The organism is Arthrobacter sp. DNA4 (assembly GCF_024362385.1).
Classification (GTDB): domain Bacteria; phylum Actinomycetota; class Actinomycetes; order Actinomycetales; family Micrococcaceae; genus Arthrobacter.
On the sequence record NZ_CP101466.1, the window covers coordinates 1,414,978 to 1,472,648 of the forward strand.

The 57,671-nt window shown below is 67.6% G+C and carries 37 protein-coding genes and 4 pseudogenes (1 of these 41 running past the window's edge); 25 read left to right on the forward strand and 16 right to left on the reverse strand.

Annotated features, from left to right (window positions below; genetic code table 11):
* Window positions 1-8 precede the first annotated feature (8 nt).
* The 6 genes from NMQ03_RS06605 (at window position 9) to NMQ03_RS06630 (ending at window position 4,927) form a co-directional block, all read left to right on the forward strand.
* On the forward strand, window positions 9-1,424 hold the full coding sequence (locus NMQ03_RS06605) for an NAD(P)H-quinone dehydrogenase (RefSeq protein WP_255174917.1): 1,416 nt from the start codon (window positions 9-11) through the stop codon (window positions 1,422-1,424).
* A 49-nt stretch (window positions 1,425-1,473) separates the two neighbouring features.
* On the forward strand, window positions 1,474-2,232 hold the full coding sequence (locus NMQ03_RS06610; protein ID WP_255174918.1) for a prolipoprotein diacylglyceryl transferase: 759 nt from the start codon (window positions 1,474-1,476) through the stop codon (window positions 2,230-2,232).
* Window positions 2,229-2,585 (forward strand): hypothetical protein, encoded by a 357-nt coding sequence (locus tag NMQ03_RS06615; protein WP_255174919.1) that lies wholly within the window; start codon window positions 2,229-2,231, stop codon window positions 2,583-2,585. Before NMQ03_RS06610 ends, NMQ03_RS06615 begins: the two co-directional genes overlap by 4 nt.
* A gap of 109 nt (window positions 2,586-2,694) precedes the next feature.
* On the forward strand, window positions 2,695-2,940 hold the full coding sequence (locus tag NMQ03_RS06620; protein ID WP_255174920.1) for a hypothetical protein: 246 nt from the start codon (window positions 2,695-2,697) through the stop codon (window positions 2,938-2,940).
* 16 nt (window positions 2,941-2,956) lie between these two features.
* Window positions 2,957-4,543 (forward strand): radical SAM protein, encoded by a 1,587-nt coding sequence (locus tag NMQ03_RS06625; protein WP_255174921.1) that lies wholly within the window; start codon window positions 2,957-2,959, stop codon window positions 4,541-4,543.
* A gap of 9 nt (window positions 4,544-4,552) precedes the next feature.
* Complete coding sequence (locus NMQ03_RS06630; RefSeq protein WP_255174922.1) at window positions 4,553-4,927, forward strand: hypothetical protein; 375 nt, start codon at window positions 4,553-4,555, stop codon at window positions 4,925-4,927.
* Between the two features lie 41 nt (window positions 4,928-4,968).
* Here the strand turns inward: NMQ03_RS06630 and NMQ03_RS21110 are convergent, their stop codons facing one another.
* The 5 genes from NMQ03_RS21110 to NMQ03_RS06650 form a co-directional block, all read right to left on the reverse strand.
* Window positions 4,969-5,709 carry an aldehyde dehydrogenase family protein gene (locus NMQ03_RS21110; protein ID WP_369693204.1) on the reverse strand — a complete coding sequence of 247 codons (741 nt, stop codon included), beginning with the start codon at window positions 5,707-5,709 and terminating at the stop codon, window positions 4,969-4,971.
* Window positions 5,706-6,422, reverse strand: a complete 717-nt coding sequence (locus tag NMQ03_RS21115) for an aldehyde dehydrogenase family protein (RefSeq protein WP_369693205.1) — start codon at window positions 6,420-6,422, stop codon at window positions 5,706-5,708. Before NMQ03_RS21115 ends, NMQ03_RS21110 begins: the two co-directional genes overlap by 4 nt.
* Before the next feature lie 139 nt (window positions 6,423-6,561).
* Complete coding sequence (locus tag NMQ03_RS06640) at window positions 6,562-8,121, reverse strand: FAD-dependent oxidoreductase (protein WP_255174923.1); 1,560 nt, start codon at window positions 8,119-8,121, stop codon at window positions 6,562-6,564.
* On the reverse strand, window positions 8,118-10,337 hold the full coding sequence (locus NMQ03_RS06645) for a molybdopterin oxidoreductase family protein (RefSeq protein ID WP_255174924.1): 2,220 nt from the start codon (window positions 10,335-10,337) through the stop codon (window positions 8,118-8,120). The genes NMQ03_RS06640 and NMQ03_RS06645 overlap by 4 nt, the downstream gene beginning before the upstream one ends.
* A 1-nt stretch (window position 10,338) precedes the next feature.
* Window positions 10,339-11,760 carry an MFS transporter gene (locus NMQ03_RS06650; RefSeq protein ID WP_255174925.1) on the reverse strand — a complete coding sequence of 474 codons (1,422 nt, stop codon included), beginning with the start codon at window positions 11,758-11,760 and terminating at the stop codon, window positions 10,339-10,341.
* A gap of 278 nt (window positions 11,761-12,038) precedes the next feature.
* On the opposite strand from NMQ03_RS06650, the gene NMQ03_RS06655 reads away from it, so the two are divergent.
* Entirely contained in the window at window positions 12,039-13,448 is a 1,410-nt protein-coding gene (locus NMQ03_RS06655) for an MFS transporter (RefSeq protein ID WP_255174926.1), read from the forward strand.
* 57 nt (window positions 13,449-13,505) lie between these two features.
* On the opposite strand, the gene NMQ03_RS06660 is transcribed toward NMQ03_RS06655, so the two are convergent.
* The 6 genes and pseudogenes from NMQ03_RS06660 to NMQ03_RS06685 all read right to left on the reverse strand — a co-directional run bounded on the left by NMQ03_RS06660 (window position 13,506) and on the right by NMQ03_RS06685 (window position 20,622).
* Window positions 13,506-14,237, reverse strand: a complete 732-nt coding sequence (locus tag NMQ03_RS06660) for a glutamine amidotransferase (RefSeq protein ID WP_255174927.1) — start codon at window positions 14,235-14,237, stop codon at window positions 13,506-13,508.
* A 106-nt stretch (window positions 14,238-14,343) separates the two neighbouring features.
* On the reverse strand, window positions 14,344-14,781 hold the full coding sequence (locus NMQ03_RS06665) for a nuclear transport factor 2 family protein (protein WP_255174928.1): 438 nt from the start codon (window positions 14,779-14,781) through the stop codon (window positions 14,344-14,346).
* Between the two features lie 18 nt (window positions 14,782-14,799).
* Window positions 14,800-16,595: pseudogene (locus NMQ03_RS06670) on the reverse strand (biotin carboxylase N-terminal domain-containing protein).
* A gap of 142 nt (window positions 16,596-16,737) precedes the next feature.
* The gene (locus NMQ03_RS06675) at window positions 16,738-17,382 is read right to left on the reverse strand and encodes a nucleoside triphosphate pyrophosphatase (RefSeq protein ID WP_255174929.1); all 645 of its coding nucleotides are present in this window, start codon (window positions 17,380-17,382) and stop codon (window positions 16,738-16,740) included.
* Window positions 17,383-17,391: 9 nt separating this feature from the next.
* Window positions 17,392-19,914 carry an MMPL family transporter gene (locus NMQ03_RS06680; RefSeq protein ID WP_255174930.1) on the reverse strand — a complete coding sequence of 841 codons (2,523 nt, stop codon included), beginning with the start codon at window positions 19,912-19,914 and terminating at the stop codon, window positions 17,392-17,394.
* An 18-nt stretch (window positions 19,915-19,932) separates the two neighbouring features.
* Window positions 19,933-20,622 carry a TetR/AcrR family transcriptional regulator gene (locus NMQ03_RS06685; protein ID WP_255174931.1) on the reverse strand — a complete coding sequence of 230 codons (690 nt, stop codon included), beginning with the start codon at window positions 20,620-20,622 and terminating at the stop codon, window positions 19,933-19,935.
* A 197-nt stretch (window positions 20,623-20,819) separates the two neighbouring features.
* Here NMQ03_RS06685 and NMQ03_RS06690 point away from each other — a divergent pair, with 197 nt between their 5' ends.
* Window positions 20,820-21,383 carry a hypothetical protein gene (locus NMQ03_RS06690; RefSeq protein WP_255174932.1) on the forward strand — a complete coding sequence of 188 codons (564 nt, stop codon included), beginning with the start codon at window positions 20,820-20,822 and terminating at the stop codon, window positions 21,381-21,383.
* 96 nt (window positions 21,384-21,479) lie between these two features.
* Here the strand turns inward: NMQ03_RS06690 and NMQ03_RS06695 are convergent, their stop codons facing one another.
* The 5 genes from NMQ03_RS06695 to NMQ03_RS06715 all read right to left on the reverse strand — a co-directional run bounded on the left by NMQ03_RS06695 (window position 21,480) and on the right by NMQ03_RS06715 (window position 27,556).
* A complete protein-coding gene (locus tag NMQ03_RS06695) occupies window positions 21,480-22,931 on the reverse strand; it encodes a dicarboxylate/amino acid:cation symporter (RefSeq protein WP_255174933.1) in 1,452 nt (483 codons plus the stop codon).
* Between the two features lie 118 nt (window positions 22,932-23,049).
* Window positions 23,050-23,904 (reverse strand): phosphatase PAP2 family protein, encoded by an 855-nt coding sequence (locus tag NMQ03_RS06700; protein ID WP_255174934.1) that lies wholly within the window; start codon window positions 23,902-23,904, stop codon window positions 23,050-23,052.
* A 129-nt stretch (window positions 23,905-24,033) separates the two neighbouring features.
* Window positions 24,034-25,719, reverse strand: coding sequence for a DUF885 domain-containing protein (locus NMQ03_RS06705; protein ID WP_255174935.1), 1,686 nt, complete (start codon window positions 25,717-25,719; stop codon window positions 24,034-24,036).
* Window positions 25,720-25,745: 26 nt separating this feature from the next.
* Window positions 25,746-25,976 (reverse strand): acyl-CoA carboxylase epsilon subunit, encoded by a 231-nt coding sequence (locus NMQ03_RS06710; protein ID WP_255174936.1) that lies wholly within the window; start codon window positions 25,974-25,976, stop codon window positions 25,746-25,748.
* The gene (locus tag NMQ03_RS06715) at window positions 25,973-27,556 is read right to left on the reverse strand and encodes an acyl-CoA carboxylase subunit beta (protein ID WP_255174937.1); all 1,584 of its coding nucleotides are present in this window, start codon (window positions 27,554-27,556) and stop codon (window positions 25,973-25,975) included. Before NMQ03_RS06715 ends, NMQ03_RS06710 begins: the two co-directional genes overlap by 4 nt.
* Before the next feature lie 215 nt (window positions 27,557-27,771).
* On the opposite strand from NMQ03_RS06715, the gene NMQ03_RS06720 reads away from it, so the two are divergent.
* From NMQ03_RS06720 to NMQ03_RS06800, 17 genes and pseudogenes are all read left to right on the forward strand, one after another.
* Window positions 27,772-28,659: an NAD(P)-dependent oxidoreductase gene (locus tag NMQ03_RS06720; protein ID WP_255174938.1), complete on the forward strand. Its 888-nt coding sequence runs from the start codon at window positions 27,772-27,774 to the stop codon at window positions 28,657-28,659.
* Window positions 28,660-28,743: 84 nt separating this feature from the next.
* A complete protein-coding gene (locus NMQ03_RS06725; RefSeq protein ID WP_255174939.1) occupies window positions 28,744-29,652 on the forward strand; it encodes a biotin--[acetyl-CoA-carboxylase] ligase in 909 nt (302 codons plus the stop codon).
* Entirely contained in the window at window positions 29,645-30,244 is a 600-nt protein-coding gene (locus NMQ03_RS06730) for a PH domain-containing protein (protein WP_255174940.1), read from the forward strand. The genes NMQ03_RS06725 and NMQ03_RS06730 overlap by 8 nt, the downstream gene beginning before the upstream one ends.
* Window positions 30,234-31,436 carry an adenylate/guanylate cyclase domain-containing protein gene (locus NMQ03_RS06735; RefSeq protein ID WP_255174941.1) on the forward strand — a complete coding sequence of 401 codons (1,203 nt, stop codon included), beginning with the start codon at window positions 30,234-30,236 and terminating at the stop codon, window positions 31,434-31,436. Before NMQ03_RS06730 ends, NMQ03_RS06735 begins: the two co-directional genes overlap by 11 nt.
* Before the next feature lie 140 nt (window positions 31,437-31,576).
* Complete coding sequence (locus NMQ03_RS06740; protein ID WP_255174942.1) at window positions 31,577-37,750, forward strand: Ig-like domain-containing protein; 6,174 nt, start codon at window positions 31,577-31,579, stop codon at window positions 37,748-37,750.
* 145 nt (window positions 37,751-37,895) lie between these two features.
* A pseudogene (locus tag NMQ03_RS06745) lies at window positions 37,896-44,005 on the forward strand (Ig-like domain-containing protein).
* A gap of 77 nt (window positions 44,006-44,082) precedes the next feature.
* Window positions 44,083-45,054, forward strand: coding sequence for a MoxR family ATPase (locus NMQ03_RS06750; RefSeq protein ID WP_255174943.1), 972 nt, complete (start codon window positions 44,083-44,085; stop codon window positions 45,052-45,054).
* Window positions 45,055-45,125: 71 nt separating this feature from the next.
* Entirely contained in the window at window positions 45,126-46,469 is a 1,344-nt protein-coding gene (locus tag NMQ03_RS06755) for a DUF58 domain-containing protein (RefSeq protein ID WP_255174944.1), read from the forward strand.
* Window positions 46,466-49,078 (forward strand): transglutaminase family protein, encoded by a 2,613-nt coding sequence (locus tag NMQ03_RS06760; RefSeq protein WP_255174945.1) that lies wholly within the window; start codon window positions 46,466-46,468, stop codon window positions 49,076-49,078. The genes NMQ03_RS06755 and NMQ03_RS06760 overlap by 4 nt, the downstream gene beginning before the upstream one ends.
* Window positions 49,078-49,131, forward strand: a pseudogene (locus tag NMQ03_RS06765) (hypothetical protein); the annotation flags it as partial. The gene NMQ03_RS06760 and the pseudogene NMQ03_RS06765, both read left to right, overlap by 1 nt.
* Window positions 49,132-49,419: 288 nt before the next feature.
* Entirely contained in the window at window positions 49,420-50,595 is a 1,176-nt protein-coding gene (locus NMQ03_RS06770) for an RDD family protein (RefSeq protein WP_255175550.1), read from the forward strand.
* A gap of 159 nt (window positions 50,596-50,754) precedes the next feature.
* Window positions 50,755-51,681, forward strand: coding sequence for a PP2C family serine/threonine-protein phosphatase (locus NMQ03_RS06775; protein ID WP_255174946.1), 927 nt, complete (start codon window positions 50,755-50,757; stop codon window positions 51,679-51,681).
* Window positions 51,678-53,288 (forward strand): hypothetical protein, encoded by a 1,611-nt coding sequence (locus NMQ03_RS06780; RefSeq protein ID WP_255174947.1) that lies wholly within the window; start codon window positions 51,678-51,680, stop codon window positions 53,286-53,288. Before NMQ03_RS06775 ends, NMQ03_RS06780 begins: the two co-directional genes overlap by 4 nt.
* Window positions 53,285-53,818, forward strand: coding sequence for an FHA domain-containing protein (locus NMQ03_RS06785; RefSeq protein ID WP_255174948.1), 534 nt, complete (start codon window positions 53,285-53,287; stop codon window positions 53,816-53,818). Before NMQ03_RS06780 ends, NMQ03_RS06785 begins: the two co-directional genes overlap by 4 nt.
* Window positions 53,815-55,580: pseudogene (locus NMQ03_RS06790) on the forward strand (serine/threonine-protein kinase). Before NMQ03_RS06785 ends, NMQ03_RS06790 begins: the two are co-directional and overlap by 4 nt.
* A 45-nt stretch (window positions 55,581-55,625) precedes the next feature.
* Window positions 55,626-56,330 carry a hypothetical protein gene (locus NMQ03_RS06795; RefSeq protein WP_224025519.1) on the forward strand — a complete coding sequence of 235 codons (705 nt, stop codon included), beginning with the start codon at window positions 55,626-55,628 and terminating at the stop codon, window positions 56,328-56,330.
* On the forward strand, window positions 56,327-57,671 hold the 5' end (the start) of the coding sequence (locus NMQ03_RS06800) for an FtsK/SpoIIIE domain-containing protein (protein WP_255174949.1). Its footprint extends 3,101 nt past the window's final position; the window shows 1,345 of its 4,446 coding nt (coding positions 1-1,345); it begins with the start codon at window positions 56,327-56,329; its stop codon lies beyond the right edge, outside the window. The genes NMQ03_RS06795 and NMQ03_RS06800 overlap by 4 nt, the downstream gene beginning before the upstream one ends.

A 57,671-nucleotide genomic window follows, 5' to 3' on the forward strand; every position in this document is an offset into this window, starting at 1 on the left:
GGATGACTGTGACTACGCATCCAGATTTCAGTTCCCCGCGGATCGCAATCCTGGGAGGTGGTCCCGGCGGATACGAAGCTGCCATGGTGGCCGCCTCACTGGGGGCGACCGTCACCGTCATCGAACGTGCCGGGCTCGGTGGATCCGCGGTGCTGACCGACGTAGTCCCCTCCAAGACCCTCATTGCCACGGCCGACCTCATGACCCGCGTCGCAGAGGCCGGCGAGCTGGGAGTGAAGTTCGACGTCGACGGCGGCGACTTCGTCCCGGTCATGCGCGCCGACCTCAAGCACATCAACGACCGCCTCCTTAACCTGGCCCGCAACCAGTCCCGGGACATCCGAGACGGCCTGGAGAAACAGGGCGTGCGCATCATCGAAGGCTCCGGCCGTCTCCTGGACAGCCACCGGATCGAGGTCCTGACCGTCGACGGCACCGAAACCGTCGAAGCCGACACCATCCTGCTGGCGGTGGGCGCGCACCCCCGCGAGCTGGAAACGGCCCGCCCGGACGGCGAACGGATCCTGAACTGGACGCAGATCTACAACCTCGACGAGCTGCCCGAGGAGCTCATTGTGGTGGGGTCCGGCGTCACCGGCGCCGAATTCGCGTCCGCCTACAACGGCCTGGGTTCCAAGGTCACCCTGGTCTCCAGCCGTGACCGCGTGCTGCCGGGGTCAGACGTTGACGCCGCAGTGGTCCTGGAGGAAGTCTTTGAACGCCGCGGTGTGCGGGTCTTGTCCCGCTCCCGTGCCCAGACCGTGGAACGCACGGACGACGGCGTGGTGGTCACCCTCTCCGACGGCACCAAGGTGACGGGCAGCCACTGCCTCCTGTGCCTTGGCTCCATCCCCAACACGGCGGGGATTGGCCTTGAGGAGGCAGGCGTGGCCGTGAGCGAAAGCGGCCACATCAAGGTCGACGGCGTCTCCCGGACCACGGCTCCTAACATTTACGCCGCCGGTGACTGCACCGGCGTCCTGCCGCTGGCCTCGGTGGCCGCCATGCAGGGCCGGATCGCGGTGGCGCACTTCATGGGCGACGGCGTCACCCCGCTCAAGCTCCACCAGGTGGCCTCCAACATCTTCACCTCACCGGAAATCGCGAATGTGGGTGTCTCAGAGGCCGAGATCGAGTCCGGCAAGTACCAGGCCGACGTCATCAAGCTCTCCCTGAAAAGCAACGCCCGCGCCAAGATGCGCAACGCCAAGGATGGGTTCGTGAAGATCTTCGCCCGGAAGGGCTCCGGCACGGTGATCGGCGGCGTGGTGGTCGGGCCCAACGCCTCCGAGCTGATCTTCCCCATTTCCATCGCGGTCAAGCAGAAGCTGCACGTGGACGACGTCGCCAGCACCTTCACCGTGTACCCGTCGCTCACCGGATCCATCTCCGAGGCAGCCCGCCGCCTGCACGTCCACATGTAAGGGCCGAAGGGCCCGCATTCGGTGGGCGTTCCGTTGCTACACTCTGCCCATGATTGGGCTTCCCCTTGCGGGAAACGCGCTGGTGCATGCCGGCATGGTGGGGCTGGGCATCGGTGCAGCCCTCTTGTTCTACGCCTATGAGAAGCGCCGCCGTGGCCTCACCGACCCCCGCTTGTGGCCCATCGCCGGTTTCGCCGTGGCGTTTGGGGGCATCGGCTCCCGCGTGCTCACCTGGGACGTGTCCCGGCAGGTGTCCCTGGCGGACTGGTGGGGCAACGGTGACCGGAGCATCCTCGCCGGCTTGGTGGGGGCGTGGTTCGGCGTCCACCTTGGCAAACGGCTGACAGGTTACAGGGAGTCCACGGGAGACCTGCTGGCGCCTGCGGTGGCCCTGGCCTTGGTTATCGGCCGGGTGGGCTGCCTCCTCACCGAGCTCCCGGGCACCCCCACCGGCGGATCCTGGGGCATCATCCTCACCCCTGCCCAGGCTGCGCTGGCCGGTGCCCCGGCGGGAGTGGCCCTCCATCCGTCCTTCGCCTACGAGATCGCCTTCCACCTGGCCGCCTTCGCCCTGATATGGCGTTACCGGGACGCCATGCCCCATCCCGGTGACCTCTTCATCTGTTTCGTCAGCGCCTACGCCGTCTTCAGGTTCTTCGTCGAGTTCGTCCGGGGAAACGAGGTCCTCTGGCTTGGTTTGAGCCGCCCCCAACTGTTCCTGCTGGCGGTCCTGCCTTTACTGGCCTGGCGCGTCCGGCGGGTGTTCAGGAAGCCCGTCCGCCCTGCACTGGAAGGGACCGTGGCATGAGCGGAGAAACCCCCGATGGGCCACTGCAGCCTCCTCCACGGCGGCAAGAGAACGCCCAGGACAACGAACCACGGGGCGGGTCCCTGGGGCTGGGGGCCGTGTTTGGCGCCGTGGCGCTGTACGCGGTCTACGTCCTGGGAACCATAGCCCAGGGGCCCTATGCCTGGTCCGCAAGCTTCCTGGCCGTGCCGGCGCCCTTCATTCCCATCGTCCTGTACCTGGCCGTGGCGATCGTGCTGGCCGCACGGCGCCGGACGTCGTTCTGGGGCGCAGGGCTGCTGATCGGCCTGGGCGCTTTTGTCTTGCTCGGCGGCGGTCTCTGCATCAGCTTCCTTGTCCAGGTCCGGGCTTGATATGGACGATGACCAGGAGGCTCCGCCCCCTCCGAAGGAGCCCGACCGCCCGGGGCAGCAGGGGGAACCGCGGCGCGGCTACTTGGGCCCGGGCCTCACATTTGGCGCTTTGGCGTTGTACATCCTCTACCTTTGGGCGACAATCGGCGTCGGTGCGCCGAATTCCTGGGCGACCAGCATCCTGGCCGGACCCGCTGCCTTTGTCCCCATCGCCGTCTACCTGGGACTGGGCATTGCCCTTGCCGTGCGCCCCGATACCGCGCGGACCGGGGCGGGGATGCTGATTGGGCTGGGCATCTTCCTGTTGCTCGGCGGGGGACTGTGCGTGGGTGCCCTCGCACAGACCAGAGTCTGAGAAGGAGCACTGATCAATGAGGTCTCGAGAGTTGCCAGGGCCCGGCCAGCCGCTGCGGGGTGACCGGATCCACCGCTACGTCACGGCGTTCTGCCCCCGTTGCCATGAAACCAACCCTCCACTCAGCGAGGTCCGGCGGCTGTCCGGGGCGCTGCTGATCCACGGCGGGCGGGTGTGGCTTGAACGAGGTTGCCCGGACCACGGTTTGGTCCGCACGCTCTACGACGAGTCCCCGGAGATCCTTCGCTACCTGGAGAAATGGCAGGCGCCCACCAAGCAGCACGTTCCTGACCGGGCAGGCAATTTCCGTCCCATCCCCGAGGCGTATGCCTACGGGCTTCCCGCCATGCAGACCCAGCACACCTGCATCCTGCTCCAGGACATCATCGAGCACTGCAACCTGAAGTGCCCCACCTGTTTCACCGCCTCCGGACCGCAACTGCAGGGCGTGGCTCCGCTTGAGGAGGTGCTGGCCAATATTGATACCCGCCTGGCACGCGAGAACAACCGCCTCGATGTGCTGATGTTGTCCGGCGGTGAACCAACGCTGTACCCGTACCTGGCGGAGCTGCTGGACGAACTCGTGGCCCGGCCGATCGTGCGGATCATGGTGAACAGCAACGGCATGCTGATGGCCACTGACGACGAACTGCTTGCCCTGTTGGCGCGGCACCGTGACCGCGTGGAGGTGTACCTCCAATACGATGGCTCTTCCAGGGAGGCATCAATCCACCACCGGGGCGGCGACCTGACCCGCTACAAGGATGCGGCCATCTCCCGCCTGTCCGCGGCCGGGATATTCACAACCCTGACCATGACGGCATCCCTGGGCGTCAACGACAGTGAGATCGGTGACGTGGTGATGCGCGCCCTGGAGACCCCGTACGTGGGCGGCGTGGCGCTGCAGCCCGTGTTTGGATCCGGGCGCGGGCACGGCATCGACCCCCTGGACCGGCTCACGCATACCGGCGTCCTGGACAGGCTCGAGTCACAAACCGGTGGTGTGGTCTCCTGGCACGACCTCACGGCACTGCCGTGCTCCCATCCGCACTGCGCATCGGTGGGCTACATGCTCAAGGACGACGCCGGCACCTGGCGTTCACTGGCGGCGCTCGTAGGCCACGACCAATTGCTGTCGTGGCTCGAACTCAATCCTGACAGCATCGCCAACCGGATTGCTGACAGCGCCATCCCGCTGGAACTGCGGAACCTGATGAAGACCTCTCTGCTGGACCTGCTGAGTGAGCAGTCGTCCCTGTCGCACCCACGGACCATGGATCTTTGGAAGAACATCTGCACGCAGTGCGATCTTGGCATCGGAACGCTGACCACTTTGGCGGCAGGCAAGCTTCCGGGCCAGCAGCAGCGCCTGCGCCGGTTCCTGGCCGAGCGGGTCACCCGGATCATGGTCAAGCCCTTCATGGACATGTCCACCATGATCGAGGAACGGCTCACCCAATGCTGCGTCCACGTCGGAACCAAGGGCGACGACGGGGAGCACCAGTGCGCGCCCTTCTGCGCTGTTCAGGCATGGCCTTCCCTTGCCCGGCAGCGGATGAGCACGGTGACCGGCGCACGGCTGCTTCCGGTGCGCCAGGTTTAGGGAGGATTCATGGACCCGGCCTCTGATGCCCGGCGCATTGCTGGAGGACCCAAGCCGTCCCAACTGGTGCGCCGACACGCCGCAGCGCACTCCACCCCGCAGGGTCCGGGCACCCCCGCACCCACCGGCCAGGCACCGTATGATCCGCTCCGGTTGTGCATTTTTGCCACAGTTGCGCTGCTGGGGTGGCTGGCGGGACCTGCCGCACTGGCGGTCTTCGCCGGCCTTGGGTTTGCGGGGTACTGGAAGGCAAGGCGGCGGGGCCTGGCACGGTCCAAATGCTTCCTGCGCGACACGCGGCTCGTGCTCACTTATTTGGGTGCCCTCCTCACCGCGGGCGCTTACGGAGTCTACGTATTGGCGGGGCAAATATTCGGGCTGTGACAGGTAACCGGAGGGCTGCCCGCCCTAAGACGGGAACGGGCCTAGAACGGGTACGGGGCGATGTCCGGTCGCATGGTGAGCCACTGGATCTCGGTGAACGATTCCATGTTGGCGTGGTGGCCGCCGATCCGCGAGCCGTTGCCTGAGTTCTTCGTTCCGCCAAACGGGGAGTTCGCCTCATCGGAGACCGTCTGTTCGTTGATGTGGACCTTCCCGGAGTCCAGCCGGTCGGCGATGGTCATGGCCAGTCCGACGTCGCCCAGGATCCCGATGGACAGGCCGTACTCATTGTCGTTGGCCAGCGCCACAGCCTCATCCACGGTGGAGAACTTCATCACCGGGGCCACGGGGCCGAAGATTTCGTCCTTCCAGGCAGGACTGTCAGTGTCCAGGTCTACCAGCACGGCGGGCTTGTAGAACCGGCCATCGTGGGTTCCCCCGGCGGCGAGCCGGGCGCCCGCCTGGACCGCGTCCTGGACGATCCCGTCCACCCGCTGCAGCTGGCGCTCATCAATGACCGGCCCCAGCGCCACGGTGCCGCTCTTCGGATCTCCCACGGGCAGGTGGGCCGCCTTCTCCGACAGGGCGGCAACGTAGTCGTCGTAGATGTCCTCATGCACGATGTGGCGTCCGGCAGCCATGCAGATCTGGCCCTGGTGCATGAACGAGCCGAACGCCGCCGCGGAGGCCGCCTTGGCCAGGTCGGCGCCGGGGAGCACGATGAGCGCATTGTTGCCGCCGAGTTCAAGGTGGGCACGCTTGAGCAGGCGGTACCGTTTCACCGATCTTCCGGTACCGCCGTCGATCCCGTGAAAGCGATCACGCGGACCTCGGGGGCTTCGACGACGGCGGCTCCGATGTCGGCGCCGCCGGGCAGCAGGGAGAGCAGGCCCGGCGGAAGCCCGGCCTCCTCGAAGATGCGCATCACGGTCACGCCGCCGCAGACCGCGGTCCGCGGGTCCGGCTTGAGCAGCACGGCGTTACCCAATGCCAGGGCAGGGGCCACGGCGCGGATGGAGAGGATCAGCGGGAAGTTGAACGGCGCGATGACAGAGACAACACCCACCGGACGGCGCCGGGCAAAGGACCAGCGGTTTTCATTGGACGTCAGCACGTCACCGGCAGGGAGCGAGGGCAGCGCCGACGCGTCGTAGCATTCGTTGGCTGCGATATGCGTCTCCAGCCCTGCCTTGGGCGGAATGCCGCCTGATTCGCGCACAATCCAGTCCTGGACCTCGGCAGCGTGCTCCTCCCAGAGCTGTCCGGCGCGGCGCAGTACCGCTGCCCGGTCCTCGGGGTTGCGGGCAGCCCATTCCTTTTGCGCCTTCGCGGCGGCGGTTGCGGCTTCGCGGACGTCCGCCACGGAAGCCACGCCATAGCTCCCCAGCTGCCCACCGGTAGCCGGTTCCATGCTGGGGGCGGTCCCACCGCCGCCCGCCCGCCAGCCGTTGAGGTAGATTTTGCCTTCCCAGAGGGCGGAGTCGAGCAGGGACATGGGGTAGTCCTTTCGTTGTTCCGAACGGCAGGCGTCCGGCCCGGAAGATGGGCGCGCGGGTCAGTCCCGTCCATCACATGCTGCGCGGACGCCGCCGTCAAGGCCCCTCACCGGATCAGGGGCCAAAGCCCCGCAGCCGCTATGCCGCTGCCGCCTGGAAGTGCTGTTCGATCAGGCCCTTGATGTCCTCATGGCAGCCACCGCACCCAGTGCCGGCGCGGGTGGCCCTGGAAACCTCGGCCACCGTGGAGCAGCCGTCAGAGGCCGCCGCCGTGATCGTCGCCCCGCTGACCCCCGCACACCGGCAGACGGTGCCGGCGGGGTCGGCAGCCCCGGCCCCGGGCAGCTGGTCCGGTCCATCCAGTCGCAGCAGCAGTGACCGGTCCGCGGGCAGCTCAGCGCCCCGTTCAAAAAGCCCCACGAGTTCGGCCGCGGTCCGGGGCATGCCCACCGCCACCAGGCCTTCCAGCACACCGCCCCGGGTGGTCATCTTGACGTACCGGCCGTGCTCCGGATCGGCCCACTGCGACACCTGCAGGCGAGGCCTTCCGTTGACCGCACCGGCCGTGAGGGCTTCCTCGTCCCACGGCTCGGCAGCGTTGTCCCCGGCCACGGCCATGTTCATGCCCCGGGCCTTCAGGACCACGACGCCGGGCTGTTCCGGCGGCAGCGCAGGCAGCACTTCTGCGTCCGCTTCCGCCCCTTCGGCCAACAGGGTGAGGTAGCCGGCCAGCCATTCGGCCTGCCGCCAGCCCGGACCCACCAGCCCGGACGGTCCGGAGGCGTTCCGGCACGTGGCGCAGCCCGGATCCGGGCAACGGACTTCGGCGCAGTCGCCCATGGCAAAGATGTGCGGCTCGTGGTGCGCCCGCAGCCTGTGGTCCACCAGGATGCCGGCGCCGGTGGAGAGGCCGCAGCCTTCGGCCAGCTCGGTCCGGGGACGTACGCCGCAGGAGATGACCAGGAGGTCGCCGTCGATCGCCGATCCGTCATCCAGCAGCAAAGCCGAGAACCCGCCGTCGGGCGCGTTGTGCTCAACGCCGGTGGACCGGGCGTTGCCGGTCACCCGGACGCCACAGCGGCGCAGCCCTGCGGCCAGGACCGCCCCGCCGCCGCGGTCGATGCTGCGGCCCAGCGGGTGCGGGCCGTTGTGGACCACGGTGACCGTGGCACCTTCCTCAGCGGCGGCCAATGCGGTTTCCAGGCCCAGGACGCCTCCGCCCAGGACCACCACGCGCTTGCCGCCGGCCACCGCCTGCCGCAACACCCGGGCGTCGCGGAGGTCCCGCAGTGCCGTGACGCCGGTGGGCAGCACGGGGGAGGACGGGTCAGGATTGATGCCGGTAAGGTTGGGGATCACCGGCCTGGATCCGGTGGCAAACACCAGCCGGTCGTAGTGCACGGACGCGCCGTCCGAGAGAACCACCTGCTGCCGCGCCCGGTCCACGCGCCTGGCCCGGACGCCCAGCCGGACATCCACTCCCTCTGCAACCAGTTCGGCGCTGTCGGCGAGGGCAAGTGCGTCAGCGGTGGTCCGGCCGACGCCGAGATCGGCAACCAGGACGCGGTTGTAGGCAGCCTCGGCTTCCTCGCCCAGCACCGTGAGCCGGACGTGTCCGTTGCGCACGGCGGGCAGGAGCTCGTCCACCAGCCGGGCGGCCACTGGACCGAATCCCACAATGACAATCTGCTCGCTCATGAGGCCTCCGTCGTTTGAAGCATGCGGGCGGATTCGGGTGCGGCCACGGGCCGGACCCAAACGGTGTTGAACTTGAACTCGGGCATCCCGGATACCGGATCGGTCGCGGCTTCCGTCAGCCGGTTGGCGCTTTCGGCCCCGGGAAAGTGGAAGGGCAGGAACACCGTCTCCGGGCGGATCGCGGTGCTGTGCTCGGCCCGGCACACCACCTCGCCGCGCCCGTTGGACACCGATACCAGCGTTCCGGCGGCGATGCCCATGGCTTCGGCTGCCGCCGGGTGGATCTGCACCCTGGCCTCGGGCTGGGCGGCGGCGAGCTCGGCGACCCGGCGGGTCTGGGCCCCGGACTGGTAGTGCTCCAGGAGGCGGCCGGTGATGAGGGTCATGGCTGTGCCGGCGGGGGCTGTTGCGTGCCCGGCGGCTTCAGCTGCGGGAGTACGGCGGCGGCGCGGTACCACCGGGACCATGGCCGCCTTGCCGTCGGGGTGGGCGAAGCCGTCCCGGAACAGCCGCGGCGTCCCGGTGCTGCCGGCCGGGTACGGCCAGTAGGCGGCCTCGCCGCGGTCCAGCATGGCGTAATCGATGCCGGAGTAATCGGCCAGGCCGCCCGCGGACGCCAGGCGGAGTTCCTCGAAGACGGTCTCCGGATCGTCGCTGTAGGTGGAAGGGGCATCCAGCCGCTCCGCCAGGCGGGCCATGATCCAGAGCTCGCTGCGGGCGCCGGCGGGAGGGGAGATGGCGCGTCGGCGGCGCAGGACGCGGCCTTCCAGGTTGGTCAGGGTGCCTTCCTCCTCGGCCCACTGGAGCACGGGAAGGATCAGGTCCGCTTCCGCGGCGGTCTCGGACAGGAAGAAGTCGCAGACCACCAGGAAGTCCAGGCTCCGCAGCCCCTCGATCACGGCGTTGGCGTCAGGTGCCGCCACCGCAATGTTGGAGGCATGCACGAAAAGGCACCGGACGCCGTCGGGCTTTCCCAGCGATTTCAGCAGCTGGACGGCGGGCAGGCCGGGGCCGGGGATCAGGTCCTCGGGGACGCCCCAGACCGCGGCGACGTGCGCGCGGGCGGCGGGGTCGGTGATCTTGCGGTAGCCGGGCAGCTGGTCGGCTTTCTGGCCGTGCTCGCGGCCGCCCTGGCCGTTGCCTTGGCCGGTGAGGGTGCCGTAGCCGCTGCGGGCGGAGCCGGGCAGGCCCAGCAGGAGGCTGAGGTTGATGGCCGCGGTGGCGGTGTCCGTGCCGTCCACGTGCTGTTCCACGCCGCGGCCGGTGAGGATGTAGCTGCCGCCCTTGCGGGCGCCGGCGGCGAGCAGGCGTGCGGTTTCACGGATCAGCTCCGCGGGGACGCCGGTCAGGGACTGGACGCGTTCGGGCCAGAAGGAGTTCACGCTGCGGACGACGGCGCTGTAGCCCGAGGTGCGTTCCCGGAGGTAGGCGGTGTCCACCAGGTCCTCGTGGATGACCACGTGCGAAAGGCCCAGCAGCAGGGTGAGGTCGGTGCCGGGAAGGGGCTGGAGGTGGAGGCCGGCGCCGTCGGCCGTGAAGGCCGCGGTGGCGGAGCGGCGGGGATCGACCACAACCAGTCCGCCGGCATCGCGGGCTCCCTGCAGGTGCTGGACGAACGGCGGCATGGTCTCGGCAACGTTGGAGCCGAGCATCAGGATGGTGCTGGCGGTGTCCAGGGCCTCGAGCGGGAAAGGCAGCCCGCGGTCCACGCCGAAGGCGCGCATTCCCGCTGCGGCCGCGGAGGACATGCAGAACCTGCCGTTGTAGTCGATCCGGGAGGTGCCCAGCGCCAGCCGGGCGAACTTGCCCAGCTGGTAGGCCTTTTCATTGGTGAGCCCGCCGCCGCCGAAAACGCCGACGGCGTCCGCACCGTACCGGGCGCGGGCGTCTTTCACTGCCGCAGCGGCGAGGTCCAGGGCCTGGTCCCAGCCGATGGGCCGGTGGATGCCGTCAGCACCTTTGAGGAGAGGCTCGGTGATCCTGCCCGCGTGGTTCAGGAGCGTGGCCGAGGTCCAGCCCTTGCGGCACAGGCCGCCGCGGTTGGTGGGGAAGTCCCGGCTTACCACGTCCAGGACGGGGTATACCTTGGAGCCGGCAGGTGCAGGAGCGGGCCCTGGCCCCGGCTGCGAAGCCGGGGCCAGGTCCGCCGGGGACGTGAGCGTCATGGCGCACTGCAGGGCGCAGTAAGGGCAGTGCGTGTCGGCGCTTTTGGTCATGTTAGACGTGTCCCATCGCGTTCCGGCCGGCGTTGCGGATGTAGCAGGTCCAGCAGACCACCAGCATCAGGACGTAAGCACCGACGAATCCGTAGAAGGCCGGGGTGTAGGAGCCGCTGGCGGTGCTGGAGGCATTGAGCACCTGGGGAATGACGAAGCCGCCGTAAGCGCCGATCGCGGAGATCAGGCCGAGGGCCGAGGAGGCGAGCCGCTGGGTGGCCACCGGGTTTGCACCGTTGCGGGCGGCCCGGCTGGAGGTGGCGAAGATGACCGGAATCATCCGGTACGTGGCCCCGTTGCCGAAGCCGCTGGCAGTGAACAGCATCAGGAAGAGAACCAGGAAGAGCAGGAAGTTCTTCAGCGGCAGGGTCCAGATCATGGTCAGGGTGATCACGGCCATCGCGGCGAAGGCCGACACGGTCATCCGGGCCCCGCCCATGCGGTCCGCCATGCGGCCGCCGTAGGGACGGGCCAGCGAACCCACCAGGGGGCCGAGGAAGGCCAGGGACAGGGCCACGGTTCCCACTCCAATGGAGGAGAACGCGGGGAAGTAGTCCTTGATCAGCTTGGGAAAAACGCCGGCGAAGCCGATGAAGGAGCCGAAGGTGCCGATGTACAGCAGCGCCATGATCCACAGGTGCGGTTCCTTCAGTGCAGCGACCGAACCGGCCACGTCACCCTTGGCGCTGGTGAGGTTGTTCATGTACTTGAAGGCACCGAACGCGGCCAGCAGGATGAAGGGGACCCACATCCAGCCGGTCATGGGAAGGTTGACGGTGCCCGCGGCAAGCAGGGTGATGACGATGGGAACGGCAAGCTGTGCGACGGCGGCGCCCAGGTTTCCGCCCGCGGCGTTCAGTCCCAGCGCCCAGCCTTTTTCCCTGGCCGGGTAGAAGAACGTGATGTTGGCCATTGAGCTGGCGAAGTTGCCGCCGCCGAACCCGGCGAGGGCGGCCACCAGGAGCATCACACCGAACGGTGTGTCCGGGTTGGAGACGCAGAGGGCCAGCCCGGTGGAGGGGATCAGGAGCAGCAGGGCGGAGACGATGGTCCAGTTGCGGCCGCCGAAGCGGGGGACCATGAAGGTGTAGGGGATGCGGAGGGTGGCGCCCACCAGGCTTGGCATGGAGATGAGCCAGAAGATTTCCGAAGTGGAGAAGGTGAAGCCTGCGGCGGGAAGCTGGACCACCACGATGGACCACAGCTGCCAGACGACGAAGCCGAGGAACTCGGCGAAGATGGACCAGTTCAGGTTGCGGCGGGCGATGGCCCGGCCTGCGGCCTCCCACTGTTCCTTGTTCTCGGCATCCCAGTTGGCGATCCAGCGGCCGGGGCGGAATTCAAGGGCAGGGGCGTCGGTAGTGCGGGTAGGGCCGGGCTGTGCGCTGGCGGATACGGCATCAACGGTGCGGTCAACAGTCACGGGTTACCTCCTTCAGGGGATGTTGTTCCTCCAAGGTAGGGACGGCGCGTTTCGCGGACAGTCGATGTTTGTTAACGCGCTGTGACTTTTGCCTATCCGGGTCCGCCATACGGCGTGAGGCGGCGTTGGCGGCCGGAATATGAGATGCACAACACGTGTCCGCATCGTGGACGTTTCGTCCATTGACTGGACGCGGCGAAGTAAGATCGAACTCTAACTATTCGCGCCGGAAGGCAGCACTGCCCTGCGCCCGGCCGGTCTCACGAAAGCGTTTACCCATGTCATCCACCGATACCACCAAGGTGCCTGGTTCGCACCAGCCGGTGAACTCCCGCGGCCGCGTCATCGTGGCCAGCCTGATCGGCACCACAGTGGAGTTCTACGACTTCTACGTCTATGCCACGGCCGCCGTGCTCGTGTTCCCGAAGCTCTTCTTCCCGGGAGCGAACGAAACCACCCAGCTGCTGAGCTCCTTCGCCGTCTTCGGCGTGGCCTTCATTGCCCGCCCCCTCGGCTCGATCGTCTTCGGGCACTTCGGCGACAAGTTCGGCCGCAAGGGAACCCTGGTGGCGTCGCTGCTGACCATGGGCATCGCAACCTTCCTCATCGGCTGCCTCCCCACGGCGCTGGTTCCGGGCTGGGAGTTCTGGGCGCCGGTCATGCTGGTGGTCATGCGCTTCGCCCAGGGCCTGGCCCTCGGCGGCGAATGGAGCGGCGCGGCCCTGCTGGCCACGGAGAACGCCCCCGCCAACAAGCGCGCCATTTACGGCACCTTCCCGCAGCTCGGTGCCCCCATCGGCTTCATCATTGCCAACGTCATCTTCCTGGTGGCCAGCTACACCCTGACCCCGGAAGCCTTCCAGGCCTGGGGCTGGCGCGTCCCGTTCCTGCTCAGCGCCGTCATGGTGATCCTGGGCCTCTACGTCCGGCTCAAGCTGATCGAAACCCCGGCCTTCACCAAGGTGGTGGAATCCAACGAGGTAGCCAAGCTTCCGCTGGGCCGGGTCTTCAAGTCCAGCTGGCGCCAGCTGATCCTGGGCACCTTCATCATGCTGGCCACGTACGTGCTGTTCTACCTGATGACCACGTTCACGCTGACCTACGGCACCAAGCCCACCCTGGAGGGCGCCAAGGCCGCAGCCGAAAAGGCCGGCAAGCCCATGTCCGAGGCCGCTGCCGCCGCGTTCGTTCCGGGCCTTGGCTACAGCCGCAACGATTTCCTCTGGATGCTGATTGCCGGCGTCGTCTTCTTCGGCATCTTCACCCTGGTCTCCGGACCGCTGGCCGAGAAGTACGGCCGCCGCAAGATGCTCATGGCCGTCACCGCCGGCATCTTCGTCTTCGGCCTGCTGTTCGTCCCGCTGTTCAGCGGCGGCTTCGTGGGCACCATGGGCCTGCTGATCCTCGGGTTCTCCCTCATGGGCCTCACCTTCGGCCCCATGGGTGCGCTGCTGCCGGAACTGTTCCCCACGAACGTCCGCTACACCGGCTCGGCCATCAGCTACAACTTCTCCAGCATCCTGGGTGCCGCGGTGGCCCCGTTCATCGCCGTCGCCCTGTGGGAAGCTGCCAAGGGCAGCCCGCTGCTGGTAGGCATCTACCTGACATCCATGGCTGTGCTGACCCTGATCGCGCTGTTCCTCACCCGTGAGACCCGCGACCTGGACTACGAGAACAACGTCGCCTGACGCTTCGTTTGCCCCAATGCCCGGTGCTGCCTTTCGGCACGCCGGGCATTGCCGTTTTCAGCGGGCGTAGCGGGCCACGAAGTTCTTCAGCACCGCCATGGGCTCGGTGACGGTGAACCGCCGTGCTGCCGCCATGAGCTCCTCGGCGGATTCCGGTGGAAAGTACCCGGCGTCCCGGTAGATATCGATCCGCGTCACCAGCCCGTCGGCGTCCAGTTCAGGATGGAACTGGGTGGCGTAGAGGTTGGTCCTGATGCGGAACATGTGCACCGGGCAGGTGGCTGCCCGTGCCAGGAGGACGGCGTGCGGGGGAAGCGAGCTGACGGCCTCCTTGTGTCCGGTCAGCGCGGTGAAGCGTTGGGGCATGCCCTGCAGGATGGGGTCCTGCAGGCCTTCGCGGGTCAGCTCCACTTCCACCGCCCCGAGGGGCTCGCCATAGGTCCGGTCGATCACGGCGCCCTGGTGGCTCCCGAGGGTTCCGACCCCGTAACAGGCGCCAAGGAACGGGAAGTCGCGGGCCACCAGCTGGTCCAGCAGTGCGGCCAGCTCCTTCTCCACCCGGTGCTGGACCGTGCTCTTGTGCTCCGCGGGGTCGCTGGACGTGAACGGGCTGCCGCCCACGATGACGCCGGAGTATTTGGAGAGGTCCAGCGGGGGCAGGGGAGCGGCTTCGAGCCGGATCCGGTGCAGCTCCCGCTCCTCCAGCCCGCCGTACCTCAGGTACGCGGCATACTCGTCCTCAGCGGCGGCGTCTTCCGCGCGGGAGGCCAGGAGCAGGAAAGGCAGCATGTGCTAAGTCTGCATCCTGCCGGCGCCGCCTGCCAGCATTCCCGCCGCGGGCACCCTGCCGGCAGCAGGCCCCACCAGGCACCCGCAGGCCGGCGGGGCAGCCGGCTTAGGCCGGGGGCTGCGTGAGTGAGCGGCGGGACTGCGGCCGGGCGGCGGGGTCCGCGTGGCGGTGCACCAGCTTCCAGTAGCCCTCCTCGCGGCGGAAGATGCTGGTCACGCGGAGCGCGAACTCCTCCGTGGTGGCGGCGGTGTCCAGCCGTGCCCGGAAGTGTTCGGTCTCCACCAGGTAAGCGGTGTCGCGGGCCGTGTAGGAGGTGACGGTGTCGAAGCCCAGCATCTCGCCGTCGCGGAACTGCCGCGCGGCCTGGTCCAGCCGCGCCTCCACCTGGGCCCAGCCGCGGGCTATGCCGCCGAACGGGTTGGCCAGGGTGACGTCGTCCAGCCGGGAGTACAGGTCCTTGATCGGCGCCGGATTTCCCCGGGTGATCTCGGGGACCGCCTGGTGGTAGCGGTCCACTTCTTCCTGGAAACTTGGTGCGAGCATGGCTGCGTGTGCCGCTTTCTAGTCTTCGATGGTGGCGATGATGGCGCCCGCGGACACCGTTTCGCCGGCAGTTGCGGTCAGTCCCGTGATGGTGCCGGACCGGTGCGCGGTGAGGGGCTGCTCCATCTTCATGGCCTCGAGGACCACCACAAGGTCGCCTTCAGTGACCACATCGCCGTGCGTCACGGCCACCTTCACGATGGTGCCCTGCATGGGGGAGGTCAGTGCGTTGCCGGTGGCTGCGGCCGGGCCGGCGGAGCGGGAGCGTTTCTTGGACTTGCCCGGCTTGCCGGCGGCGGCCGAGGCCGTTCCCGGGGTGCCCAGGGACGCGGGGAGGACTACCTCGAGGCGCTTGCCGCCCACCTCCACCACGACGCGCTGGCGCTCCTCGGCGGCGCCCTCGCCGTCAGCGGGGGTGTCCGGGGTCCAGGCCGGCAGGTTGTTGGTGAACTCGGTTTCGATCCAGCGCGTGTGGACCGTGAAGGGCCCCTCAGCGGGTGCGAAGGCGGGGTCCGTGACGACCGCGAGGTCGAACGGGATGACGGTGGGGATGCCCTCCACCACCATTTCCTCCAGGGCGCGGCGGGCGCGCTGCAGCGCCTGCGGGCGGCTGGCACCGGTGATGATGAGCTTGGAGAGCATGGAATCGAAGTTCCCGCTGATGACATCGCCCTGTTCCACGCCGGAATCGACGCGGACGCCGGGACCGGTGGGGTTTTTCAGGACGCGGAGCGTGCCGGGGGCGGGCAGGAAGTTGCGGCCCGGGTCCTCGCCGGTGATGCGGAATTCGATGGAGTGTCCGCGCACCTCGGGATCGCCGTAGCCCAGTTCCTCGCCGCGGGCCAGGCGGAACTGCTCGCGGACCAGGTCGATGCCGGTGACTTCCTCGGAGACGCAGTGCTCCACCTGCAGGCGGGTGTTGACCTCGAGGAAGGAAATGGTCCCGTCCTGGCCCACCAGGAATTCGCAGGTGGCGCCCAGGTAGTAGCCTCCTTCAGGATCGCCTTGGAGGATTCGTAGAGGCGGCGGTTCTGGTCTTCGGTAAGGAAGGGTGCCGGAGCTTCCTCGACGAGTTTCTGGTTGCGCCGCTGGAGCGAGCAGTCGCGGGTGGACACCACCACCACGTTGCCGTGGGCGTCGGCCAGGCACTGGGTTTCCACGTGCCGGGGAGCGTCCAGGAAGCGCTCGATGAAGCATTCACCGCGGCCGAAGGCGGCGGTTGCCTCGCGGACCGCAGATTCGTAGAGTTCGGGGATTTCCTCGCGGGTGCGGGCTACCTTGATGCCGCGGCCGCCGCCGCCGAAGGCCGCCTTGATGGCTACCGGCAGGCCGTGCCGGTCCACGAACTCCAGGACTTCCTCAGCGGATTCGACGGGGTCTGCGGTGCCGGGAACCAGGGGAGCGCCCACCTTTTCGGCGATGTGCCGGGCGCGGACCTTGTCGCCCAGGGCGGAGATGGCCTCGGGGGAGGGGCCGATCCAGGTGATGCCCGCGGCAATCACCTTGGCGGCGAACTCGGCGTTCTCAGCCAGGAAGCCGTAGCCGGGGTGGATGGCGTCGGCGCCGGACTGGCGGGCGGCGTCAATGATCTTGTCCATGACCAGATACGACTCGGCAGCGGTGGTCCCGCCCAGGGCGTAGGCCTCGTCAGCGAGCCGGACGTGCAGCGCATCCCGGTCCGGGTCAGCGTAGACAGCCACGGAGGCGATGCCTTCGTCCCGGGCCGCCCGGATGATCCGCACGGCGATTTCGCCGCGGTTGGCGATCAGCACCTTTGTGAGGCTGGGCTGCGTGGTTCCTGCGGACTGCTCCAAATTTGCTGACAAGGCGTCTCCTTCTTTCCTTCAGGGAGCCTAGCGCGGTTTTGGAGGTTCCGCCGATATTACTTGCGGAATCCGCGTGTAAACCGGCCTGCCTTTGTAGGGAAGCTACAAGTGGTGCCCAAAAGGAGCTGCTTTACCGCGGCGGCCAGAGGTCCGTGATGCGAACGTTGGCAGCAGCGAGCAGGCCGCGCAGCGTGGAAACGGACAGGCCAACGACGGCGTGCGGGTCGCCGTCGACCTTCCGGATAAAGGCCCCGCCCAGGCCGTCGATGGTGAAGGATCCGGCGCAGTGCAGCGGCTCGCCGGTGGCGATGTAGGCGTCGATCTCCTCCGGGGCCATATCCAGGAAGGAAACCTCGGCTGAGGCGACCGCCCCGAGCGTGGCGCCCGAACCGCGGCCGGCGCCGTCGTCGTCGTCCGTGTCCCTGCAGTCCACCAGCCAGTGCCCCGTGTGCAGCACCCCCGCGCTGCCGCTCATGCGGAGCATCCGTTCGCGCGCGACGTCGGCGGTGTAGGGCTTGCCGTGCGCTTCGCCGTCGAACTCGAAAACGGAGTCGCAGCCCAGCACCAGCGCACCCTCCGCCTCCGGCAGCGCGGCGACGGCTTCGGCCTTGGCGCGGGCCAGCAGCAGCGCGGTGTCGTGCGGGTCCGTGACGCCGTACTGCGCCTGGACGGCCGCTTCGTCGACGTCGGAGACCAGCACGGTGTGCCGGATGCCGGCCTCCGCCAGGAGCTTGGTGCGGGCGGGGGACTGGGAGGCGAGGATCAGATGGAGCACGGTTTCAGCCTAGTGGACCAGCTCGCCCGGAGCCGGTGCGGCCTGGCCGCGGTTGAGCTTGGCGCCCTCCACGTCCACGTCCGGCAGGATCCGGTCCAGCCAGCGCGGCAGCCACCAGGACTTGGCGCCCAGCAGGTACATGACGGCCGGGACGATGGTCATGCGCACCACGAAGGCGTCGAACAGGACGCCGAAGGCCATCGCGAAGCCCAGCGGCCGGACCATGGTGAGGTGGCTGAAGATGAAGCCGGAGAACACGCTGACCATGATGATCGCGGCGGCGGTGACCACGGCGGCTGCGTGCCGGAAGCCCACCCGCACCGCTTCCTTGGCGGATGACCCGTGCATGTAGGCCTCGCGCATGCCGGAGGCGATGAACACCTGGTAGTCCATGGCCAGGCCGAACAGCACACCGATCAGGATGATGGGCAGGAAGCTCAGCACGGCGCCGGGGTTGGCCACGTCGAAGACGTGCCCCAGCCAGCCCCATTGGTAGACAGCCACCACGGCGCCGAAGGCGGCCGACAGGGACAGCAGGAAGCCGCCCGTGGCCAGCAGCGGGACCACGATGGAGCGGAACACCAGCAGGAGCAGGACCAGGGAGAGTCCGACGACGATCGCCAGGTAGGGCGGCAGGGCGTCACCGAGCTTGGTGGAGACATCCACGTTGCCGGCGGTTTGGCCGGTCAGGCCCATGGCAACGTCGTAGTCGGCCTTGATCTCGCCGTTCAGGCCCCGGAGTTCGGAGACCACCTTGACGGTGCTGGCGCTGGCCGGGCCTTCCTTGGGGATGACCTGGAAGACGGCGGTCCGGCGGTCCTCGCTGAGCGCCACCGGTACGGCGGCGACCACGTTGTCCACGGCCCGGAGCTTGTCCGCGATGTCGAACTGCAGCTTCTGCGCCTGGGCCGCGTCCAGGTTCGCCGGGAACTCGCCCACGGCCACGATCGGTCCGGTGACGCCTTCGCCGAAGCTGCGGGCGGTCAGGTCGTAGGCCTGGTAGGCCTCGGACTCCACGGGTTCGGACCCGCCGTCGGGCAGGGCCAGCTGGAGCTGGGTGGCGGGCAGGGCCAGGGTGCCCAGCAGGAGGATGCCGGCGGTCAGTGCCACCCAGGGGTGCTTGGTGACCAGGCCGCCCCACCCGTGGGTGCTGCGTTCGCGATCGGTGGCGAGGTCGGCTGCCTCATGGTCCGGTTCGGCGTTGTGCGCCTCGGACTTGGCCCAGGCCCGCTTGGAGATGATGCGGCGGCCGATCAGGGACAGCATGGCGGGGGTCAGCGTGATGGCAACGAGCACCGCCACGGCCACGGTTCCCGCGGCGGCAAGCCCCATGACGGTGAGGAACGGCAGTCCCGGGACCACCAGGGCGGCAAGGGCGATGATCACGGTAAGGCCGGCGAAGACCACGGCGTTGCCGGACGTGCCGTTGGCCCGGGCTACGGACTCCTCAGGGTCCATGCCGGTCAGGAGCTGTGTCCGGTGCCGGTTGACGATGAACAGTGAATAGTCGATGCCGACGGCGAGGCCCAGCATGAGGGCCAGCATGGGGGAAATGGAGCTCATGTCGAAGAGGCCTGAGAGGGCAAAGGTGATGCCGACGCCCACGCCGACGCCGATGATGGCCATCAGCAGCGGCAGTCCGGCGGCGATCAGGGTGCCCAGCATGAGGATCAGGACCAGCGCTGCGACGGCGATGCCGACGATCTCCGCCGTGCCGAACAGAGCCGAGATGTCCTCGGTGATTTCCTTGCTGGCCAGGGCCGTGACGCCGGCCGAGGCGGTCCCGTGGGCGATCTCCTGGACCTGCTTGCGCACCGCCGGGGCGAGCCCGTTGATGGAGGTGTTGAACTGCACCTGTGCCACCGCGGCCTTGTTGTCCTCCGAAACGAAGCGGATGGCGGACGCCGCCTGGGCCTGGCGCTTGCCGAGTTCCAGCTTGGCCTTGTTGGCCTCCAGTTCCTGGGTGCCGGCGTCGAGCTTGGCCTGGCCTGCCGCCAGCGCCGCTTTCTGCTGGCCCAGCCGGGCCTCGATCACTGCTGCCGGCGCCCCTGCCGCGGTGAGTTGCTGCTCGGCCGCCGCGAGCTGTGCCTTGCCGGCCTCCAGCTGCGTCCGGGAGGCGTCAAGCTGCGCCAGGCCGGCCGCCAGCTGCTGTTCGCCGTCGGTTATGGCTTTGCCGGCCTGGTCCACCTGGGCCTGGGTGGCGAACGGGTCCACCGTGCCGCGGACCTCGGGAATGGTCTGGAGTTTCTTCAGCGCATCCGTGACGGCCGCACGGCTCTCAGCCGTAAACCCGCCCCCGGGGGCTTCGAAGACAATCGTGGCGCTTCCGCCCGAGGCCGCCGGCAAATCCTGCTTGAGCTTGTCCGCGATCCGCTGGGTCTCGGTGCCCGGGATCTGGAAGTTGTTGGACAGCGTGCCATGGAAGACCGCGGCGGAACCGCCAACGGCGACCAGCACGGCAAGCCAGAGGGAGATGACAAGCCAGCGCCGGCGGTAGGAGAACTTGCCGAGGCGGTAGAGGAGGAGCGCCATGCGGGAGGACCGATCTGATCAGGAGGAACGGGTGGCGGATGGGAAAGCAGTGGTGGTGAAGCCGGCGCCCAGCAGGGCCATGGCATCAATAAGCAATTGGCGGAGTTCCGCCAGGGAGGCGGGTGACAGGTCCGGACCGCGCCGGCTGAACCAGACTTCCATGGCGGCTTTTCCGCAGGAGATGATGGAGCCGGTCAGGGCATGGACATACAGTTCGTCCCGCTCACCGGGGGTGCCGGCGAGGCGTTCGCGGGCCACGGTGAAGACCTGGGCCCGGCAGTGGTCCCACGCCTCCAGTTCCGTGTGTGACATCAGCGGGCTCTGCTGGGTCAGCGTGAACAATTCGGCCAGGGGCGCGATGGCCTTGGGATCGGCGAGGGCCACCAGTGCGGCCTGGGCCGACTCAAGCATGGGTTCGTCGGACGGGCGCAGGCGCAGTTGCTGGATGGCGTTGTCCAGGAATCCGTGGACGATGGACGCCAGGGCGGCGTCAGTGCTGCTGAAGTAGTTGAAGAAAGTGCGCCGCGAAATTCCAGCGGCATCGGCGATGTCCTCCACCGTGAAGTTGCCGGGGCCCTTGGAACGCAGGAGTCCCAGGGCGGCATCGGTGATGGCTTGGCGGGTGGCGGCCTTGTTCAGCTCGCGCCGGGAAGGGGCGGCGGACCCGGCGTCCTGGGTTGCGTCGGGCGGGGAAAAGGGGCTTGGCACGCCCTTACACTACGTGCAAGTTTGCACTGCATGCAAGTTATCCTGCGCGGAGGCTGGGGTGCGTGGTGCCTCCGATTCACAGGAGAACGAAAGGTTCCCAACAGCCTCTGCTGAACCTGGTCGCAGATGCTTGGAATGTCCCGCCACGAGGCGTATCACCAGAAGCCGTCAGGCGACGGCGAATCAGGAGACAAGAAATGACACGCACGAAGAAGATGACCCTGGGCCTGTCAGCCGCGGCGCTGGCGCTCGGCGCAGGAATCGGCGTGGCCGGCATGGCCTCTGCCACCACCACAACTCCCACTCCCGCGCCGAGTGCAAGTTCCAGTGCCTCCACTGACGGCAGTACCGGCACCGGCCACGACGGCATGGGCAGGCACGGCGGCCGCGGCGGCCGCGGCATGGAGCAGGCGTCCGCGCTGGCAGCGAAACTTAATGTGGACGAAGCCAAGGTGACTGACGCGCTGAAGGCTTTCCGCGACGCCAACAAGCCCGCCACTACGCCCGCCGACGGCCAGAAGCCGGACCCCGCCGCGCGCGAGGCCGCGCTCGCCAAGTCCCTGGCTGAGTCGCTGGGCATGGATGAGGCGAAGGTGACGGCCGCCCTCCATGAGATCCGCAGCGAGGAGCAGTCCGAGCACGCCGCCGCGCTCAAGACCCGCCTGGACAAGGCCGTGGCGGATGGAAAGCTGACGCAGGCGGAAGCCGACGCGGTGACCAAAGCGGTCCAGAACGGGGTGATTGGCGGCGGCGGCCGCTGACTGCTGGCGGCCGGTGACTGGCCGAGGCATAGCCCTTAAACATGAAAGGCGTCCCCGGGAGGTTCTCCCGGGGACGCCTTTCATTGCTGGGGCGCGTTATGCCTTTGCATCCTGCAGTTCGCGGGGTGCGGTGTCGGCGCTGGTACCGTCCGTGGCGGATCCGCCGGCGGCGGCATCGCTGCCTGTTTCTTCCTCAACAAAGGGCGTGCCGTTGCGGGGGGCGTTGTACAGCGACTCGTCCAGGATGCCCTGGCGCTTGGCCACGATGGTGGGCACCAGCGCCTGGCCTGCGACGTTGACCGCGGTGCGGCCCATGTCCAGGATGGGGTCGATGGCAAGGAGGAGTCCGACGCCGGCCAGCGGCAGTCCCAGCGTGGAGAGCGTCAGCGTGAGCATCACCACGGCGCCGGTGGTGCCGGCCGTGGCGGCGGAGCCAAGAACGGAGACCAGGGCGATCAGCAGGTACTGGCTGAAGTCCAGGTGGATTCCGAAGAACTGGGCCACGAAGATCGCCGAGATGGCGGGGTAGATGGCTGCGCAGCCGTCCATCTTGGTGGTGGCGCCCAGCGGCACGGCGAACGAGGCGTAAGCGCGGGGCACGCCCAGGCTGCGCTCGGTCACGCGCTGGGTCAGCGGCAGGGTTCCCACGGAGGAACGGGACACGAAGGCCAGCTGCACGGCAGGCCATACGCCGGAGAAGTACTGCTTGATGGACAGTCCGTGGCTGCGGATCAGGATGGGGTAGACCACGAACAGCACCAGGACCAGGCCCGCGTAGATGGCCACGGTGAACTTGCCCAGTGAGCCGATGGTGTCCCAGCCGTAGACGGCGACGGCGTTGCCGATGAGGCCGATGGTGCCCAGCGGCGCGATGCGGATGATCCACCACAGCACCTTCTGGATCACGGCAAGGGCTGATGCGTTGAGGGTGAGGAACGGCTCTGCGGCCTTGCCCACCTTGAGTGCGGCGACGCCCACGGCGATGGCGATGACCAGGATCTGCAGGACGTTGAAGCTGACCGACGTGGTGACGGCGCCGGAATCGGCGACGGTGGAGCTGGCGCCCAGGCCGAGGAAGTTTTTGGGGAAGAGGCCTACGAGGAAGGCCCACCAGTCACCGGACTTGCCGGTGTACTTGGCGTCTCCGGAGATGCCGGTGTTGGCGCCGGGCTGCAGCAGCACGCCCAGGCCCATGCCGATCAGCACCGCGATCAGCGACGTGATGGCAAACCACAGGAGCGTGTTCCACGCCAGCCGGGCGGCGTTGGATACCTGCCGCAGGTTGGAGATGGAACTGACCACGGCGGTGAAGATCAGCGGAACAACGGCGGTCTGCAGCAGCGACACATAGCTTGAGCCGATGGTCTGCAGCGTGGCGCCGAGGGCGCTGGGGTTGGCCTTGGTGCTGCCGGTGTACTTTGCCAGCAGGCCGAGGCCAAGACCCACAATGAGGGCGGCGATGATCTGGAAGCCGAAGGAACCCGCCCACTTGGGGAGCTGGAATCCGGTCTTCCCTGCGGGGGAGGGGGTGCTTGTCTGAGTGCTCACCAGAACAAGCTAGACCTCCGCCAATATCACGTCGAACCAATATTGAGAAATATTACGCACGCCGGATCGGGGCCTCAGTGGGAAATCCCCGAAGAATCAAGGCGAGCGGCGGCATTTGTTACTTATTCCCGGCAGGGGTGTGCTTAACGTCTCGTGGTTCGTGGTGCTTCCTGACCGTCAGGTAGAGGCGGTGGGCGGTGATCACGATCGCCAGCCAGGCAGCACCCAGTGCCCAGGCGGCCAGCACATCGGTGAGCCAGTGATGGCCCAGGAAGACCCTGCTCAGGCCGATCGCAACGGCGAAGAGGGCTGCCGCTGCGGCGGTGATGATGCGGGCGCGGTTCGAGTGGAGCCGCAGGATGATGAGGTACGCCACGATGCCCGCAATCACCACCGCGTTCAGTGAGTGCCCACTGGGAAACGATGCCGAGTGTTCGTAGGGCGGTACGGCGTCGCTGAGGTCCGGCCGCGTTCGTCCCACCAGGCGCTTGCCGGCGATGGTCATCAGCAGTGAACCCAAGCCCGCGGTGACGATCAGGATGACGGGGGTCCAGGAGCGGCGACGCAACGCGAGCGCCGCCATGATGGCGATGGCGAGGACCGGCATGCCGATGGTCCCGCCAACATCGGTGAATGCTGTGACAGCCACATCCAGGGCGGGGGTGCGGAGGTCCTTGCTGGCCGCCAATATCGGGTGGTCAAGTCCCGCCACCCCGTCGGCGGCCACTACCGCTTCATAGACCTCGCTGAACGCGGCGGTCAAGGCGGCGGAAATGACCGCCCCCACCAGCAGCGTCAGGATCAGTGCGCCGTGCGGGCCCAGTACCTGGCTGAGGCGGTGGACCACTCCCACCAGGCGCCGGCCTGCCCGGGTGTCCCATCTGGTGAGGTCCTTGCCACCCACGGACGTGTCCTGGCGAAGTTCGCCATGCACCCCCGTCTCAGCCGGCGTCCCTTGGAGGTTCGTCAACATCGTCTCCCTGCTCATTCGGCAATGCGCCACGGCAATTTAGTAAGCAAGCTTATTGATTGCCGTGGGCGCTGTCCACCAATTGCCGTGGGCATGGTCCACCCGCCAGGGATCCGGCCGGAGGGTGGACTGTCAGCTCAGCAGCGCCCGCCGCAGGGTATCGAGTCCAACAGAGCCGATGTTGAGGGCCCTGGTGTGGAACTCCTTCAGGTCGAACCCGGGCCGTGATTCGAGCTCCGCACGGATCTGTTCCCAGAGCCGCTGGCCAACTTTGTAGGAGGGGGCCTGGCCCGGCCAGCCAAGGTAGCGGGTGAACTCGAAGTTGAGCTGGCCTTCGCTGATGGGGAGGTTTTCCTTGAGGAATCCGTAGCCCTTGTCCGCGGTCCAGGTGCCGGTTCCCCAGCGTTCGGGCATCTCGAGTTCGAGGTGCACGCCGATATCGAAGACCACGCGGGCTGCCCGCATGCGCTGCATGTCCAGCATTCCCATATGGTCGCCGGGATCGTTCAGGTAGCCCAGCTCCTGCATGAGCTTCTCGGCGTAGAGGGCCCAGCCCTCGCCGTGGCCGGAGGTCCAGCAGACGTTCCGGCGCCACTTGTTGAGCAGTTCGCGCCGGTAGGTGGCGGTGGCCACCTGGAGGTGGTGGCCCGGGACACCCTCGTGGTACACGGTGGTGGTTTCGGCCCAGGTGGTGAAGGTGTCCTCGCCTGCGGGAACGGACCACCACATGCGGCCGGGCCGGCTGAAGTCGTCGGACGGGCCGGTGTAATAGATGCCGCCCTCGTCGGTGGGGGCAATCCGGCACTCAAGTGTCTTCATCACCTCGGGGATGTCGAAGTGCACGCCGGCGAGTTCGGCCACGGCCTTGTCGGAGAGGTCCTGCATCCATTCCCGGAGCGCCTCCGTGCCCTTCAGTTGCCGTGCGGGGTCGTTGTTGAGGATTTCCTTGGCTTCGGCAATGGTGGCGCCGGCCTTGATGGCGGCTGCGACCTGTTCCTGCTCCGCGATGAGGCGGTCGAGTTCCTGGACGCCCCACGCGTACGTTTCCTCCAGGTCCACCTCTGCGCCCAGGAAGGATCGGGAGGCCAGTGCGTAGCGGGCCCTGCCCACGGCATCCTTTTCGGGAGCGGCGGGGAGCAGTTCGGTGCGCAGGAATTCCGCCAGGCCGGTGTAGGCCCGGCGGGCAGCGTCAGCACCGGCGTCGAGCTTCTCCTGCAGGGCCGTGGGCAGCGGCCCCGCAGCCGTGGCGGCACCCGCGGCCAGCTTTGCGAAGAAGCCGTCCCCGGCGGCGTACTTGCTCACCTGTTCGATGACGATGCGCACCTGGCGGGCAGCGGCGACCTTGCCCGCATCCCTGGCCATGAGCAGGGACTCGGTGTAGCCGCTGATGGCAGCCGGCACGTTGTGTGCGCGCCCGGCGATGTGCTCCCAGTCCTGTTCGGTTTCGGTGGGCATGAGGTCAAAGATGGCGCGGATGTCCTGGGCCGGGGAGGCAATGTTGTTCAGGTCCGCATACTCCCACCCGGAGGCATGGATCAGCAGCTGCAGGCCCAACCGCTCCTGCATGGCGTCCAAGGTGACGGCGTCCACGTCGTCCTCCGGCTCCAGGCCTTCCAGCGCAACGAGGGCATCCCGTGCCGCCTCGGCGAACCCGGCGATGCCGGCAGGGGAGAAGTCCTGGTATTCCGTCTCATGTCCCGCCAGGCCAAGGGTGGTGGCAAAGGTCGGATTGAGCCTGATCAGGGTGTCGGTGTAGTTGTCCGCGACATCGTCGATCCGGGTATGCGGGCGCGTGGCGGGTGCAGTGTCGGTAGTCACATCCCGAGCCTACCCGGTGGCGAGGCTCAGCCCTGGCTGCGTCTCCATGCTCCCGGTCCGGGCGTGGGGGCGAGCCGCAGCTGCTGCCTCCGCACCCAGTGCCGCACGCTGGCGGTCCTGGCCGGTGCCGGGCTTTCCCCGCTGAGGGAAAGGACGACGGCGGCCAGCGCGGCCAGCTCCTCGGCGCTCGGCTGCCCTTTGACCACAGAGAGCAGGGGTTCGGCCTGGGGTTCCGGGGCTTCGGGAGACGCCGTCACAGCGGGATGTTCCCGTGCTTCTTGGCGGGGAGGCTGGCCCTCTTGTCCCGCAGGGCGCGCAGTCCCTTGATGATCTGGATGCGGGTGTCTGAAGGGGCGATGACGGCGTCCACGTAGCCCAGCTCAGCGGCCTGGTAGGGGTTGAGGAGTTCTTCCTCGTACTGCTGGATCACTTGGGCACGGCGCGCCTCGACGTCGCCGCCGTCCTCGGCCACGGCTGCGAGGTCGCGGCGGTAGAGGATGTTCACCGCACCCTGCGCGCCCATCACGCCGATCTGCGCCGTGGGCCAGGCCAGGTTAAGGTCGGCACCGAGTTTCTTGGAACCCATGACAATGTAGGCGCCGCCGTAGGCCTTGCGGGTGATGACGGTGAGCTTGGGGACGGTGGCCTCGGCGTAGGCATAGAGAAGTTTCGCGCCGCGGCGGATGATGCCCTGGAACTCCTGGTCCTTGCCGGGCAGGAAGCCGGGGACATCCACGAGGGTGATGATGGGGATGTTGAAGGCGTCGCAGTGGCGCACGAAGCGGGCCGCCTTTTCCGATGCGGCGATGTCCAGGGTGCCGGCGAACTGGAGGGGCTGGTTGGCCACGATGCCTACCGTGTGGCCCTCCACCCGGCCGTAGCCGATCATCACGTTGGGCGCATACAGGGCCTGCATCTCCAGGAAGTGCCCGTCGTCCACAATCTGCTCCACCACTGTGCGCATGTCGTAGGGCTGGTTGGCTGAATCCGGAACCAGCGTGTCCAGGGCGAGGTCGTCGTCGTCGGTCTCCAACTCCTGCTGGTGCCCCAGGACGGGTGCCTCTGCCAGGTTGTTCGACGGGAGGAAGTCCAGCAGTTCGCGCACGAACTCAATGGCATCGGTCTCGTCCGAGGCCAGGTAGGTGGAGGTGCCGGTGGTGGCGTTGTGCTGCCGGGCGCCGCCAAGGGTTTCCATGTCCACGTCCTCGCCGGTGACGGTCTTGATGACGTCGGGGCCGGTGATGAACATGTGCGAGGTCTTGTCCACCATCACCACGTAGTCGGTGAGGGCGGGGGAGTAGGCGGCGCCGCCGGCGGACGGGCCCATGATGAGCGAGATCTGCGGCACCACGCCGCTGGCATGGACGTTGTTCCGGAAGATGTCCGCGAACATGGCCAGCGAGGCCACGCCTTCCTGGATGCGGGCGCCGCCGCCGTCCAGGATGCCCACGACCGGGCAGCCGTTGCGGAGCGCGAACTCCTGGACCTTGACGATCTTTTCGCCGTTGACCTGGCTCAGCGATCCGCCATAGACGGTGAAGTCCTGGCTGTAGACCGCCACCAGGCGTCCGTCCACGGTGCCGTAGCCGGACACCAGGCCATCGCCCAGCGGTTTCTTCTTTTCCATGCCAAAGGCGGTGGAGCGGTGCACGGCCAGGGCGTCAAACTCAACAAACGAGTCCTCGTCCAGCAGCAGGGCGATGCGCTCGCGGGCGGTGTTCTTGCCGCGGGCGTGCTGCTTTTCGATGGCTTCGGGGCCGGAAGGCTGTTCGGCGCGCGCCTGGCGGTCGCGGAAATCGGCAATCTTTCCCGCTGTCGTTGTCAGATCGTGGCTCATCAAGTGTCTCCGGCTCTGTAGCAGGTCAGTTCTGTCGGCTGGCGGCCCGTGTTGTCCGGCGCTTTAAGTAGCATCCACACAAAAGACCAACCCTGCTGGCAAGTCTAGTGACGGTTTGGGCGCCGACGGCTGTAGGGAACCTACAATTTTCTGCGGCTCGAGCAACCCGATCGCAATGTTACTCGCCGGTAACATAGTTGGGCTACAGTGTTCCCATGACTTCAAGCGACGATGCTTTGCATGCCTCCGAAAGCCCGTACCGGGCCGCCGGCTCCCTGGCGGGCCGGACCATCCTGCTGTCCGGCGGCAGCCGCGGGATCGGCCTGGCCATCGCCCTGAGGGCGGCCCGGGACGGCGCCAATATCGTCCTCCTTGCCAAGACGGGGGAGCCGCACCCCAAGCTGGCGGGCACCGTGTATACGGCTGCCAAGGAGCTGGAGGCGGCCGGAGGCCAGGCGTTGCCCCTGGTGGGCGACGTGCGCAGGGACGAAGACGTGGCCGGCGCCGTGGCCGCAGCCATGGACCGGTTCGGCGGCATCGACATCGTCATCAACAACGCCTCCGCCATTGACCTCTCCACCACGGACGCCGTGGACATGAAGAAGTACGACCTCATGCAGGACATCAACGTCCGCGGCACCTTCCTGCTGTCCAAGCTGGCGCTCCCGGCGCTCCGTGCCTCCGAACAGGGACACATCCTGACGCTCTCGCCGCCGCTGAACCTCCACCCCTCCTGGGCTGGAAAGCACCTTGCCTACACCATGGCCAAATACGGGATGAGCCTGACCACCCTGGGCCTGGCCGAGGAACTGAAGGCTGACGGGATCAGGGTCAACTCACTGTGGCCGTGCACCCTGATCGACACGGCGGCCATCCGCAACATGCCCCACGGCGACACCATGGTGCTTGCCGCCCGCGGCCCGCAGATCATGGCCGACGCCGCCCACGCCGTCCTGACCGGAAGCAACCTCGCCGCGGGCGCGCCGCCGTCGGGCAACTTCTACACGGATGAGCAGGTCCTCGCCGCCGCGGGTGTGACCGACTTCCGCCCCTACAGCCTGGGGGCACCGGAAGACCGGCTGGTTCCCGACATCTTCCTTTAGCAGGCCCCCTGCGGTGCCCGGACGGCCTGTTCCGCGAGGGCAGGTGGCTGGGTAGGACCCGGCCCGGCTCGGTAGGATCTAGCTATGGATGACGCACATGCACCGGGTTCCCCCCTGAACCGAGGGGACCTGGCCGACCAGCGTTTCCTCGCCGCCACGGGGATCCCCCGGATCGACGTCGTGGACTCCACCGGCTCCACCAACGCCGACCTCCTGCGCGGTGTCACGGTGGACCCTGGGGCATGGCCGGACCTCTCCGTCCTGACGGCGGAGTACCAGACAGCCGCACGGGGACGCCTGGACAGGCGGTGGGAGGCGCCCCCGCTGAGCTCGGTGTCTGTCTCCGTGGTGCTGCGTCCCGTCAACGCGGAGGGCAGGCCCCTCCCCACCCAGAGCTACTCCTGGCTGTCCCTCATCGCAGCCCTGGCGCTGCGTGAAACGCTGCTGGAAACGGCCGGCCTCCCGGCTGAGCTCAAATGGCCCAACGATGTCCTGGTGCGCGGCAGGAAAATCGCCGGCATCCTGGCCCAGCTGGGCCCCATGGTGGACGGCAGCGTGCCCCCCGTCATCCTGGGGACCGGGCTGAACGTCACGCTGCGCGAAAGCGAACTTCCGGTTCCCACTGCCACGTCCGTGGTCATCGAAGGTGCCCGCACCACCGACCGCACCGCGCTGCTGAAAAGCTACCTGTCCCACTTCGCGGTCCTGTACCGCAGTTTCTGCAACGCCGACGGCGACCCGACGGCAGGCATGGCGGGGGGCCCTTCGCTGCACAAAAGGGTTGAGGCCGTCATGGTCACCCTGGGAAAGCAGGTGCGCGCACAGCTGCCCGGCGACCACGAAATCATTGGGCATGCATCCCGGCTGGATGACTATGGCTCCCTGTTGGTGGTGGACCGGGACTCGCACGAGCACGTGGTCACTGCCGGTGACGTGGTGCACCTGCGGCCCTGGACATCCCCGGACGCGCCAAACCAGGGTGGGTATGCGTAAAACCCTCGTGCCAGGGGAGCAGGTCATCGTCACTACCCGCCCGCAGCCGAGGAAGCTCGCCGGAGCCGCGGTGGCCTTTGTCCTGGCGCCTGCACTTGCCGCCTTCGCCAGCGCCTGGGTCATCCGCGGCGGCGCAGCCCGTGTGGCGCCGGCCCTCGGCCGCCAGTGGACGCCATGGCTCGTGACCGCCTGCGTCCTCGCCGCCGCAGCCGTCTGGCTGGGCTATTGCCTGCCCCGCCTGCTGCGTTGGCAAGGCACCCGCTACACCCTGACCAGCCAGCGGATGGTGGCCCGGTACGGCCTGCTGAACCGGCGGGACCAGCAGGTGAACCTGGCGTCGGTGCGCAACCTGACAGTCCATGAATCGCTGCTGCAGCGACTGGTGCGCTCAGGGAATATATCCTTGGAAACCGGGCACCAGGGCATGGTGACCTTTCGCGACGTGCCCGAGGTCGCCCGGTTCCGCGACTTTATCCTCGACGCCATCGGGGAACTGCCGGACGACAGCGGGACCCAGCCGGGTGGCGCGACGTATTACCCCGCCGGTGCTTTTCCGGAGGACATGAGAGAAGGTGGACGGGATGACCGATGAGGCCCAGCAGGAACGCGTCGAGCGCATCCCGACCGGAACCGCCGCCGTCGAGCCTGCTTCCGACGACTACCACGCCGGCGCGTCATTGGCAGGCCCGGATTCCCCCGCGGAAATGCCCGCCGTCGACCGGCACCCGCCCACAGGTGCCATGTCCGCCGAGCGCCTGGCCATGAAGGCGCTCGAAGCCCGGCTGCTGGGTGGTGAACGCAAGCTCCGCCGTCGTGAAGTTGCTGCCGGCGCTGGGCTGTCCCTCCTCTCTGCCCGCAAACTTTGGCGTGCCCTTGGATTCCCGAATTTCGGCGACGAGGACGTCGCGTTCACCGAACGTGACCAGGCAGCCCTGTCCACGGTGGTGGACCTGGTCCGCGCCGGCAAGCTCACGGAGGAAGCCGCCATTTCGGTGACCCGCTCCATCGGCCAAATGACCGACCGCATGGTGGTCTGGCAGATCGAAGCGCTGGTGGAGGACATGGTCCACGAGCAGGGCGTCACGGATGCCGTGGCCCGCAAGCGCCTGGTCAACGAACTGCCCGCGCTGGTGGACGCGCTGGAGGAAGTGCTGGTCTATTCCTGGCGCCGCCAGCTCAACGCCGGGGTTCAGCGGCTCGCGGTCCGGGCCGAAGCCGGTCTGCAGGCCAGCGAGGAAGGCCGTGAAGGCGACGAGGATGACGCTCCGTTGCCCCTGGCCCGCGCCGTGGGTTTCGCTGACCTGGTCTCCTACACCAGCCTGTCCCGCCGGATGAACGAGAAGACGCTCGCCCGCCTGGTCCAGCGCTTCGAGAACAAGTGCGCAGAGATCATCTCCGTCGGCGGCGGCCGGCTGGTCAAGACGGTGGGTGATGAAGTCCTGTACATCGCCGAAACCCCGGCAGCCGGTGCCGAGATCTCCCTGGCGCTCGCCGAGGCCTTCACCGAGGATGAGATCCTCCCCGAAGCCCGGGTGGCCATGGTGTGGGGCAGGATCCTGTCCCGCCTGGGCGACATCTACGGTCCCACTGTCAATCTCGCAGCGCGCCTGACCACCCTTGCGGATCCGGGCACGGTGCTGGTGGACTCCATGACCGCCTCCGCCCTGGAGCACGACGAGCGGTTCGTCCTGATTCCCCAGGAGCCGGAAAACGTGCGCGGCTTTGGTGAGATCAATCCCGTCCGCCTCACGCGCGGCCGGGGCAAGGGCCTGGTCCTCGACTAGTAAGCAGGCTTCGGCTGCCGCGCAAGCCCGCTGAAGTAATTTGTCCATTTGTTGGCGTATAGCGGTATCGTTGTGGTGCCCGGGGTCCCGTGACGCTTACTGCAGGCAAAGAGCCTAGATCTACCGGGGGATTTTCACTCATGAAACGTCGCGGCCAAACGCGCGCCCAAAGCCCTGTTTCCGGCACGCCCCGGTGGCGCCGTCTGGCCCGCTCCCGCTGGTTCTCCGGTACTGCGTTTGGTGCTGTGGTTGCTGTGGTGGTGACGGGTGCTGTGTTGTATCCGGGGTTTAAGACCACTGAGGTGGAGTTGAATGACGGTGGTGTATGGGTGGTGTCGAAGTCCAGGAATGCTGTGGGGCGGTTGAATTATCCGTCGCGGGTGTTGGATGGTGCGGTGACGCCGGCGTCGACGACGTTTGATGTGTTGCAGCATGCCGGTGAGGTGTTTGTTGATGATGAGACTGGTTCGACGTTGAACCAGGTGTCGCTTACGAATATGCGTTTGGGTGGGGATAAGCAGTTGCCGGGGGCGGCTGATGTGAGTTTTGGGGCGCGGACGATTTCGGTGACGGATGCTGCGTCGGGGAAGGTGTGGGCGGTGTCGCCGTCCACGGTGAATGGTTTTGATAAGGAAGCGTCCGAGCCGGTGATGGTTGGTTCGGCGGGCCTTGTGTCGGTGGTGGGGTCTGATGACCGGATTTATTCGGCGGATCCGAAGTCCGGTGTGGTGACGGTGACGGGGGTGGACGCTGATGGTGGTGTTACGTCGTCGGAGTCCAGTACCTGGGATGGTCTTAAGGGTGCCGGGGATTTGCAGATGACGGTGGTGGGGGACCAGCCGGTGGTGTTGGATGCTGCTGCGGGGAGCCTGTTTTTGCCCGGTGGTAAGCGGCTGGCGTTGGAGGATGCGCGGGATGCGAAGTTGCAGCAGCCTGGGCCGGGCAGTGATGTTGTGGCGGTGGCGACGCGGAAGGCGTTGTTGAAGCAGCCGTTGGGTGGGGGTACGGCCGGGACGGTGACGTTTGATGGTGAGGGGGTTCCGGCTGCTCCGGTGCAGTTGGGCGGGTGTGTGCATGCGGCGTGGTCGGGTGCGAACAAGTATGTTCGGGACTGTGTCAATGATGCTGATGATAAGAATGTTGCGGTGCCGAGGGCGAGTGCGTCGCCGTCGTATGTTTTCCGGGTGAACCGGGACCTGGTGGTCCTGAATGATGTGAACTCGGGGAATGTGTGGTTGGTGAACCAGAACATGCAGCTGGTGAACAACTGGGACGACGTCATCCCACCCAAGGAAACCTCCGACGACGCAGACAAGGACTCCGCCGACGAAGTCCAGCAGACCGTTCTTCCGGATCGCACCAAGCCCAACAGCGCCCCCGTGGCCAAACCTGACCAGTTCGGCATCCGCGCCGGAAAGACAACCATCCTGCCGGTCCTGGACAACGACTCCGACCCCGACGGCGACGTCCTCACCGTCCGTACCCCGGAAGGCGTGAAAACCGGCGCCGTCTCGCCCATCTACGGATCCACCGGCCTGCAGGTGGCCGTGCCCGCAGACAAAACCGGCAGCGAAACCTTCAAGTACACCGTGGACGACGGCCGCGGCCTGTCAGCGACGGCAGACATCACCCTCAACATCATCCCGCCCGGCACCAACACTCCGCCGCGGCAAAAGCCCAACCGGAACACCACGCTGGTGGTCCAGTCAGGCAAAGCGGTCACCCAGAACATCCTTCCTGACTGGATCGATCCCGACGGCGATGACCTGTTCGCCGTCTCAGTGTCCAGCACCGACCCGCTGGACCAGGCCCGGATCCGCCCCGACGGCCAGCTGACCTTCCAGGACTCCGGCACCGCCCCGGGCCGGAAGGTCCTCACCGTCACAGTCTCGGACGGTCAGTCCACCGCCGAAGGCAAGGTCACCGTGGACGTCAGGAGCCCCGGAGCCCTGCCACCCATCGCCAACGCCGACCATGTGGTGGCCGTGGCCGGCACCGATACCGTCATCACCCCGCTCAAGAACGATTCAGACCCGCAGGGCGGGGCGCTGCGGCTGGCGCAGGCCACGCCGGATGCCGAGTCCACAGCCACCCTGAACCCGGACCAGCAGACGTTCACGTTCAATTCCCGGACCCTTGGCGCCCACTACGTCAGCTATCTGGTGACCAACGGCCCGGCCAGCGCCCAACAGCTGGTGCGCGTGGATGTGGTGCCGGGCACCGACCAGGGTGCGCCCGTCGCCGTCCGCGACACCGCGCTGCTTCCCACCGGCGGGGATGTCCTGGTTGACGTCCTGGGCAACGACTCGGATCCCTCCGGCGGCGTGCTGGTGGTGCAGTCCGTAACCGCCGACGCCGGCCTGCCGGTAAGCGTGGCAGTGCTGGACCACTCGGTGGTGAGGATCACCGACATCCGCGCCGAAGGCCAGCTCACGGTCCGGTACACCGTCTCCAACGGGCGCTCGTCCGCCACCGGCGAGATCGCCGTGCTGATGGTTCCCGCTCCGGCCAGGCTCCAGGCGCCCCAGGCCAAGCCGGACGAGGCCACGGTCAGGGCCAACGACGTCGTGACCATCCCCGTCCTGGCCAATGACACCGACCCCAACGGCTCCAAGCTCACCCTGCTGCCGGAACTCGCCCAGCAGCCTGACGCCGCCGACGGCCGCATGTTCGTGGCGGCCGACCAGCTGCGGTTCGTGGCCGGACCCGAAGCGAAGACCGTGTACGCCATTTACAAGGTCCAAAATGAATCCGGGCAGGTGGACTCGCAACAGGTGACCATCCGCATCCGTGCCCGGGACGATGACCGCAACACGCGTCCCGAGCCCCGGAACCTGACCGCCCGCGTGGTGGCCGGGATGACCGTCAAGGTGCCCGTGCCCCTGGACGGCATCGACGCCGACGGCGACTCCGTCCAGCTCATCGGCATCGACAAGGCACCGGCCATGGGAACCGCCGTGGTACGCGATGGCTACCTCGAGTTCACGGCCGCCGGTGACGCCGCCGGCACTGACAGCTTCACCTACCGGGTCCGGGACAGGATCGGTGCCGAGAACACCGGAACCGTCATTGTGGGCATTGCCCCGCCGGAGGCCAACAACCAGAAACCCATCGCAGTGGACGACGCCGTGGATGTCCGGCCTGGCCGCAAGGTGGCCGTGGAGGCGCTGGCGAACGATTCGGACCCCGACGGCGATCCGCTCAGCCTGGTTTCCGACGGGTTCGAGGCCAAGCCGGACCTGCAGGTGGAGGCTGCGGACGGCGCCAAGGTGCTGTTCACTGCGCCGGGCACCGCCGGCAACGAAAGCATCAGCTACCGCATCCAGGACGACAAGAAGGCTTCCGCCAGCGCCGTGATCCGGGTGCGGATCAGCCCGGATGCCGAACTCAAGCGCCCCGTGGCCAAGGACGACCGGGTGACGGTGGCCGAAACCCTCGGCAAGACCGCTGTGGACGTCCCCGTCCTGAAAAACGACTCCGATGCCGACGGCGTGGCTTCCGAGCTGAAGATCAGCCTTCCCGACGGCAACCCGAACGCCCGGACCGGCGACTCGGGCAATGTGGTGGTGACCCTGACCCCTGAAGACCAGCTGATTCCCTACACTGTCACGGACGTCGACGGCCTCACCTCCACGGCCCTGATGTGGATCCCCGGCCAGGGCGCGCAGTACCCCACCCTCGCCAAGACCGACCCGGTTGAGGTCATGTCCGGCAAGGACGTCACCCTGGACCTGTCCGAATACGTCCGCGTCCGCAACGGCCGCACCGCCAGGATCACCGTGGCTGATTCCGTGCGCGTCCAGGGCGGATCGCCGGAGGGCGTCATCCAGTCCGACGGCAAGGCCCTGCGCTACACCGCGAAACCGGACTACGTGGGCCCGGGCTCCATCACCTTCGAGGTGACGGACGGCTCCGGACCCGACGACGGCGACGGCCTGAAATCCACGCTGGTCATCATGACCAAGGTGATCCCGGACCCCAACGCCAACCACCCGCCCACGTTCAGTGGCACCTCCGTGGACGTCCCCAAGGCCGAACAGGCAACGGTGGACCTCGCCGGGCTGGCCAAGGACGTGGACGAACGGGACAAGGACAACCTCCGCTTCGAACTGGACGGGACCCTTCCCGCCGGATTCAGCGCAAAGGTCGACGGCGCCACCCTCGCCATCACTGCGGACGGTTCCCTTGGCATCGGCGTCACCGGAAACATCCAGGTGAAGGTCACCGACGGCAGGTCCCCCGCCGTGGGTGCCACCATCACCGCACGCCACGTTGCCTCCAACCGGCCCCTGCCGGTGGCCAACGATGATGCGGTGGACAAGGCCAACGCCGGGAAGACGGAACAGGTCAACGTCCTGGCCAACGACTTCAACCCCTTCCCGGACACGCCCCTGCGGATCGTTGGCGCCACGGTGGAGACGGGATCCGCAGCCGGTCAGCCGTCCGTGTCGGGAGACAGCATCACCGTTACCCCGGCCGAGGGGTACAAGGGCGTCATGGTGGTCCGCTACACCGTGGCTGACAAGACAGGCGACCTGTCCCGCCAGGTGGACGGGCGCCTGCGGCTCACCGTCCGGGGCAAACCCGACGCGCCTTCCGCCCCCAGCGCCACCGACGTCCGCAGCCGCACCGCCGTGCTCAAGTGGGCCCCGCCGTCGGACAATGGAGCGCCCATTACCGGGTACACCGTCCGCTCGAACAACGGCTTCGAACAGAAGTGCCCCACCACCACCTGCACGCTGAGCGGGCTCACCAACAACGTGAAGTACGTTTTCACGGTGCTCGCCACCAACGAGGTGGGGGACTCGCAGGCTTCGCCGCAGTCCAACGAAATCCGGCCTGACGAAAAGCCGTCACCGCCTGAAGCTCCCACGGTGAAGGCCGGGGACAAGACGATGGCGGTCACCTGGCCCGCGGCGAAGACCGAGGGCTCACCGGTGAAGCACTACAACCTGGAGATTTCGCCGCCGCCGGCCAGCGGAGTGGCCGTCAAGAACGAGGTCGCCGGGCTGAACTACACCTGGACCGGCCTCACCAACGGCGTGAAGTACAAGGTGCGTGCGCAGGCCGTCAACGAGCTTGGCGCCTCCGACTGGGGGACGTATTCCGCGGAGGACAATCCCGCCGGTGTCCCGGCGGCACCTGCAGCACCTTCGTCCGCCGTCGCATCATCCGTCGGGACCCAGAACCAGCTTCGGGTCACGTGGGCCGAACCCAACACCAACGGTGATCCGATCAGCACCTATTACGTCACCATGAGCGGCGGCAACGCTCCCGCCCAGACGCAGACCGTCCCCGGCAACGTCCGCACCGCAAACTTCACCGCCAACAACTCCGAGGCCGCCTACACGTTCACGGTGCAGGCTGAGAACAAGGCCGGCAAGGGAGCGGTCAGCCCGCCCTCCGCGCCCCGCCGCGCCACAGGCAAGCTGGCGACGGTCTCCGGCGTCACGGCCACGCCGGCGAACACCGGCGGAGCAGGACGCGCCGTGACGGTGGACTTCCGCAAACTGACCGCGGCGGAACGCAATGGTTCTGCCGAAAACGAGGTCAGCTACAGCTACAACGCCAGCAACGGCGCCCGCGGCCCCATCACGCCCGGCCAGACCATCGGCGGCTTCACCAACGGCAGCGCCGTGAGCATCACCGTCATCGCCAACTCCACGGTGGCCCCGAGCTCTGACGGCAGCACCCCTGCCACCACCACACCGTACGGATCCCCGGGCACCCCCTCGGCGTCCGGCCAAAACGGCGGCGTGAACCAAAAGTCCGCCACCCTGAACTGGTCCTCCCCGTCCACCAGCACCAATGACGTGGCGCAAACCAGGATCAGCATCAACAACGGCGGCTGGGAAAACGTTGCCCCCTCCGGCAGCAGGACGGTCAACACGGCAAACTTCGGTGACACCGTCACCATTGCAGTCCAGACCTTCAACTCCGTAGGCACCGGCAGCGCGGTGGTCACGGCCAGCGCCACTGCCGGCAAGCAGGGACTGTGGGAAACCCGGATCAAGACCTCCGACCCCAACTTCGTCAGGACTTGTACCTTCACCCTCGGCGGCTCGAACTACCGGCCAAGTCCCTACTTCGACTGTGACGGCGTCAACGCGGACAGCCCACCCTGGTTCTACAAGGCAGACCAGGACCGCATCATGGTGGCGTGCTACATCGACCAGAGCGACAACTGGTCCGGCAACGGCATCGTTCGCTGGTGGCGGGTCGAATCCGGTTCGGCGCGCAACGTTGGCCGGTACGTCATCGCCGGTCACACCACGCTTGCGGATCCCGCCGCCCTGGGAGCCCCACATTGCTGACAGGCAGTGCCCGGGCGGGCGGGCAGGTGTCCCCATCGCGGGGGTTGCGGCGGTTCTGTAGGCTTGCCGCGGGGAAAGAAAGCCTGCTGCCTGTCCTGCGACCGGGCCGCCATCTGGCTACACAATCTGAGGGAAAAGTAACGCTGTGACAACTCTGCTGGGGAAGCTTGGGCTGAAAAAGCGACATAGGAAGCTCGTCACTGGTACTGCGTTTGGTGCTGTGGTTGCTGTGGTGGTGACGGGTGCTGTGTTGTATCCGGGGTTTAAGACCACTGAGGTGGAGTTGAATGACGGTGGTGTGTGGGTGGTGTCGAAGTCCAGGAATGCTGTGGGGCGGTTGAATTATCCGTCGCGGGTGTTGGATGGTGCGGTGACGCCGGCGTCGACGACGTTTGATGTGTTGCAGCATGCCGGTGAGGTGTTTGTTGATGATGAGACTGGTTCGACGTTGAACCAGGTGTCGCTTACGAATATGCGTTTGGGTGGGGATAAGCAGTTGCCGGGGGCGGCTGATGTGAGTTTTGGGGCGCGGACGATTTCGGTGACGGATGCTGCGTCGGGGAAGGTGTGGGCGGTGTCGCCGTCCACGGTGAATGGTTTTGATAAGGAAGCGTCCGAGCCGGTGATGATTGGTTCGGCGGGCCTTGTGTCGGTGGTGGGGTCTGATGACCGGATTTATTCGGCGGATCCGAAGACCGGTGTGGTGACGGTGACGGGGGTGGACGCTGATGGTGGTGTTACGTCGTCGGAGTCCAGTACCTGGGATGGTCTTAAGGGTGCCGGGGATTTGCAGATGACGGTGGTGGGGGACCAGCCGGTGGTGTTGGATGCTGCTGCGGGGAGCCTGTTTTTGCCTGGTGGTAAGCGGCTGGCGTTGGAGGATGCGCGGGATGCGAAGTTGCAGCAGCCTGGGCCGGGCAGTGATGTTGTGGCGGTGGCGACGCGGAAGGCGTTGTTGAAGCAGCCGTTGGGTGGGGGTACGGCCGGGACGGTGGCGTTTGATGGTGAGGGGTTCCGGCTGCTCCGGTGCAGTTGGGCGGGTGTGTGCATGCGGCGTGGTCGGGTGCGAACAAGTATGTCCGGGACTGTGTCAATGATGCTGATGATAAGAATGTTGCGGTGCCGAGGGCGAGTGCGTCGCCGTCGTATGTTTTCCGGGTGAACCGGGACCTGGTGGTCCTGAATGATGTGAACTCGGGGAACGTGTGGTTGGTGAACCAGAACATGCAGCTGGTGAACAACTGGGACGACGTCATCCCACCCAAGAACCAGTCCGACGATCAGGACCAGGAGTCGGCGGACAACAACACCATCAACATCCTGCCGGACCGCACCAAGCCCAACCGTCCGCCGGAAACCAAGCCCGACGCCGTCGGAGTCCGCCCGGGCCGCACCACCATCCTCAGCGTCCTGGACAACGACTCCGACCCCGACGGCGACGTCCTCACCGCAGCGGTGGGGGACGCCGGACCCAAATCGGGGACGCTGGAAAGCATCTACGGCGGCACCGCCTTCCAGATCACCGTTCCCGCAGACGCCAAGCCGGGCACCGAGACCTTCAACTACAGTGCCTCGGACGGCCGCGGCCTGTCCGCCACGGGCCAGGTCACGCTCAACGTGGTGGGACCCGATGAAAACAAGCCGCCCAAGTTCAAGCGCGGGGAAGACACCACCATGCTGGTGGAGCAGGGCAAGACCGTCAGCCAGAACATTCTCACCGACTGGATCGATCCCGACGGCGACGACCTGGTCCTGCTGGACGCCAAGGCCGACAACGACCAGGACCAGGTCAAGGTCCGGCGCGACGGCCTGCTCACCTTCCAGGACTCCGGCGCCTCCGCCGGCAAGAAGAACGTCCAGGTCACCATCTGGGACGGCCGTGCCACCGTCACGGGCAAGGTGGTGGTCAACGTGCAGCCGCCCGGCGCCCTGGCACCCGTGGTCAACGCAGACCACGTCACCGCCGTGGTGGGCCAGGACCTGGTCATTTCCCCGTTGAAGAACGACGTCGACCCCAACGGAGGTGCCCTCCGCCTGGCCCAGGTGGAAGCCAACGGCCCTGCCGAACTTGGCCCCGTCACTGACGGCGGCACCTTCACCTTCCGCAGCAGCACGCCCGGCCCCGTCTACCTGACCTACATCGCCAGCAACGGCCCCCAAAGCAGCCAGGGCCTCATCCGGGTGGACGTGGAATCCGGCAACGACGGCGGCGACCCCGTGGCAGTCCATGACGTTGCCCTGATGCCCACCGGCGGCGGCGTGCTGCTGGACCCCCTGGCCAATGACTCCGACCCCTCCGGGGGTGTCCTGGTGCTGCAGTCCGTGAAGCTCCCGGACAACGCGACGGTGTCCGTCAGCGTGATCAACCACAGCGTCCTGCGCATCACGGACATCCTGGGGACCAAGGACCCCATCCTGTTCGAATACACCATGTCCAACGGAAAGAAGTCTGCCACCGGCTCAGTCTCCGTGGTGCCGGTCCCGGCACCGGCCGTGGTGGAAGCACCCCAGCCCAAGCCGGACGAGGTGAATGTCCGCGTCAACGACGTGGTCACCATCCCCGTCCTGGACAACGACACCCACCCGCAGGGGCAGGAACTGACCGTGGACCCCGTGCTGCCGCAGGCGGTTGATCCTGCCAACGGCAAGAGCTTCGTCTCCGAGAACACGCTCCGGTTCATTGCGGGCAGCCAGCCCAAGACCGTGCGCGCCATCTACAACGCGGTGGATCCGCAGGGCCAGAAGAGCGCCGCCGCCGTGACCATCCACATTCTTCCGCTCGAAGGCGCGGAGAACTCCCGGCCCCAGCCGCGGAACCTCACCGCCCGCGTGGTGGCCGCCGGCACCGTCCGGATCCCCGTGCCCCTCGACGGCATCGACCCCGACGGTGACTCCGTGCAGTTGACCGGCATCGACAGCACCCCTGCCATGGGCACCGCCACCGTGGGCAGCAACTTCATCGACTTCACTGCCGCGGGCGACGGCGCCGGGACCGACACTTTCCGCTACAAGGTGGTGGACCGCCAGGGTGTGGCAAATACGGGCACCGTGACGGTGGGCATTGCACCGCGTGGTGAGATCAACCAGAAGCCAACCCCGGTTGATGACGAAGTCCGGGTCCGGCCGGGCCGACAGATCGCGGTGGACGCCATTGCCAACGACACCGATCCCGACGGCGACCGCATCCGCATCCTCACAGACGGCATCGAGGCCGACCCCGCTCTGCAGGCCACCGTCAGCAAGAACAGTGGCCGCATCATCCTCCTGGCACCCAACGAGGCCGGTACCGTCAACGTCCGCTACACAGTTGCCGACGACCGCGACGCCACCGCCCAGGCCACCATCCGCCTGGTGGTTGACAATGATGTGCCCCTGAAGGCCCCGATCGCGCGCGACGACAGGGTCACCTCGGCCCAGGCCATGGGCAAGACGGCCGTGGACGTCCCCGTCCTCAAGAACGATGAGGACCCGGACGGCGTGGGCGAAAACCTGAAGATCAGCACCGAGGCCACCACCGCACGTCCCGGGGGCAACGGCAACGTTCTGGTGGACCTCACCGAACAGCCCCAGCTCATTCCATACACCGTCGAAGACGTGGATGGGCAGCAGTCCACCGCGATCATCTGGGTCCCGGGCCTGGGCCAGCAAGTTCCCACCCTGGCCAAGGACGAGGTCATCGAAGTGGTCGCCGGGCAGTCCGTCGACGTCGACCTGAAGGAATGGGTCAAGGTACGCGAAGGCCGCTCGCCCCGGCTGACCCAGGCGGACCGGATCAAGCTCATTGGGGCCGACGGCGGCGATCCCATCATCCGGGACGGTGCAGGCCTTAAATACTCCGCGGGAGCTGACTATGTCGGCCCTGGATCACTCACCTTCGAGGTGACCGACGGTACAGGACCCGATGATCCGGCCGGTCTCAAGTCGACCCTCAGCATCCGCACCAAGGTCCTGCCGGACCCCAACAAGAACAACCCGCCGGAACTGCTGGGCGCCAACGTGGATGTTCCCAAGGGTGACTCGGCCACCACTGACCTCGGCAAGCTCACCTCCGATCCGGACCAGGACGACGTCGAGAAGATGAAGTACGAAGTGGTGGGCGACTCACCCGGCGGCTTCAACGCACGCATCGAAGGCAAGACGCTGAAGGTGTCGGCGGCCGATTCCACGGCAACCGGAACCCGCGCCGCCGTGCAGGTCAAGGCAACCGACCCCCGCGGGCTCCAGGCCACGGCCACCTACCAGCTTGCCGTGACCGCCTCCAACCGGCCCAAACCGGTGGCGAACGACGACGGGCAGGACAACGCCGCCGCCGGCAAACCGGTGACCATCAATGTGCTGGCCAATGACGCCAACCCGTTCCCGGAAACACCGCTGAAGATCATTGCCGCGAACACCGAAACGGGCAGCGGCAATGTGGGCGTCAATGGTGACTCTGTGACCGTCACACCGGCGCCCGGGTTCACCGGAACCATGGTGGTGGCGTACACGGTGGAAGACAAGACGCAGGACAGCTCCAGGCATGCCACAGCGCGTGTCCGGCTGACCGTCAAGGACAAGCCTGCTGCGCCCACCACGCCGCAGGCGCAGAGCGTGGGCGACCAGACCGCGCTGCTCACCTGGTCCGCGCCGGCCGACCGTGGCTCCGCCATCACCAAGTACACCGTCTATGGTGAGGGCGGGTTCCGGCAGGAGTGCCCGGCCAACACCTGCACCCTGAACGGCCTGACCAACAACACCACGTACCACTTCCAAGTGACGGCCACCAACGAGTTCGGCGATTCCGACCGCTCGCCGGCGTCCGCCGATGTCCGCCCGGACGTCAAACCGGATACGCCGCTGGCGCCGTCGCTGAAGTTCGGCGACAAGCAGCTGACGGTGAACTGGACTGCCCCGGCCAGCAAGGGCTCCCCGGTGAAGTCCTACGACCTGGAAATTTCACCGGCTCCGGCCGGGCAGAACGCCCAGATCCAGGGGCTGACATCGGTCAGCTACGTCTGGAAGGGCCTCCAGAACGGCGTCTCCTACAAGGTCCGGGTCCTGGCCCGCAACGATGCCAAGGACCCCTCCGAGTGGAGCCCGTATTCGGCGGCCGAGGTGCCGGCCGGCGTCCCCGCCACTCCAGCGGCGCCGAGCGTGGCACAGGCGACGCCGGTAGGTTCGCAGAGCCAGCTGAGGGTGGTTTGGACCGCGCCCAACAACAACGGTGACGCGGTCTCGGCCTACACCCTGACCACGCTCCGGGGCGGTGCCGCGGTCTCCAGCCAGCAGGTGTCCGGCACCTCGCAGAACGTCACCGTGGACAACTCGGAAACGAACTACACCTTTACGGTTTCGGCAACCAACAAGGCCGGAACGAGCGCCACGAGCGCGCAGTCCGCCGCAATCCGGGCAGCAGGCAAACCTGGCACTGTCAACGCTGGAACCGTAAAAGAGAACGGGACCAGCGGCCAGCTCGACGTTACGTTCACGCCCCTGACGGATGCGCAGCGCAACGGCTCCACGGCGTCCGAGATTGCCTACTCATACAATGCCGACGGAAAGACAGGTGCCATCAAGGCCGGGGGAGGAACCATCGGTGGCATGACCAACGGGCGGGACATCACCGTGACTATCATTGCCACGTCCACCAAGAACAATATGTCCGGTGACGCCAAGGCCATCGGCACCGGGAACCCCTACGGTCCTGCCAATGCCCCCAGCATCAACGGCGGCACCTCGGCGAAGGGCGATGGCCAGGTGCACTGGACCTGGAACGACCCCGCGACGAACGGCAGGCCCCTTAGCTACTACGAAGTGAGCATGGATGGTGGCGGCTGGCAGAACGTCGGCAAGGCGAACAAGTTCGATACCGGAGCCGGCGGGTGGAGCACGAGCCACAAACTGCGGGTCCGCGCCTACACCGTCACCAACGGGGCAATCGGCGGACCGGTCACGTCTACCTCCGGTCCGGATAACACCCCACCCCCGCCCACGGACTGGTACGTCACGGCAAGCCCGGTGCGCAGCTGCACGGAGCCCCGCCAGGGGACGGACAGCTTCATCGACGGCAACCCGTCCCAGTGCACAGGTGGCGGCAAGTGGCTCGATGCCGGTGCCCCATCCACGGCGGACCGCTACCAGGTCTGGTACAAGACCTCCAACAACCCGAGCGGCATCTGGTACCACCTGAATTCGGGGATGGCGTCCGGCAACTGGCTCCGCTGCGACACCTCGAACGTGGGCTGCACCCCGCCCAAGGGCATGCCAAACCGCTAGCAACCGCATCACCCCCTGCAGGCCCGGACCTCCCGGGCCCACAAGGAATTCCGATCCATCAGAAGGAAGCACATCTCATGACCATGACCATTGAGCAGGCCGAGTGGTTTGCTGACACGTTCGAAAAGCTGGTTGCCAACGTGGGCCAGGCGGTGCTGGGCAAGGAACACGTCATCCGGCTGACCTTCACCGCCATGCTGGCCGAAGGCCACGTCCTGTTCGAGGACGCCCCGGGTACGGGCAAAACCTCCCTTGCCCGCGCCCTGGCTGCCACCGTGCAGGGCTCCAACAACCGCATCCAGTTCACCCCGGACCTGCTGCCCTCCGACGTCACCGGTGTGACCATCTACGACCAGAAGACGCAGAAGTTCGAGTTCCACAAGGGCCCGATCTTCAACAACATCGTCCTGGCCGACGAAATCAACCGTGCCTCGCCCAAGACCCAATCGGCGCTGCTGGAGGTCATGGAGGAATCCCGCGTGACCGTGGACGGCGTCACGTATTCGGCAGGGCGGCCCTTTATGGTGATGGCCACCCAGAACCCGATCGAGCAGGCCGGTACCTACCGCCTTCCCGAGGCGCAGCTTGACCGCTTCCTGATCAAGACCTCCATCGGTTACCCGGACCACGCGTCCACGGTCCGGCTCCTGGGCGGCAGCAACCTGAAGGACCGCTCCAAGGAACTCTCCGCCGTCATCACCACCCAGGCCGTGGCGGACATGGCCGATCTCGCCGCAACGGCGCACGTGGACACTGCCGTGCTGGAGTACATCTCCAGGCTGTGCGAGGAAACCCGCAACGCCCCGGAAACGCGCCTTGGGGTGTCAGTGCGTGGTGCCCTGGCCATGGTGCGGGCCGCCAAGGTCTGGGCCGCCGCGCAGGGCCGGAACTTCGTCCTGCCGGACGACATCAAGGAACTGGCATCCGTGGTGTGGACCCACCGGTTCGTGATGGACCCCGAAGCAGAGTTCTCCGGCGCCACCGCCGAGGCCGTGCTGACCCGGATCCTGGCCGACGTCGCCGCCCCGCAGCAGCGCACCAACGCTTGATCCGCCCGGCTGCGGCCGAACGCCGCAGCCACCGTCATTCCATTCCAGCGCAACAACGAAGGCACACCCCTATGTCCGACGGCACGTCCAGCGGTACCCCGTTGACCCGGCTCGCGGAGCGTCTCCAGCACCTCTTCCAACGGAACGGCCGCCCCACCCGGCTGCACCCCGCAGCGGTGTGGTCCGAGGCCAGCAGCACCGCACTCCAGGCCCTGGCGCCCGCATGGCGGTCCGTCCGGGACACCTGGCTGAAGTACGCGTGGCCGGTGCTTTCCGTGGTCAGCATCCTGGGCTGGTCCGTCCTCGCCGCCGCGATCCTGCTCTGGACCACAGGACAGGCATTTGGCTGGCAGGAAGCCACGGCGGCGGCCATTGCCGCCTTCGCCATGTTCGTCATCGCAGTGGCCTTCATCCTGGGCCGGTCCTCGTACGGGGTGGTCCTGGACCTGGCCCGCACCCGGGTGGCGGTGGGGGACAGCGCCGTCGGCAGCATTGCCGTCTCCAACACCTCCGCGCGTCCCCTCCTGCCGGCCGCGCTGGAACTGCCGGTGGGCAGCACCACTGCCGTATTCCACCTGCCCCGGATGAAGCCCGGCCAGGTGCACGAAGACCTGTTCACCATCCCCACCGCCCGGCGCGCCGTCATCGTGGTGGGACCCGTCCGCTCCGTGCGGGCGGACCCGCTGCACCTGCTGCGCCGCCAGGTCCTCTGGACTGAGCCGGAGGACCTCTTCGTCCACCCGCGCACCGTCGCCCTGGCCGTCTCCGCCGCCGGCTTCATCCGCGACCTCGAGGGCATGCCCACCACGGACCTCTCCAGCGCCGACGTCTCCTTCCACGCCCTGCGCGACTATGTGCCGGGCGATGACCGCAGGCACATCCACTGGAAGACCACGGCCCGCACCAACAAGCTGATGGTGCGCCAGTTCGAGGAAACGCGCCGCGCCCACCTGGCCATTTCGCTGTCCATCAACACCGAGGAATACGCTTCCGAAACCGAGTTCGAGATGGCCATCTCGGTGGCTGCCTCCATCGGCCGGCAGGCCATCCGCGAACAGCGCGAACTGGATGTCCTGACCCAGAAGGGGCCCCTGCGCTGCGAAACCGGCCGCAACATGCTCGATGACATGACCCGGATCGTGGGCACCCCCATGCGCCGCACCGCCGTCGACCTCGCCCGGACCCTGGCGGACACCGTCCCCAACGCCTCCGTCGTCTTCTTCGTGGTGGGCAGCAACGTAACGGCAAGCCAGCTTCGCTCCGCCGCAGCCTCCGTGCCGCCCGGCGTCCGCAGCCTGGCAGTAAGGGTGGAAACCGGCGCGGCCCCCACCCGGGCCAACATCGCAGACCTTACTGTCCTGACGCTCGGCGACCTGGGCGACCTTGCCATCGTGCTGAGAAAGGCGGCCGCATGAGCACCGCACCGGGCCGATCCCGACAAACCCCTGCCCCGCAGGACCATAGCCGCCGCAAAGTGGCCAACCAGGAGTCGGCGTTCGCGGACGGCCAGCCGCTGTGGCACTTCCTGCTCGACGCCGGAGCCCTGGTGGTCCTGCTGGGCTTGGGACTGCTCGGCTTCGGCCTGAGCTTCGGCGGGGACCCGTACTACCTGCTGTCGGGTTTCGGCGGCATCATCCTGGGCCTGGCCATCGGCGCGGTCAACGCCCACCTGCGCCTGGGCCTGCTCATCACCACCGCACTGGCCCTTGCCGCGTACCTCCTCTTTGGCACCTGGCTGGCGGTCCCTGATGCTGCCATCGCCGGCTTCGTCCCCACCCTGGATTCGCTGCGGACCCTGCTCCTCGGCGTCGTCTTCGCCTGGAAGGACATGCTCACGGTGGGTGTGCCCGTGGGAACTGCCGGCGGCGTGCTGATTGTCCCCTTCCTGAGTTCCCTGATCACGGCGCTCGTGGCTGCGCTGCTGACGTGGCGCACCAAAAGCCCCTACCTGCCCCTCCTGCCCGTGCTGGTCCTGTTCGTCACCGGCATCGCCTTCAGCACCAACGCGGCGTTCCTGACCCTGGAACGTGGCATCGGCCTGACAGTGCTGGGCATCGCGTGGGCAACGTTCCGCCGGGACGCGCTCCGGCGGAACAACACCCGGCGGGTGTCCGTGAACAACCCGCAGACGGACACGGCCGCCGCACGGCGTGCCCGGATCCGCCGGCTGGGCATGGCTACGGGAGTCATTGCCGTCAGCGTGGGGGTCACCGCAGTGGCCGCACCGCTGGTCAGCGCAGGAGAGGACCGGAAGGTCCTCCGCAACGTGGTGGTACCCCCGTTCGACCCCAAGGACTACATCACGCCCCTGGCAAGCTTCCGGACGTATGTGAAGGACAAAAAGGACGACACCCTGTTCGTGGTCAAGGGCCTTCCGAAGGACAGCCGGGTCCGGCTCGGCGCCCTGGATGCCTTCAACGGGACCAACTACAACATGGACCCCAATGGCTCCGGAAACTTCAGTAAGGTGGGCGATGCGAAATCCATCAACACCCTCGCCGACTCATCCGGTGTGGTGCCCACCAACGACTACTCGATCAGCATCAACATCGAGGACTACCAGGGCTACTTTGTCCCCGGCGGACGAAAGACCACGGGCATCAGCTTTGACCAGTCCGGCTCTGCCGCCGCTTCGGGCCTCTACTTCAACCCCGGCTCCGACACCGCGGTGACCACCGGCGGGCTTTCCCGCGGCGACTCCTACAGTGTCCAGGTCTCAGATCCCGTCAAGCTCGAGCACGGGCAGCTGACGCAGTACGATTTCGCAAAGATTTCCCTCCCGGACGCGCTGGAGGTGCCGCCGGTGGTGGGGTCCCAGGCCAACGACTTGTCCGCTGATGCGCCGACGGCCATCGACCGGGTGCGCCAGATCGAAGCCCACTTCCAAAAAACCGGGGCGTTCAGCAACGGCCTGGTCAGTGAAGGCCAGTTGCCCAGCGTCTCCGGCCACGGCGCAGCCCGCATACGCAGCCTGCTGACGGCCAAGCAGATGCTTGGTGACGATGAGCAGTACGCGGTGGCCATGTCCCTGATGCTCCGCCACCTGGGCATCCCGTCCCGCGTGGTGATGGGTTTCTACCCTGAGCCAACCAGCCCGGAGAACGGTGCAGGCGAGGTGAAGATCACCGGCAAGGACGTCCACGCCTGGGTTGAGGTCGCCTTTGAACGGGTCGGCTGGGTCAGCTTCGATCCCACCCCGCCCAAGGACAACATCCCCATCCCGCCTGACCCCGAGAACAAGTCCAAGCCCAAGCCGCAGGTGCTGCAGCCGCCGCCCCCGCCGCAGGAGCCGGCAGACCTGCCGCCGGACTCATCACCGGACGCGCTGGATGCCGACCAGAAGAAGAACAACCCGTGGCTGTTCTGGGGTGCCCTCCTGGGTGCCCTGGGCGTCGTCGCGATCCCGCTGATGATCCTGGCCCTGCCGCTGCTGCTGATCGCCCTGCTGAAGACACGACGGCGGAAGTCGCGTTTCCGCGACGGGCACCCCGCCCAGCGTGTGGGCGGAGGATGGAACGAGGTGGTGAGCCTGGCGACAGACCTGGGCGCCGCCGTCGACACCCGCTCGACGCGGCGGGAGAGTGCCGCCGTCCTGGCCGAAGCATTCCCCGCCACCCAGGGAACCACCACCATGCTGGCGCGCCGGGCGGACGCCTCGATCTTCGGAGCGGGGGAGCCCACGGAGGAGGAGGTCCGCGAGTACTGGACCATCGTGGACGGGTCCCTCAAGGAGATGACCTCCTCCATCGGATTCTGGCGGCGCCAGCAGGCGCGGTTCTCGCCGCGGTCGCTTCTTGCCGACGCCAGGACCGCGATGAACTCCGGCAAAGGCCTCAAATTGCGCGGCGGCCGCATGGCGCTGCCGGCGATGGGCGGGATCCTTGCCGCACGCCGCCGCCGGATTGCAGGCGGGGACCCTGCCGCGGATCGGGCGGAAACGCCCAACGCACCTTCAGCGCCCCGGCCGGAGGCCCCGCCCCGGGACACCAAGGAGCCAGACCAGCAAGGACCCAACCAGCAGTGATGCCCGACGCCGAACGCTGCCCGCGCTGCCAACAGCAGATCCGCGCGGGAGCCACCTTCTGCACCGCCTGCGGCGCGCCGCTGCCCAACCGGGCGGCGCGCCGCACCCGCACCCCGGACGCGCTGGAGCACCAGGACAGGAGTGACGCCGGGGAAGCGCGCCCCACGCATGCGCACGGGATTCCCGGTACTATCCCGGTAGTAGAAAGGCCCCCGGCAGGTCAGCCGGCGGGCACAGCACATACGGGCAACGCGCGCAGGGGCACCCTGCACACGGGCACCGGGCCGGGCAGGACCGGCGGTTCCACAAGGGTGGAAGCCGCTCCAGGGGGAGGAACGGGAATGGCAGTGAACCTTCAGCTTGTTCCGGCTGCGGCGGGCAAGCGGCTTGGCGCTGCCGTCATCGACTGGCTGCCGGGCGTGGCAGTGCTGGTGGTGACGTTCGCCATCGGATTTGCCGGGATCACCCGCACCAGGAGCGGCGGGTTCATCGTGTACGACACCTCTTCTTTGGTGCTGTTCGGCGGAATCGGCCTGGGCCTTACCCTGGCCTACCTGTTCGTGGTGCTCGGTCTGGAAGCCCGCAGCGGCAAAACGCCCGGCAATCTGGCCATGGGCATCCGCAGCGCGGACCAGGACGGCTACGCACCCGGCGCGGGCGCTGTCTTCCTGCGCGGCCTCATCACCGGGGCAGGCATCCTCCTGGCCCTGCTGGCGGCAGTGCTGGTAGTGGTCTTCAAATGGTTTGACGCCGCCCTGTTCATCCTCGGCCCGCTGCTCCTGGTGGGTGCTGCCTGGGCCGTGCTGGTGGTGGTTTCCAACCGTTGGGACAAGAACGGCGGCCTCCGGGGCTGGAATGACACCGCGGCCAAGACCCTGGTGTTCGACGTCAAGGCAGGCCGGGACCCCATCACCACTGGCGGCATCCAGGGGCCCTACAGCTTCGCGCCCCTGGACCTCCCGCCCGTGCAGCAGGTGCTGTCCCCGGTGGCCGGGGCCAAAGCACCGCAACCCCCGGCATCCCAAACCAATGGCTCCCAGCCGACTGCTCCGGCGCTGCAAACCCCGCCACCCGCTGTCCCGGCCCCGTACAACCCGGCCCCTTACAACCCGACGCCGGCGGTTCCGGGGCCGCAGGTCAACGGACCCCAGGCGTCCGCACCCCAAGCACCTGCGCCGTCGGCCACCATGCCGTCCCAGACCATGCCTTACACCTCGCCGGCGTCCTTCGCGCCGCCCGCGGCCGGTTCCCAGGGCGTCCCCCCGGGGCACCGGGTGCCTTCGCAGCACGTGGACGACGACGTCGAACGCACCCAGGTGCGTCCCGGCGCCGCATGGCCCCGCCCAGGTGGCCGTCCTCCGCATCCGCCTGGACGATGGCCGGGACTTCCAGCTGGACCGCAGCGTCCTCGTGGGCCGCAACCCGGTGGGGCAAACGGGCGAACAGCACGCCCAGTTGCTGGCCGTGGACGACCCCGGGCGCTCCATCTCCAAGACGCACCTGCACCTGCTCACTGACGGTGCGGGCATCTGGGTGACGGACCGGCAGTCAACCAACGGAAGCGCCGTCACCACCCCGGACGGCCTGCGCACCCCCCTGGTGCCGGGCGTCCCCACGTTTGTTACCCCGGGATCCAGTGTGCACTTTGGAGACCGTACCTTTTACCTAGGACAGGCATGAACCAGCACCCCGCCAGTGTTTCCTCCACCATCCAGCCGGGGCCGGGCCTCAGCCTTACCTACGGCTACGGGACGGACAGGGGACTCCGCCGGGAGCTGAACGAAGATTCGTACATCGCGGCTGACCCCGTCTTCGCCGTGGCTGACGGCATGGGCGGACACGAGGCCGGCGAAATCGCCAGCGGCCTGTGCGTGCGCGCCTTGGCAGAAATGCCCCAGGTCACCACGGGGGAGCGGAACATTACCGCGTCCCTCCTCCAGGAGTACCTGGTCCGTGCCGACGCCTCCATCCGCGAAGCCACGGGCGCCCGCGCCGGCACCACCCTGACGGGCGCCGTGGTGGTGGAGCAAATGGGCGTGCCGTACTGGCTGGTCCTGAACATTGGCGATTCCCGCACCTACCGGCTCAGCCAGGGCCGGTTCGAGCAGATCAGCGTGGACCATTCCGAGGTCCAGGAACTCGTGGACGCCGGCGAGATCACCGCACAGGAAGCCACCGTCCATCCCCGTCGGCACGTGGTCACCCGGGCCCTTGGCACAGGGGACGAGACGGAGGCGGACTACTGGCTCCTCCCCGTGGAGGAAGGCGACCGGGTGCTGGTCTGTTCGGACGGCCTCACCGGGGAATTGCCGGACGAGGAGATCCTCCGGATCCTCAGCACCGTGGCTGAGCCGCAGGACGCAGTGGACGCCCTGATCCAGGCTGCCCTGCGCAGCGGCGGCCGGGACAACGTGACGGCCATCGTGGTGGATGCCAGGAACGTGGCGAACGACGACGGCACTGGCACCACGGCACCCCGGCACACCCCGGCGGACGGGGACGAAGTGACGCTGCCGCGGCCGGCTGCGTCCGAAGCCGTCACGCAGCCCCTGCCCGCGCCCTTCGAAGGCAGCACCGACCAGGACGGAGACCCCGGACGATGACCGGCGCCAGCTACATTCCCGGCACCTGGCTGGGCATCGTCCGGTCCGGGACCGCAGTCCTCCTGGGCCCGGAGACACCCGCCGGACTCGCAGGTGCAATCTGGGAGCTCCTGGCTTCGCAACCCGAGCCGCACGAGGTCCTGGCAGCCGTCACCAGCAGTTCCGGTGGCTCCCTGACCCGCATCCCGTCCTTCGGCATTTTGGACTTCAACGGGTCCTTGCGGGTCTTCCTGCGCGGTGACCTCGACCTCAGCGTGGAGCAGCCCGGCGGGCCGGTGGAGCTCGACGGCCGCGACGTGACCACCTGGAACGAGCGCAGGTTCGTCGTGCCCGGGACATGCCGGCTGGGTGTCGCCGGCGGTGCCACGGCGGGGCAGGCCGCGGGACGCCCCGGCCAGCCGCTCAATGAACGGCCGCTGCGTGAACAGCCGCTGCCTGAACTGCCGCTGGGGGAGGGTGTGGTGCTGCTCCAGACGCTGACCCTGTGCGCGCCGGCCGGCCCTGCCGCCGTCGGTGGTCCTGCCGCCGTGGACCGGGAAGAATCCCCGGTGACACCGGCCAGCGTTGATGGCCCGTTCGCCGTCAGTTCTTCCGGCGAGGTGGACGGCCCAGCCGGCTTCGGTCCGCCGTTGGCCCCCGAACCTGCCCCTGGAACGGCGGCGGCGGATGACGGGGAAGCGGCCGACGAGTCCCAGGGCCGGCCTGACACTTTCACTCCAGCTGAATCTGGCGTGGACGTACGCGAATCTGCGGACATGCCGGATCCGGTACCCGCCGCGCACCACGTCGACCCGGAAGCCACTATCGCCCCCGGCTCGATCATGGACGCCGACGGAGAGCTTTTTGAGGAAACCGGCGCCGGGGATTCGACCGGTGACGGGGCGCCAGGCGCTGAGTCTCCAAACACGGAATCCCCAGCTACCGCAGGACCCGGCTCCGCCGCAGCAGGCGCGGAGCCAACCACCGCGGCAGCAAGCCACGGTGATGCAGGTCCCGCCGTGGAGCTGACCACGTCCTACGACCACCTGTGGGACCGGACCGTGATGCGAAACATCGAAGACGCAGCCGTGCGGGAGGACCTCGACGCCGACTCCGGACATGTAGTGCCGCAGCAACAGCCGGCGCTGCCCGCAGCTGAACCACTCCCTGCCCTGGGCACGGGGGAGGATGCGGCGCCGGGCGGCTCGTCGGCCGAATCCGGAGCAGGACTTGCCGGAGCAGCAGATTCCGGCCCATCAGATGCCCGTTCAGACGCTCCCGCCGGACCCGGTGCCGGCTCGAACGGCGCGGCTGCCACTCCGTCCCGTCCCGCTTCCTCCGGAGTCCTCATCGATTCCGTCCCCTGGCGCACCGCAGGGACGGCACCCGCAGCGACGGCACCCGGCATCGGCAGCGACGCTCCCGCCCGGGAGCCCGCCCCCTTCCAGGGACTTCCGGCTGCCTATGAGCCCGGTCCGGCTGCATTTGGGCGGCCCCGGTCCATGAGCTGCCTGCCGATGGGCAGCCAGTCCATACCCCGCCGCCCCACAACCCACAGGTCCACCAGCCGGATCCAGGCCAGGAACCCGGCGGCTTCGATCCCGACCATGATGGTCAGACGGTCATGAAGAGCAGCGTCGCCGGGTCGGCAGCCGGCCCTGCCGCGGACGCACCTGCCGCCCGGCAGGATGCGGGCGGCGGCCCGCTGGTACTCGCCCGCGTCTGCGCACAGGGCCACGCCAATCCGCCCACCCGCGCCCAGTGCAGTGTCTGCGGGGCCGCCCTGTTGCCCGATGCGGTGCAGGTAGCGCGTCCCAGGCTGGGACGGATGCGGCTGTCCACCGGAGACCTGCTGGACCTCGACCAGTCCATGGTGATCGGCCGCCAGCCGTCGGTGTCCCGGGTCCAGGGCGGAGTGATGCCGCGCCTGGTGCAGGTGGCAAGCCCGGGCGGTGACATCTCGCGGTCCCACGTGGAGGTGCGGCTTGAGGGCTGGCACGTGATGCTCTGCGACCTCAAGGCGACCAACGGCACCGTCCTGGTGCGCGAAGGCCAACCGCCGCGCCGCCTCGCCCAGAACGAGATGGCCATCCTGCTCGATGGCGATATCGCTGAACTGGGCGACAACATCTCATTGCGTTTTGAGGAGATTCCTTGAGTTCCAAACGGCCTGTTGCGCCGCCGCCCCGCATTCCGGGGTTCACCTATATCAGCCTGCTCGGCTCGGGCGGCTTTTCCGACGTCTACCTCTACGAACAGGACAGGCCGCGCCGGAAGGTCGCCGTCAAGGTGCTGCTCTCGGACCTGAAGACCGAGGGCGCCCGGCGCCGCTTCGAGTCCGAGGCCAACCTCATGGCCCAGCTGTCCTCGCACCCGTACATCGTCACCATTTTCGAAGCGGAAGTAACGGACGACGGGCATTCCTACCTGGCCATGGAGTACTGCTCCCGGCCCAGCCTGGACGTGCGGTACCGGCGGCAGCGCTTCAGCGTTGATGAAGTCCTGGCCGTCGGCATCCAGGTGGCCTCCGCCGTCGAAACCGCGCACCGTGCCGGAATCGCCCACCGCGACATCAAGCCCGCCAACATCCTGGTGACGGACTACAACCGTCCCGCGCTGACCGACTTCGGGATCTCCGGCACCCTTGCCGGGGACTCTGACGACGACTCGGGCATGTCCATTCCCTGGTCGCCGCCGGAGCAGTTCCGCGACGGCAGTGTTGACGGCGTCATGGTGGACGTGTGGGCCCTCGGCGCCACTCTGTACACCCTGCTGGCCGGTCGCTCGCCCTTCGTCCTGCCCGGGGCGGACAACTCGCAGCGAGAACTGATCAACCGGATCAGCAACTCGCCGCTGCCCCGGCTGGGCCGTCCGGATGTGCCGGAATCGCTGGAACTGGCCCTGGCCACAGCCATGGCCAAGTCGCCGCGGTCACGGTATTCCTCCGCGCACGCCTTCGCGCTGGCCCTCCAGCGGATCCAGGCTGAGCTCAACCTCTCCGTGACGCCCTTCGAAGTCCTCGAGGAACCCCAGCAGGAGGAGGGCCACCCGGACGACGGCACGGAGGAAACCCGCGTCCGGAGCATCGCCGCGATCGACCCGGAGCGGACCGGCAGCGCCCCCACCTTCCCGGCCCGCACCCGCCCCGGCTCAGCCGGCGACGGGACCGACGCCACGGCACGGCGGGGTGGCGCCGTCCCGCCGTCGTCCTTCACCCCCGCCGGCCCAACCCCATGGCGGCGGCCCCGGCCGTGCCCTCCATCCCGGCGGCCCCCGCCGGAGCGTCTGGCCCCGGAGGAGGTGCGGCCGACGGCGGCGGCCAGGGGGAGTGGGCACAGTCCACCGTCCTGCGCGGCAGCACAGGCGCGGCGAACTATGGTGCCCCGGTAAGGGACGACGCCGGGCCGGACACCTACACCGCCGACGCCACCGTGCACCGGCCCGTGAACGTGGACCAGCCGCAGGCGGCGCCGGCGGCAGACCATGGCAAGCGCAACCTCTGGCTCGCGCTGGCCGGCGGAACCCTCCTGGCCCTGGCGGCGGTGGTGGGCATCGTGGTGGCCAACACTGCAACCGGGACGCCCAAAGCAGTGGAAACCCAGCAGGTCAGCAAGCCGCCGGCCGACGCCGTGGACAGCGGCACTGTCCCCAGTGTCGAAGGCCTCGCGGCATCACGAAAGCCCGAAGATCCAAACACCATCATCTTCTCCTGGACCAACCCGCAGCCCAGGGAGGGCGACTCCTACAAGTACCGCACCAAATCGGCCAAGGCGGACGGGCCCTACGAAACCACGAAAGTACCGAAGACCTTTGTTTCCGGGTTCGGCCCCACTCCCATTTGCCTGGAAGTGATCCTGGTGCGGGCCGACGGCAGCGCCTCGCCGGAAGGCCAGGACTCCATCGCCTGCCTGCAGGACTAGCCAGCTGATGACGCAAACACATTGCCCACTGAGGAGGCACAGATCATGGGGGATCTAGCAATAGATTTCTGTGGCGAATGGTACGAGCCATCGGATGAGGACATCTTCAATATCGGCCGCGAAGGCGACCTTGAAGTGGACGACAACCCGTACCTGCACCGGCAGTTCCTGCAGGTGGCCCGCTACGACGGCATTTGGTGGCTCAGCAACGTGGGCAGCATGCTGTCCGCCACCGTGGCTGACGCGTCCGGCGGCATGCAGGCATGGCTGTCGCCCGGCGCCCGGATTCCGCTGGTGTTCAGCCACACCAACGTCATCTTCACGGCCGGGCCCACCACCTACGAGTTCGCCGTGCACCTCAAGACGCCATCCTTCCGGCAGGAAGCCCGGGAAGGTGCCAGCAGCGGCGACACCACCATCGGCCCCGTGGTCTTCACCGACGCCCAGAAGGCGCTGATCGTGGCCCTCGCCGAGCCGGTGCTCCGGCGCGAAGGCACCGGGTTCAGCACCATCCCGTCCTCCGCGGCCGCCGCCAAAACCCTGGGCTGGGCGCTGACCCGTTTCAACCGCAAACTCGACAACGTCTGCGACAAGCTGGACCGCGTGGGCGTGGTGGGACTGCGCGGAGGCGGCGGGAAACTGGCCACCAACCGCCGCGCCCGCCTGGTGGAGCACGCCGTCACCACCCACCTGGTGACACCCGATGACCTGTACCTGCTCGAAAAGATGAGGGGCGTGGACGAAGGATGAGGATCCGGCTGACACTCCGCCGCGAACCCGCCGACGCCAAGGACCTGGCCGTCACGGTGGACGGCCTGGCCACCGTGGCCGACATCGCCACCGTGCTTTGGGCGGCCGACCCTGACCGGAAGGGCACCCCTGCCCCGGACAACCTGTCCCTGCGCATCGACGAGGCCTTCGTGGGTGCCGGGATCAGCGGCAACGTCCTGGCCCGCGAAGACAACCTGCTCGAATCGGGCCTGCGCCCCGGCTCCGTGGTGTCGCTGGCCCGGGTCAGCGGGCAGTTCCACGAACCAGGAGCCAGCCGTGGGCCCGCTGCGGCCACGCTGCGCGTGTTGTCCGGGCCCGACGTCGGCCGCGAATTTTCGCTGCCCATCGGCACCAGCTACATCGGCCGGGACCGGGACGTGGACATCCGCCTGACGGATCCGCTCACGTCCAAGCGGCATGCCCGGATCACGGTGGGCGAAAGCCTCGAGATCGTGGACACCAACTCCGCCAACGGCCTCCTGATGGACGGGCTGCCGGTCACGCGCGCCACCCTGAACTCGTCCGACACGGTGACCCTGGGGGACACCACCGTCACCGTGGTGCCGCTGGGACACAACCACGCGGCAGCGCCGACGTCGCCCCTTGTGGACTTCAACCGCTCCCCGCGCGTGGTGCCCCGCTTCGAAGTACCCAAGCGCGTCCTTCCTGCCGGGCCCAAGCGGCCCGAGGACCAGCCGTTCCCGTACATCATGCTGGTGGCGCCCCTGATGATGGGCGCGGTCATCTTCGCGGTCACGCAGAACGTGCTGTCCATGGTGTTCATGCTGATGATGCCCCTGTTCATCGTGGGCCACTACGTGGACACCCGGATGCGGACGCGCAAGCAGCAGAAGGAACAGCTCAAGCAGTTCCGGGCGTCCATGGCCGCCTTCCGGCAGGACCTCACCGAACTGCAGCAGGTGGAACGGGCGGTCCGGCTCCAGGAAGCGCCGTCCGTCAGCGACACTGTGGATGCCATCTACAAGCTCGGGCCACTGCTGTGGACGCACCGGCCCGAGCACTCCTCGTTCCTTGGCCTGCGCTTTGGACTGGGGACCGCGCCGTCGCGCATCCCGCTGGAGGAACCCTCCAACAACGACACCGAGGTCCAGTACGCCCGCGAAATCCAGGACTGCATCAAGCAGTTCAGCGGGATCGAAGGCGTCCCCGTCGTCTCCCAGCTGCGCACTTCCGGCGCCCTGGGCATCGCCGGTGCCCGCGGCCTGGTGGACGACGTTGCCCGCGGCATGGTGCTGCAGCTCGTGGGCCTGCATTCCCCGGCCGAGGTGGTCGTGACCGCCATCACGTCCGCCCAGTCCC

What these genes read in the sequence shown, in the direction of transcription:
- NMQ03_RS06610 (WP_255174918.1), top strand. Translation starts at nt 1,474, where the DNA reads ATGATTGGGCTTCCCCTTGCGGGAAACGCGCTGGTGCATGCCGGCATG.
- NMQ03_RS06615 (WP_255174919.1), top strand. Translation starts at nt 2,229, where the DNA reads ATGAGCGGAGAAACCCCCGATGGGCCACTGCAGCCTCCTCCACGGCGG.
- NMQ03_RS06625 (WP_255174921.1), top strand. Translation starts at nt 2,957, where the DNA reads ATGAGGTCTCGAGAGTTGCCAGGGCCCGGCCAGCCGCTGCGGGGTGAC.
- NMQ03_RS06630 (WP_255174922.1), top strand. Translation starts at nt 4,553, where the DNA reads ATGGACCCGGCCTCTGATGCCCGGCGCATTGCTGGAGGACCCAAGCCG.
- NMQ03_RS21115 (WP_369693205.1), bottom strand. Translation starts at nt 6,422, where the DNA reads ATGTCCCTGCTCGACTCCGCCCTCTGGGAAGGCAAAATCTACCTCAAC.
- NMQ03_RS06640 (WP_255174923.1), bottom strand. Translation starts at nt 8,121, where the DNA reads ATGAGCGAGCAGATTGTCATTGTGGGATTCGGTCCAGTGGCCGCCCGG.
- NMQ03_RS06645 (WP_255174924.1), bottom strand. Translation starts at nt 10,337, where the DNA reads ATGACCAAAAGCGCCGACACGCACTGCCCTTACTGCGCCCTGCAGTGC.
- NMQ03_RS06655 (WP_255174926.1), top strand. Translation starts at nt 12,039, where the DNA reads ATGTCATCCACCGATACCACCAAGGTGCCTGGTTCGCACCAGCCGGTG.
- NMQ03_RS06660 (WP_255174927.1), bottom strand. Translation starts at nt 14,237, where the DNA reads ATGCTGCCTTTCCTGCTCCTGGCCTCCCGCGCGGAAGACGCCGCCGCT.
- NMQ03_RS06665 (WP_255174928.1), bottom strand. Translation starts at nt 14,781, where the DNA reads ATGCTCGCACCAAGTTTCCAGGAAGAAGTGGACCGCTACCACCAGGCG.
- NMQ03_RS06680 (WP_255174930.1), bottom strand. Translation starts at nt 19,914, where the DNA reads ATGGCGCTCCTCCTCTACCGCCTCGGCAAGTTCTCCTACCGCCGGCGC.
- NMQ03_RS06690 (WP_255174932.1), top strand. Translation starts at nt 20,820, where the DNA reads ATGACACGCACGAAGAAGATGACCCTGGGCCTGTCAGCCGCGGCGCTG.
- NMQ03_RS06700 (WP_255174934.1), bottom strand. Translation starts at nt 23,904, where the DNA reads ATGTTGACGAACCTCCAAGGGACGCCGGCTGAGACGGGGGTGCATGGC.
- NMQ03_RS06715 (WP_255174937.1), bottom strand. Translation starts at nt 27,556, where the DNA reads ATGAGCCACGATCTGACAACGACAGCGGGAAAGATTGCCGATTTCCGC.
- NMQ03_RS06720 (WP_255174938.1), top strand. Translation starts at nt 27,772, where the DNA reads ATGACTTCAAGCGACGATGCTTTGCATGCCTCCGAAAGCCCGTACCGG.
- NMQ03_RS06725 (WP_255174939.1), top strand. Translation starts at nt 28,744, where the DNA reads ATGGATGACGCACATGCACCGGGTTCCCCCCTGAACCGAGGGGACCTG.
- NMQ03_RS06730 (WP_255174940.1), top strand. Translation starts at nt 29,645, where the DNA reads ATGCGTAAAACCCTCGTGCCAGGGGAGCAGGTCATCGTCACTACCCGC.
- NMQ03_RS06735 (WP_255174941.1), top strand. Translation starts at nt 30,234, where the DNA reads ATGACCGATGAGGCCCAGCAGGAACGCGTCGAGCGCATCCCGACCGGA.
- NMQ03_RS06740 (WP_255174942.1), top strand. Translation starts at nt 31,577, where the DNA reads ATGAAACGTCGCGGCCAAACGCGCGCCCAAAGCCCTGTTTCCGGCACG.
- NMQ03_RS06750 (WP_255174943.1), top strand. Translation starts at nt 44,083, where the DNA reads ATGACCATGACCATTGAGCAGGCCGAGTGGTTTGCTGACACGTTCGAA.
- NMQ03_RS06755 (WP_255174944.1), top strand. Translation starts at nt 45,126, where the DNA reads ATGTCCGACGGCACGTCCAGCGGTACCCCGTTGACCCGGCTCGCGGAG.
- NMQ03_RS06760 (WP_255174945.1), top strand. Translation starts at nt 46,466, where the DNA reads ATGAGCACCGCACCGGGCCGATCCCGACAAACCCCTGCCCCGCAGGAC.
- NMQ03_RS06770 (WP_255175550.1), top strand. Translation starts at nt 49,420, where the DNA reads ATGGCAGTGAACCTTCAGCTTGTTCCGGCTGCGGCGGGCAAGCGGCTT.
- NMQ03_RS06775 (WP_255174946.1), top strand. Translation starts at nt 50,755, where the DNA reads ATGAACCAGCACCCCGCCAGTGTTTCCTCCACCATCCAGCCGGGGCCG.
- NMQ03_RS06780 (WP_255174947.1), top strand. Translation starts at nt 51,678, where the DNA reads ATGACCGGCGCCAGCTACATTCCCGGCACCTGGCTGGGCATCGTCCGG.
- NMQ03_RS06785 (WP_255174948.1), top strand. Translation starts at nt 53,285, where the DNA reads ATGAAGAGCAGCGTCGCCGGGTCGGCAGCCGGCCCTGCCGCGGACGCA.
- NMQ03_RS06795 (WP_224025519.1), top strand. Translation starts at nt 55,626, where the DNA reads ATGGGGGATCTAGCAATAGATTTCTGTGGCGAATGGTACGAGCCATCG.